At 37.9% G+C, this 45359-nt stretch carries 39 protein-coding genes (1 of these 39 only partly in view); 22 read left to right on the plus strand and 17 right to left on the minus strand.

What is annotated here, in order from left to right:
- Positions 1-894, minus strand: partial view of a GTPase HflX gene (gene hflX, locus ESU54_RS06225; protein ID WP_111843310.1) — the 5' portion only. Its footprint begins 318 nt before the window's first position; the window shows 894 of its 1212 coding nt (coding positions 1-894); its start codon is at positions 892-894; the stop codon falls past the left edge of the window.
- An 86-nt stretch (positions 895-980) separates the two neighbouring features.
- On the opposite strand from hflX, the gene ESU54_RS18155 reads away from it, so the two are divergent.
- The 5 genes from ESU54_RS18155 (at position 981) to ESU54_RS06245 (ending at position 7931) form a co-directional block, all read left to right on the plus strand.
- Entirely contained in the window at positions 981-1166 is a 186-nt protein-coding gene (locus ESU54_RS18155; RefSeq protein WP_262510797.1) for an endonuclease/exonuclease/phosphatase family protein, read from the plus strand.
- 298 nt (positions 1167-1464) lie between these two features.
- Entirely contained in the window at positions 1465-1794 is a 330-nt protein-coding gene (locus tag ESU54_RS06230) for a hypothetical protein (protein ID WP_146743959.1), read from the plus strand.
- Positions 1795-1828: 34 nt separating this feature from the next.
- Positions 1829-4972, plus strand: a complete 3144-nt coding sequence (locus tag ESU54_RS06235) for a gliding motility-associated C-terminal domain-containing protein (protein ID WP_111843308.1) — start codon at positions 1829-1831, stop codon at positions 4970-4972.
- Positions 4973-5097: 125 nt separating this feature from the next.
- Positions 5098-6015, plus strand: a complete 918-nt coding sequence (locus ESU54_RS06240; protein ID WP_111843307.1) for a PorP/SprF family type IX secretion system membrane protein — start codon at positions 5098-5100, stop codon at positions 6013-6015.
- Between the two features lie 23 nt (positions 6016-6038).
- Positions 6039-7931, plus strand: a complete 1893-nt coding sequence (locus tag ESU54_RS06245; protein WP_111843306.1) for an OmpA family protein — start codon at positions 6039-6041, stop codon at positions 7929-7931.
- Between the two features lie 85 nt (positions 7932-8016).
- Here the strand turns inward: ESU54_RS06245 and ESU54_RS06250 are convergent, their stop codons facing one another.
- The 3 genes from ESU54_RS06250 to ESU54_RS06260 form a co-directional block, all read right to left on the minus strand.
- The gene (locus ESU54_RS06250) at positions 8017-8505 is read right to left on the minus strand and encodes a GNAT family N-acetyltransferase (RefSeq protein WP_111843305.1); all 489 of its coding nucleotides are present in this window, start codon (positions 8503-8505) and stop codon (positions 8017-8019) included.
- A 106-nt stretch (positions 8506-8611) separates the two neighbouring features.
- Positions 8612-9451 (minus strand): DUF5689 domain-containing protein, encoded by an 840-nt coding sequence (locus ESU54_RS06255; RefSeq protein ID WP_111843304.1) that lies wholly within the window; start codon positions 9449-9451, stop codon positions 8612-8614.
- A 28-nt stretch (positions 9452-9479) separates the two neighbouring features.
- Positions 9480-12269, minus strand: a complete 2790-nt coding sequence (locus ESU54_RS06260; RefSeq protein WP_111843303.1) for a TonB-dependent receptor — start codon at positions 12267-12269, stop codon at positions 9480-9482.
- A gap of 131 nt (positions 12270-12400) precedes the next feature.
- Between ESU54_RS06260 and ESU54_RS06265 the strand changes: the two genes are divergently transcribed.
- The 5 genes from ESU54_RS06265 (at position 12401) to ESU54_RS06285 (ending at position 16040) form a co-directional block, all read left to right on the plus strand.
- Complete coding sequence (locus tag ESU54_RS06265) at positions 12401-13459, plus strand: endonuclease/exonuclease/phosphatase family protein (RefSeq protein WP_111843302.1); 1059 nt, start codon at positions 12401-12403, stop codon at positions 13457-13459.
- 149 nt (positions 13460-13608) lie between these two features.
- The gene (locus ESU54_RS06270) at positions 13609-13947 is read left to right on the plus strand and encodes a hypothetical protein (RefSeq protein ID WP_111843301.1); all 339 of its coding nucleotides are present in this window, start codon (positions 13609-13611) and stop codon (positions 13945-13947) included.
- A gap of 67 nt (positions 13948-14014) precedes the next feature.
- Positions 14015-14455, plus strand: coding sequence for a PepSY-like domain-containing protein (locus ESU54_RS06275; protein WP_111843300.1), 441 nt, complete (start codon positions 14015-14017; stop codon positions 14453-14455).
- A gap of 58 nt (positions 14456-14513) precedes the next feature.
- Positions 14514-15278 carry a phosphatase PAP2 family protein gene (locus ESU54_RS06280; RefSeq protein WP_111843617.1) on the plus strand — a complete coding sequence of 255 codons (765 nt, stop codon included), beginning with the start codon at positions 14514-14516 and terminating at the stop codon, positions 15276-15278.
- Between the two features lie 9 nt (positions 15279-15287).
- A complete protein-coding gene (locus tag ESU54_RS06285; RefSeq protein WP_111843299.1) occupies positions 15288-16040 on the plus strand; it encodes a COG4705 family protein in 753 nt (250 codons plus the stop codon).
- A gap of 53 nt (positions 16041-16093) precedes the next feature.
- On the opposite strand, the gene ESU54_RS06290 is transcribed toward ESU54_RS06285, so the two are convergent.
- From ESU54_RS06290 to uvrC, 8 genes are all read right to left on the minus strand, one after another.
- The gene (locus ESU54_RS06290; RefSeq protein WP_111843298.1) at positions 16094-16534 is read right to left on the minus strand and encodes a hypothetical protein; all 441 of its coding nucleotides are present in this window, start codon (positions 16532-16534) and stop codon (positions 16094-16096) included.
- A 95-nt stretch (positions 16535-16629) separates the two neighbouring features.
- Complete coding sequence (locus ESU54_RS06295) at positions 16630-19263, minus strand: TonB-dependent receptor (protein WP_111843616.1); 2634 nt, start codon at positions 19261-19263, stop codon at positions 16630-16632.
- 188 nt (positions 19264-19451) lie between these two features.
- Positions 19452-20675 carry a M23 family metallopeptidase gene (locus tag ESU54_RS06300; protein WP_111843297.1) on the minus strand — a complete coding sequence of 408 codons (1224 nt, stop codon included), beginning with the start codon at positions 20673-20675 and terminating at the stop codon, positions 19452-19454.
- Positions 20676-20701: 26 nt separating this feature from the next.
- A complete protein-coding gene (locus ESU54_RS06305; protein WP_111843296.1) occupies positions 20702-21478 on the minus strand; it encodes a DUF3108 domain-containing protein in 777 nt (258 codons plus the stop codon).
- A 103-nt stretch (positions 21479-21581) separates the two neighbouring features.
- On the minus strand, positions 21582-22742 hold the full coding sequence (hppD, locus tag ESU54_RS06310; RefSeq protein ID WP_111843295.1) for a 4-hydroxyphenylpyruvate dioxygenase: 1161 nt from the start codon (positions 22740-22742) through the stop codon (positions 21582-21584).
- 20 nt (positions 22743-22762) lie between these two features.
- On the minus strand, positions 22763-23923 hold the full coding sequence (locus tag ESU54_RS06315) for a homogentisate 1,2-dioxygenase (RefSeq protein WP_111843294.1): 1161 nt from the start codon (positions 23921-23923) through the stop codon (positions 22763-22765).
- 61 nt (positions 23924-23984) lie between these two features.
- On the minus strand, positions 23985-26219 hold the full coding sequence (locus tag ESU54_RS06320) for a patatin-like phospholipase family protein (protein WP_111843293.1): 2235 nt from the start codon (positions 26217-26219) through the stop codon (positions 23985-23987).
- An 82-nt stretch (positions 26220-26301) separates the two neighbouring features.
- The gene (gene uvrC / locus ESU54_RS06325; protein ID WP_111843292.1) at positions 26302-28095 is read right to left on the minus strand and encodes an excinuclease ABC subunit UvrC; all 1794 of its coding nucleotides are present in this window, start codon (positions 28093-28095) and stop codon (positions 26302-26304) included.
- A gap of 134 nt (positions 28096-28229) precedes the next feature.
- Here uvrC and ESU54_RS06330 point away from each other — a divergent pair, with 134 nt between their 5' ends.
- The 7 genes from ESU54_RS06330 to ESU54_RS18230 all read left to right on the plus strand — a co-directional run bounded on the left by ESU54_RS06330 (position 28230) and on the right by ESU54_RS18230 (position 32862).
- On the plus strand, positions 28230-29102 hold the full coding sequence (locus ESU54_RS06330) for an ATP-grasp domain-containing protein (RefSeq protein ID WP_111843291.1): 873 nt from the start codon (positions 28230-28232) through the stop codon (positions 29100-29102).
- A gap of 111 nt (positions 29103-29213) precedes the next feature.
- Entirely contained in the window at positions 29214-29639 is a 426-nt protein-coding gene (locus ESU54_RS06335; protein ID WP_111843290.1) for an ATP-dependent zinc protease family protein, read from the plus strand.
- The gene (gene rimK / locus ESU54_RS06340) at positions 29636-30508 is read left to right on the plus strand and encodes a 30S ribosomal protein S6--L-glutamate ligase (protein ID WP_111843289.1); all 873 of its coding nucleotides are present in this window, start codon (positions 29636-29638) and stop codon (positions 30506-30508) included. The genes ESU54_RS06335 and rimK overlap by 4 nt, the downstream gene beginning before the upstream one ends.
- Positions 30509-30510: 2 nt before the next feature.
- The gene (locus ESU54_RS06345) at positions 30511-31512 is read left to right on the plus strand and encodes a succinylglutamate desuccinylase/aspartoacylase family protein (protein WP_111843288.1); all 1002 of its coding nucleotides are present in this window, start codon (positions 30511-30513) and stop codon (positions 31510-31512) included.
- Between the two features lie 45 nt (positions 31513-31557).
- Positions 31558-32142 carry a 5-formyltetrahydrofolate cyclo-ligase gene (locus ESU54_RS06350; protein WP_111843287.1) on the plus strand — a complete coding sequence of 195 codons (585 nt, stop codon included), beginning with the start codon at positions 31558-31560 and terminating at the stop codon, positions 32140-32142.
- A 32-nt stretch (positions 32143-32174) separates the two neighbouring features.
- Positions 32175-32462: a CD225/dispanin family protein gene (locus tag ESU54_RS06355; RefSeq protein WP_111843286.1), complete on the plus strand. Its 288-nt coding sequence runs from the start codon at positions 32175-32177 to the stop codon at positions 32460-32462.
- Positions 32437-32862 carry a DUF2752 domain-containing protein gene (locus tag ESU54_RS18230; protein ID WP_111843285.1) on the plus strand — a complete coding sequence of 142 codons (426 nt, stop codon included), beginning with the start codon at positions 32437-32439 and terminating at the stop codon, positions 32860-32862. Before ESU54_RS06355 ends, ESU54_RS18230 begins: the two co-directional genes overlap by 26 nt.
- Before the next feature lie 3 nt (positions 32863-32865).
- On the opposite strand, the gene ESU54_RS06365 is transcribed toward ESU54_RS18230, so the two are convergent.
- From ESU54_RS06365 to ESU54_RS06380, 4 genes are all read right to left on the minus strand, one after another.
- The gene (locus tag ESU54_RS06365; protein ID WP_111843284.1) at positions 32866-33477 is read right to left on the minus strand and encodes a lipoprotein signal peptidase; all 612 of its coding nucleotides are present in this window, start codon (positions 33475-33477) and stop codon (positions 32866-32868) included.
- Positions 33478-33776: 299 nt separating this feature from the next.
- Complete coding sequence (locus ESU54_RS06370; RefSeq protein WP_111843283.1) at positions 33777-34160, minus strand: TraR/DksA family transcriptional regulator; 384 nt, start codon at positions 34158-34160, stop codon at positions 33777-33779.
- A 3-nt stretch (positions 34161-34163) separates the two neighbouring features.
- Complete coding sequence (ileS, locus tag ESU54_RS06375) at positions 34164-37568, minus strand: isoleucine--tRNA ligase (protein ID WP_111843282.1); 3405 nt, start codon at positions 37566-37568, stop codon at positions 34164-34166.
- Positions 37569-37714: 146 nt separating this feature from the next.
- Complete coding sequence (locus tag ESU54_RS06380) at positions 37715-38263, minus strand: hypothetical protein (protein ID WP_146743958.1); 549 nt, start codon at positions 38261-38263, stop codon at positions 37715-37717.
- Positions 38264-38634: 371 nt separating this feature from the next.
- On the opposite strand from ESU54_RS06380, the gene ESU54_RS06385 reads away from it, so the two are divergent.
- The 5 genes from ESU54_RS06385 (at position 38635) to ESU54_RS06405 (ending at position 44345) form a co-directional block, all read left to right on the plus strand.
- On the plus strand, positions 38635-40719 hold the full coding sequence (locus tag ESU54_RS06385; protein ID WP_111843280.1) for a protein-disulfide reductase DsbD family protein: 2085 nt from the start codon (positions 38635-38637) through the stop codon (positions 40717-40719).
- Between the two features lie 63 nt (positions 40720-40782).
- Positions 40783-42276 (plus strand): aminotransferase class V-fold PLP-dependent enzyme, encoded by a 1494-nt coding sequence (locus ESU54_RS06390; RefSeq protein ID WP_111843615.1) that lies wholly within the window; start codon positions 40783-40785, stop codon positions 42274-42276.
- A 26-nt stretch (positions 42277-42302) separates the two neighbouring features.
- A complete protein-coding gene (locus ESU54_RS06395) occupies positions 42303-43226 on the plus strand; it encodes a DUF6268 family outer membrane beta-barrel protein (protein WP_111843279.1) in 924 nt (307 codons plus the stop codon).
- Between the two features lie 80 nt (positions 43227-43306).
- A complete protein-coding gene (locus ESU54_RS06400) occupies positions 43307-43660 on the plus strand; it encodes a hypothetical protein (RefSeq protein ID WP_111843278.1) in 354 nt (117 codons plus the stop codon).
- A 154-nt stretch (positions 43661-43814) separates the two neighbouring features.
- The gene (locus ESU54_RS06405; RefSeq protein WP_111843277.1) at positions 43815-44345 is read left to right on the plus strand and encodes a lipid-binding SYLF domain-containing protein; all 531 of its coding nucleotides are present in this window, start codon (positions 43815-43817) and stop codon (positions 44343-44345) included.
- 388 nt (positions 44346-44733) lie between these two features.
- Here the strand turns inward: ESU54_RS06405 and ESU54_RS06410 are convergent.
- Positions 44734-45359 (minus strand): T9SS type A sorting domain-containing protein (locus tag ESU54_RS06410; protein ID WP_146848087.1); only part of this gene is annotated, 626 nt, incomplete at its 5' end.

The following is a 45359-nucleotide window of genomic DNA, read 5'->3' on the forward strand; positions in this document are numbered from 1 at the left end:
AGAATCTATATGATGTTCAAAAGAAGGATGGCTAATATCTACCACATGCAATAACAAATCTGCCTCTCGCACTTCATCCAAGGTGCTTTTAAAAGATTCCACAAGTTGTGTGGGCAATTTCCGGATAAAACCAACCGTATCTGTTAACAAGAATGGAAGATTCCCAATAACTACTTTTCGAACGGTTGTATCCAATGTCGCAAAGAGTTTATCTTCTGCAAAAACATCGCTTTTACTGATTACGTTCATCAAAGTAGACTTTCCAACGTTTGTATAACCAACCAAAGCCACACGAACCAATGCGCCACGATTACCGCGCTGCACCTCCATTTGGCGGTCAATTTTTTTCAATTTATCCTTCAGTAAGGCAATACGGTCGCGAACAATACGTCTGTCCGTTTCAATTTCGGTTTCCCCTGGGCCGCGCATACCGATACCACCACGCTGACGTTCCAAGTGAGTCCACATTCCAGCAAGGCGGGGCAGCAAATATTGGTATTGAGCAAGTTCAACTTGTGTGCGGGCATAACTGGTTTGTGCTCTTTGCGCGAAAATATCTAAAATCAAATTGGTGCGGTCAAGTACTTTACAATCCAATTCTTTTTGGATGTTTTTTTGTTGGCCTGGTGAAAGTTCATCATCAAATATTACCACTCCCACCTTGTGTTCTTCCACAAAGTTTTTTACATCCTCCAGCTTTCCTGTACCAATAAAAGTCTTGGGGTTGGGCACGTCCAATTTTTGGGTAAAACGTTTTAGCACTTGGCCACCGGCGGTATAAGCCAAAAACTCAAGTTCATCAAGGTATTCTTCAGATTTATCTTCGTCCTGAAATTTTGTAATCAGCCCTATCAATACTGTTTTTTCGTAAGAAATGTCCGTTTGCTCTATCATAAAATTATTTATAGCGCAAATGTACAAAACACTTAGCAAGAGTTTTTTCTACTTTAGAAGCAATTAACAACATTTCAGTCTTAAACATAAAAAACCTTTATACCGTAGCGTTTTACAATCTGGAAAATCACTTTAATACCGAAAATGACCAAAAAAAGCTGGATGACGATTTTACGCTTGGCAAAGAAATGGCTTGTAACGAAAAACGATACAGTAGGAAAATTGAAATAACTATTTTGGGAGATTTGAGTGAGCATTTTACAGTATATTAAATGTTTTAAACAAAAATTTAATCAAGACTTTATAAAAATTCTTAAAATATTTATATATTACAATGTTAAATAAAAGTTAACAAACAATAAAGCACTCTAACCACCAACAAAAACTTTATGAATAAAAAATTACCTCTCTATTTACAAAGTTGCCACCATTATTTTAAAGACAGCTTTAAATCACTTTTACTCTTCATTTCATTTTTAATTTTCTTTGTTGCATCTCCTCCAGCTTTTGGATAGGAAGATGAATAATCAGAGCATTCCATATTTCGCTTTAACAAAATATTTTATACCCATGAAAAAAAAACTTTTACTCCTCACATTTCTTTTTAGTTCCTTAATATATAGTCAAGAAATAACATCAATAAATTACGATTCATCAATAACATTTATGCCACTTGAAGTAAGTTCAAGTGCTGTTTTAATGATGGATTTTATTGATTATAAAGAGATTAAATATGCTGTTACAAAAAACAATGAAATAGTTTTTACAAAAGAAATAACCAAAAATGAAGGTTCGCAAGCGCTAAAAATGGACTTGTCCTCTTTGGATAAAGGAACCTACGACATTCATATATATATTAATGGTACTGAAGTTAAAAAGTACACTTTTAAAAAAGTGTGATAAAATTTCCTCCTTTTAAATAAAATAACCTTCAATGAAAAAATTAATACTCTTATTTGGTCTTTTTATATTTTCTAATGCGGCTATACAAGCCCAGGTTTGTGATATATTAATTCCAATATGTACCAGTCAGGATGGTCAAGACAATAATGCAATAGACCCCTCTCCAATAACTATAGATACTGGCTGTCAAATATTGCAAGGAACACGTACCGCTTGGTATCTACTTGCGATTATACAGCCCACAAATTTTACTTTTCAAATTGAACCCACTGGCGATATAGATTATGATTTTGCGGTTTGGGTAAATGCAGACTGTAATAATCTTGGAGTAGCAGATAGAGCTAGCTATGACGCACCTTCTGCTGGTGAATACGATACAGGTTTAAACCTTACATCAACAGACTTTTGTGAAACAGCAGTTGGTGATGGTCAAGTACAATTTTTAAGTCTGGTTCCGGGTGATGAAGTTATCATTGTTGTTGATAGGTTTTCATCCACACCAGATATATTTGATTTAACGTTTGGAGACCCAGATGCCTTTGACTGTTCTATTGTTTTTGACTGTACCGTAGAAATCAATGAAGGCGACCAACTACTTTGTGATGTGCCAGAATTTCAACTAACTACAACCATTTCAGGACCTGTGGAAAGCTATGAATGGTATAAAGACGGGGTGTTAATCCCAGGACAAAATACCGACATGCTTCTAGTAACGCAGACTGGAAATTATGAAGTAATTGCAGATGGAACAGATTGTGACGTGCCAGTGAGTGATGATGTAAATATCACACTTCTTTTTGGAGGTGGTTGTACCGTAGAACCTATCTGTGAAGGTATCGATTTTGAAGAAAATTTTGGCACAGGCACAGGAAGAGTTTCCACCCCTTACACAAATTATATATTCAATGGCGTTACGCAAGTGGAAGATGGCGAATACACCATTTCCAACACCTCAGTTGGTTTAAACACTGGATGGTTTACAGATATGGAAGACCATACCGATGGTGATGTTGATGGAAGAATGCTTTTCGTAAACGCTTCCTTTGCTCCCGATGAGTTTTACAGAAGAACCATTACCTTGAACCAAAACATTGAATATACATTCAATGCGTGGATTACAACTGTTTATGATACAGACACTGGTATATGTGGTGGAACTGGCGAACCTTCAAACGTAATCTTTAGGATTGAAGATCCTTCTGGAAACCTTATTGCAGAAACAAACACAGGCAATATTCCCAATGGACCCGATCCTAACTGGCAAGAATTTGCAATTATCTTCAATACTGGAACAAATACAGACGTACAACTTGTATTAATTAATAATGCCCCTGGAGGCTGTGGAAACGATTTGGCTATTGATGATATTACGTTAAGTCTTCAAAACCAACAGCCCGAGATTGTAACTCCACCAGACCTCAGCGCTTGCGATGCTAACGGCGACGGAATGGAAGAGTTCAATCTAGAAGACCAAATAGCAACTATTTTGAATGGTCAAGACCCTGCACTTTTAAATACTACCTTCCATCTAAGCCAGTTTGATGCCGAAGCTAGCCAAAATGCAATAGTGAATCCAGCTGCGTATACAAATACAACAAACCCAGAAACAATATATGTGCGTGTAGAAAAAGTTGCGGAACCAACTTGTTTCAGCACCGTTTCTTTTCAACTTGTATTGAGTGACCCAGAAGATCTTTCAGGAAACCTTCCAACCGAAGTGATCCTTTGTTTGGGAGACACCTTCCCAGTTCTTGATGCAACCCCATCAAACCCAGCTATCGATTTAAGTTTGGTTACGTATAAATGGACCGATGGAGGTGGAACCGTAGTTTCAACAGATGCCACCTTTACCCCAACAGCAGCAGGAACATACAGTGTTACGGTAACCTACCCACCTTGTAGTGAGCAAACTTTTTCAGTAGCTATTATAGTGAATGATCCTCCAACTTTGGACTTGGGCCCAGACCAAATTATTTGCGATGGCTCTTCCTTTGAAATAGTTCCTCAAATTACCGGAGCTTCTCCAGCAATCACTTATCTATGGAGCACAGGCGAAACCACACCAACCATAACGGTTTCTGAAAACGGAACCTATACTTTGGAAATAACGGATGGTCCTTGTACTGTAACAGATAGTATCGACATCATAATTTCAGATCCCGTTATTGTAGATTTGGGTGCTGATTTCACAAGTTGTTTTGATACAAACACCGTCCTTACCGCCCAAGTAGATGGCGATCCACAGAGCGCAACTTACGAGTGGTTTCTCAATGGAACTTTATTGTCTGGTGAAACCAATCAAACACTCCTTATTACTCAGCCAGGAACTTATTCTGTAACTGTAACTGTTGACTCTTGTACAGGAACAGATAGTGTGGTAGTCGGCCTAGGTGATATAGAAGTAGCCCTTGGCGATGATTTTCAAATCTGTTTTGACACCCAAGTGGTTTTGGAAGCTACGCTTACTAACCAAAATCCAAATGCGAATTACCAATGGGATCTTGATGGAACAATTATAGCAGGTGAAACCAATTCCACCTTAATAATTACCCAAGAGGGAACCTATACCGTAACAGCGTTTATTGGAAGTTGTTCTGCAACAGATACCATAACAGTTTCATTACGCGATGATCTTGAAGTAACTGTTGATGAGGATTTTACAACTTGCCCTAACGAACCCCAAACGTTGACTGCAACAACAGTTGAAGAGGGTGCAACCTATCAATGGTATCTAAATGGAACTTTATTGACTGGAGAAACAGATAGTACATTGAACTTTATGGTAACACCAGGAACAATGGGTGTCCAAACTTACACCGTTTTGATTTCAGTGGGCGGGTGCTCTGCTACCGATTCAGTAGATGTTAGTCTATACGCGGTTGGAAACTGTGTAATTTCCGAAGGACTTTCACCAAACGGCGATGGTTATAACGATAACCTTGATCTTACCTTTCTCAGCGATAGAAGTGGAAGCTTAAAACTTCAAGTTTTCAACAGACTGGGAACTTTGGTTTTTGAGCAGAACAATTACATCAACCAATGGTACGGCCAAGATAAAAACGGTAACGAACTACCAACGGGAACGTATTTCTATGCAATTGACATTGCAGGTAATGATGCTGTTTATGGCTCACAGGCCACGGGTTGGATTTATCTTAACCAGAAAGCAAACTAAAAACCATTAAATACTTTTTAACTACCAAATAGATAAAAATGAAATGCTCATTATCACCTATCAAAACAAAGAAAAATGAATCATTTGGGCATTCCATCTACCACATTATCAAATATTTTATACCGATGAAAAAACATATATATATCCTAATTGTATTGATGGCAGGATTGCTCTTTCAGGAAGCAAAGGCGCAACAAGACCCTCAATATACCCAGTACATGTACAATATGAATGTGGTGAACCCAGCCTATGCGGGTTCTAAGGAAAGCCTGTCATTAACCGCACTTTACAGAAACCAGTGGTCCGGTTTGGAAGGCAACCCAGTAACTTTTACGTTCTCGGCACATTCGCCTATAAGTGAAAAAATTGGGCTTGGCCTTTCAGCAATAAAAGACGAATTGGGCCCCGTAAAGGAAACCAATGTGTATGCAGACTTTTCCTATACACTTCAATTGGGAAGTACCTTAAAGCTGGCTTTAGGGCTAAAAGCTGGTGCAACCTTTCACGAGGTGGGACTTTCCTCTTTGGAATTACAAGATCCCAATGACCCTATCTTTTCCGAAGATATAAACAACACCTACCCAAACATTGGCGCGGGTGCTTTTCTTTATGGCGATAAGTTCTATTTAGGTCTTTCTGTTCCCAATATGCTGAAATCTGTGCATTTAGATGAAAACGGAATCAAGTACGGTTCTGAAACCAATCACTATTTTGCCACAGCAGGTTACATTTTCCAACTTTCTGAAAACATTAAGTTGAAACCTTCCGTAATGGTGAAATCTGCTTTTGACGCACCCATTTCTTATGATGGAAACTTGAACGCACTATTTTATGACAAGTTCGAACTTGGAGCATCCTACAGATTGGATGATTCCTTCAGTGGTTTAGTTGGGTTTCAAATTACCCCAAACATCCGTGTGGGCTATGCTTATGACCACGTTACCTCAGACATTAAAACAATAGGTCCAGCTTCGCACGAAGTAGTATTGACTTTTGATCTGTTCTTTAAACCACGAGTTTTACGTTCACCAAGATTCTTCTAATAACCAAACAAATTTCATTTAAGATGAACAAGATATATACAATCCTTTTACTCATAGCTGTAAGCACCACAATGGTTACCGCCCAAAATAGTAAAACAAAAAAGGCCGACCAATATTACGACCGACTTCAATATACCGACGCCGCAGAAGCCTATCAAAAATTGTTGAAAAAAGGCGAAGGTAGCACTTACGTTTTTGAACGTTTAGGCAACAGCTATTACTTTATAAACGATACCAAAAAAGCCGAAACATTTTATAAAAGAGTTGTAAAAAAGAAGGACGTCAACCCAGAAACGGTATACAACTATGCGCAATCTTTAAAAGCGAACGGCAAGTTTGGCGATTATAATACCTATATGAAGCAATTTGCTGAAATGAAACCAAGCGACTCCCGTTCGATAGAATTCATGAAGAACCCAGACTATCTTCCTGAAATTATCGACGAGAATTCACAAAAATACACTGCCACCAACCTTGAAGCATTGAATTCAAAATACTCAGATTTCGGCGGAGTGGTTGTGGGAAAAGATTTCTATTTCGCGTCTGCCAGAAATACTACAGGCAAAAAATACGGCTGGAATGAAGAGCCTTTTTTGGATATTTACAAAGCTTCTATAGTTGGTGGTGTTGAAAAAAATGAAGTTCTTCTAAAAGGCGATGTAAATACTAAATATCATGAAAGCTCTGTGACCATTACTGCAGATGGAAAACGCATGTATTTTGACCGAAACGATTACTACAACGGAAAATATAAAAAGAACGAAGAAGGCATCAACCAAATCAACATCTATTACGCAGAAAACGTAGATGGCGAATGGAAAGACGTGCACTCAGTTCCTTTTAATACCAGTGAATATTCAACTAGTCATCCTGCTTTAAGCCCAGATGGAAATACATTATATTTTACCAGCGACCGTCTCGGTGGGAAGGGCATGGCAGATATCTATAAGGTTGCTATTTCTAAAGACGGTTCTTTTGGCACCCCAGAAAATTTGGGAAGCAACATCAACACCGAAGGAAAAGAAGGCTTCCCCTTTGTAGATTCAAACGGAACACTTTATTTCTGTAGCGACGCGCATTTGGGAATGGGGGGTTTGGATATTTTCGCTGCGGAAGCAAAAGGAAATAATTTTGGTGAAGCCAAAAATCTTGGTATAGGTGCGAATAGTAGCGAAGACGATTTTGCATACTCATACGACCCCGCAACGCAGGAAGGTTTTGTTTCTTCCAACAGAAAAGGCGGAAAGGGAAGCGATGATATATATAAAATCAAAAAGATAGAATCCTGCGAGGTTACCATAAATGCGCTTGTAATTAATGAATACACTAAGGAGCCTATTCCTTCAGCACGTTTGGAACTTTATGATGGCATGGAAAACAAATTAAACACTGAAACTACAGGAGTAGACGGAAAAGGCACCCTAATGACTGCTTGCAACCAAAATCATGTAGTTCAAGCATTTATGAATGGTTTTGAAAGCAATGCTGTAAAGGTAAGCGCTTCCAAAAATGAGGTGAAAAGCATAACCATTGAATTAAGACCAATTGAATCGATTATTGTAGATGACAAAGTGATTTTAAACCCTATTCTTTTTGACCTTGACAAATCAAATATCAAGCCCCAAGCGGCTTTTGAGCTTGATAAGCTGGTAGCACTGATGCAAAAATATCCTTCCATGGAAATTAATGCTGAAAGCCATACCGACAATAGAGGTTCAGATACTTATAATATGGAACTTTCCGAAAGAAGAGCCCAATCAACCGTGCAATATATTATTTCGAAAGGAATTGACAAAAGCAGAATAAGCGGAAAAGGTTTTGGCGAGTCCAAACCTGCAATAGACTGTGGTGACAAATGTACCGACGAACAATATCACAAAAACAGACGTTCCGAATTTATTATTGTGAAGAAATAAGGGGCTAACCTCTAACTGGCAACCAACCAGAGAAAAACCCTTACAGTTTCAATTTTGAAATTTTGTGAGGGTTTTTTAATTTTGATTATAATTTCATTTTATAATAAGCCGCAGGAAGACCAATATATTCGCCATCATAATCCCAGAGGAAACCTTGCTTTTCTAGAATTCTTTGGGAAGCCATATTTTCAGGATCTATAATTGCTATCAAATTTTTAATTTCATCTACTTGTTTTGCTAGGTTTACCAATGTTTGCGCAATTTCAGAACCGTAACCCTTTCCCCAATGTTCTGGCATAGTAAGGTAACCAATTTCCGCTTCATTTTTTTTGGTCATTACAAGCTTTGAATACCCTACAAACCCACCACCAAATTTGAGCGTTACTTTGAAGTTGCCTATTTTAGGGGTTTCTTGATTAATTTTCAGCATTTTTTCTAAACGTTCACGGGCATCATGCTCTAAATCTGGGCGCCCAGTTACCATCTTCATTACATCGGCATTACTTACCAATTGAAAATAATCATCAAAATCTGCTTCAGTATAATGGTTGAAAATTAATCTTTCAGAATTCATAGCGAACACCAGTGTTTATAAAAAGAATCATTCAAAGAAACAAAATAAAAAAGTCGCCGCCAAAAGAATCAATTCTTTCAAAATCATCTAAAATTTCCGATATTATTCAATTGCAACGCTCACCTTCCATAGCTACGTCATTTATGTCGCGAATAAACAATTGTACATCGCTGTTGAAAATGCTTAACACAGCGGTCAAAGTACCGTTGCCTTCCGGAAGTCGAAAATTTTTGAAATCTGCATAGCCACTGGTTCTTAGTATAACGATTTGTCCATCACAATTTTCAACATCTCTGTTAACTCCGTAGGTATTGGTTAGGTTTCCATAGTGTTCCACCCCTGCAATTCCATCTGGAAACTGCACGTCTTCAAATTGTACCAAAGTATTCAGTCTTTCAGAATTAGAAGTTTCGGCAATAGAAATAACTGTAGGAACCATTTCAGCGATTTCTGTGGAGCGAAGTATGCGACTTTCAAATTCTATTACATCAATTCTACCCACCTCATCCCCATCCTGAACACCTATTGTCGGCAGCCCAGCATATTCGCCAATGTAAAGACCGTTTACGCGGAAGTAAATCTTACGGCCTGGTTCAAACTTGGTGTAAAGATCCGTGGAATTGGTAGAGATTGAAACCCCTGTCGTTGGGTTTTCAGGCGCATCTTGAATTACTAATGTTTTGTAGAAGTTTCCAGTTTCATCGCTTGAAACTACGTAAGCTTCTATATAAAGATCTCTTGCGGAACCGTCGCCGGCTTCAATTATTTTTGGTTCATAACCACGATAAATATCTTTTATAGTCTGAATATCTATATTAGCGGCAACATTTGGTTCTTGGCTGTTTATTTCAGGCGCGTTATAATCATCATCCTGAACACAGGATGTAACAATCATTCCTAAAAAGAATAGGAAAAGTAGCAGTTTGCTATTTTTTAAATTTTTCATCGTTTCTTAAATTAAATTTCTCAATCCGTTAAAATCGAACGTACAGATTTAAATAATATGTAGTTCCGTAACCATACCAATACTTTGATCCAAAAACTGGGGTTTCGTTTTTAGCATCTTCGGAAAGGGTTCGGTAGTTGGCGTTTCTTCCTTGCTCATAACCGCCAGTTTTGTATTTTTTGTCTAAAACGTTGTTGATGGTCGCAAAGAAACCAAAGTAGTAATCTTTAATTTTCCATGATTTTCCGCCCACAACGTTTACCAACATATAGTCGTCAAACTTTTCTTGTTTCAACAATTCCCTTGCCTTAGCTGGATCGTAATCATTGAAAGGAACGCCGTCTGTATCCAAATAAAAATTTCTGGTTCTTGAGAGTGATGAAACATCAACATAGGCATTGTTAAAATAGTTGGCAGTAGCTCCAAACCACCAGAAATCTGGATCGCGGTATTCAAACCCTACTTGATACGCCTGTTGTGGACCGCCTGCAACTTTATAATTCTCTATATATGCAGGACCGTAATCTACCGAAGATATTCTTTGTAGGGTTTCAGCATTAAGCGCGCCTCCAAAATCTGAAGTAATATATAAGTTTGGGTTGTTGTCATAGGTGTTCTGCCCATAGGCTGCGGCCCCTTTTAACTTAATGGTTGGCGTTACCTGGGCTTCAATACCTAATTCAGCTCCTATATTCTTTCTGTTTATCCCCGTAAGAATTTCTTGGATAAAACTGTTTTCCACTACCCTATCAACACCTTGAACGGAAATACCGTCAGCATAATAGAAAGAAATTTCCGAAGCTTCTTGCTTCAAGGTATAATACCCAGTTAAACGCGCTTTAACGATTGGCGAACGGAAAATGTAACTTGCGTCTATGCTGATGTTTTTCTCTTCGGTCAAACCATTAACCGTTTCATTGTTTTGACGTGAATTGGAAAAAGAGTTGCGCAAGGTTGGCGCATCTGTGAAGTAAGCCGTGTTCACTTCAAAAGCGTGTCTTCCAAATATTTTATAGATACCACCTACTTTGGCGCCATAGGTAGTAAAGTCAAGTTCTTTACTTTTTCCGTAGGAATTATCTGCGAAATTACCATTCCTATACAGGCCATTTCTTTGATAATTTGTCTTCCCTATTTTTCCTGCAACATAAAAATCAACTTTTGAGTATGAAAACTGTGCTTGAGCAAAACCACTGTAATCAGTAGCATCCAATTCATAGTTATATTTAAAGATTTCTTCTTCGCCAATCACACGGTTTGGGTTGTTCAAATCGTTTTGGGCAGCATCGCCAAGTTCGAAAGTATCGATGTCTAAATAACCATTTCCTCCCAACAAATCAATCATATTTGCAAAGTTGTTAGAGTTCAGATTTCGGTAGTTCAAAGAAGCAGTAATTTCAATATTTTCGGTTACTTGAGAAGTCAAAATAGTATTGGCAGAAAGTTGCTTGTCGTCGTTTCTATCTTCGTATAAATAATAACGCGAAGTCCCTCCATAGAAAACGTTGGTTTCATAAATATCCTGCCAATCAATTTGACCATTATTCACAAACTCTGAGTATGCTTGATAGGCACCATCGTAATTTGGTCCATTTGGATCTGCCAAAAAGTAGCTCGGCATTTTTTGATAATAGCTTGGATCTGGGTTTGGAGCATTATCGTAACCCAGGCGACTATTCCCTATTTTTCCATATTGGTAGGCAACATTAGTATTAAGCTGTGTTTTTTCTGAAATGTCCCAATAGTGGTTCAACATTATAATTGGTTCTTTAACTTCTTTAATCCGCGAGTTGCGGATTTCACCGTCTTGTTTTCCCCAATATGAATTATATCTGGTTCCTTTAAGGTCATAAACCTCTTGGGTAGATGCTGCAGTTTTCCCTCTGCGATTGGGCGTATAGAAAGCTGTAAGGTTCAAGCTATGGGTATTGTTCAATTTCTTTTCTACGGAAGCAAAGAAAGAGTTGGCATCATAAAGACTTCCATCGTTATAACCTTCTTCTCCAAAACGTCTGGCAAGCAATACGGAATAAGCCCAACCGCTTGGAAGCAGGCCACTACTGTATGATCCCATTACGCGACCGCGGTAACTTCGGTTACTGCTAGCGTAGGAAATCCTTCCACCTTTGCGATATTGTGATGCTCGCATAATAATATTGGTAGTTCCAGCAAGGTGGCCAAAGTTGTATTCGTTTGCCGAAATTCCCATAGAGAACATTTGATTGCGCTGTATGTCGTTCAGCCCACCCCAGTCAGACCATTGCGGTCTTCCGTCGTAGAGTTTGTTCATCTCTAAACCGTTGATAAGAACTTTTCCGTCTTCAGAATCGTAACCTCTTGGGCGAAAAAAAGTAGCACTGAAATCATAAGAAGCTGCGTTCAGAAACACATCTTTTGAAGCTTGAAGCAAGCCAGATACGTTGAAAGATGCTCCTTCGTCTTCGTCCAGTTGTTCGTCAGAAAGACTGATAACACCAATCTGTTCTTCAATCTCTTGCAAGTCAACGGATAAAAGAATTGACTTTAAGTTAACTGGAGCATCACTTTGGATAGTAACCGGAATTTTCAGACTGGTATAGCCCTCTTTTGAAATCTCCAAAACTTGTTCCCCCTGAGGAAGGGTTTCCTGCGAAAAAGAAAAAAATCCTTCGGCATCAGTAGTAGTGCTAAAAATACTATTCTGAAGGCTAACTGTAACATCTGGAATGGGTTCGCTGGAGTTGGTATCAAGTATTCGTCCTTGTACAATGGCCTCTTGGGCAAATGAAGACAGCCCAGCCAAAAAAACCACATACCCTATAAAAATGAAGCGTCTCATCTTTAAATATGAATTTTATCGGGGAGAATGTAATAGGGGAGAATTTTACTAATAAGGTATAAATTTAATAAAAATATTATTATATATTAAATATATTTGTTAAGTTTTTATGATTAATGATTATAAAGAAGATGGAAAAACTCTTTCAATACCCACTTTTTCTATGTTTATTTTATGTTGCTTTTTCATTTTCCCAAACCGAAAAAGAATATAAAATAAATACGATTGCCTTTTACAATCTTGAAAATCTTTTTGACTACGAAGACGATCCACTTATTTTTGATGATGACCGCACTCCAGAAGGTAAAGATCATTGGACCAAGGAAATTTACGAAGCTAAACTGGTGAATATGGCAAAGGTGATTTCAGAGATTGGAGAAGACATTACAAGCACTTCCCCCGCTTTGATAGGCGTAAGCGAAATAGAAAACCGTCGCGTACTGGAAGATCTTTTAAACCAAAAACCTTTGGTGAACAAGGATTATGGCATTGTACACTTTGATAGCCCAGACCGTCGCGGTATCGACGTAGCATTACTTTACCAAAAGAGACTCTTCACACCCACAAATTATAAAGCTTATGAGTTAATAATTTATGACGACCAAGATCGCAGTAAGCGGGTCTATACACGTGACCAATTATTGGTGAGCGGTATGCTGGACGGCGAAAAGATTAATATAATTGTAAACCATTGGCCCTCCCGAAGCGGTGGTGAAGAAAGAAGCCGGCCAAAAAGAATAAAAGCCGCAGAGCTGAACAAACATATAATGGATTCATTGTTTAGTGAAGATCCGTACGCAAAAATTATAACCATGGGCGATTTGAATGACGATCCCGTAAGCCCGAGCATAAAGGACGTGCTGAAAAGCAAGAGCGAAAGACAAGACATGAAAGTGAAAGAACTGTACAACCCAATGGAGAATATGTATAAAAAGGGGTTGGGTACACTCGCCTACCGTGACGCATGGAACCTTTTTGACCAAATAATAATTTCAACGGAGTTGACCAAAAAAGATTATTCTTCCTATCGTTTTTATAAAGCTGGGATTTTTAATAAAAATTATTTGACCACCCCACATGGTCAATACAAAGGCTACCCGTTCCGTAGTTTTGTAAATGGTTATACAGGTGGGTATAGCGATCACTTTCCTGTCTATATTTATTTGATAAAGGAAAAGATTTCTAACTAGGGATTATTAAAGAATTAAAAAAGATACAGCTGCGCTACTAATTGCAAGTCTACCCAATAAAAAAATTTTATTAACGTTAAAGATTCGTGTTAAAAGCGCTAAAAATTTTCTTCCTCTCCTTTTATACCTTGGGAACATTTTGTTTGCCGATGGGAAATTTCTCAGTGTTGCCCAATCTTTCCGAAATGTATAGTCACTGCAAAACACAGGAAGATAAAGATATGACACCATTCGACTTTGTAACGGACCATCTTTTAAATCTCGATGGAATGTTTGACAAACACGATAATGGCGACGAGCAGAAACCGCATACCCCACTGCAAACACAGAATCATTCACAAATAACTTTATTCCAATTTATAAGTCCGTTTACTTTTAAAACGGCTACTTTTAAAAGTATTGAGCCGAAAGAAATCATTTATTCTTCTGAAAATCTTTCTGTTTCAAATTATGTCTCAAAAGTCTTCCACCCTCCTATAACTGCTTGATTTATATTTTTATAACTTCGTTTTAATTTCAAGCGGAGCATTCAGTATTAATTTAAATAAGCAAAAAATGAAAAATATATTTTTAGTTGCCTTGGCCATTTTATGCGCCAGCGCAACAGGTTGTGCACAAAAAAAAGTGTCAAATGCAGTAGATTCCGCTTTCAAAACAAAATTTTCTAACGCCACTAATGTTTCTTGGGATAAAGAAAATGATCACGAATATGAAGCCGAATTTAAAATAAACGGTGTAAATTATTCTGCAAACTTTTCCGATACCGGAAAATGGCTGGAAACCGAGCAAGTGATTACTTACGAGGAATTACCACAATCGGTAAAGCAAAGCTTTATGGCTTCCCACAAAGACGCCAAAGTAAAAGGAGTTGCAAAAATAGATACCTCTGAAGGCGAAACCCGCTATGAAATAGAAGTAAAACAGCTTTTAAGTTCAGAAGAACTGTTTTATGACGCAAACGGAAAAGAGCTTCAGGATGACGATTCAGAGGATTGAAATAACCCAAAAGGCAGCGCATTTTGATGTGCTGCCTTTTTTAAAAACTTTTAAAACTATGAAAACCAAACTTATAATCCTTTTGCTTTTTCTTTCAATCAATAACATGTTTTCACAGGAAATTACAAAAACGGATAGTATTGTTCCTATAAAAAAGGACTATCTAAAATTTGATTACAAGGCGTTAATTATTCCTTCCGCATTTATGGCTTATGGAATTATTGGCATTGAGAGCGATGGTTTAAAAGGTTTTAACGCCAATATTCGGGAAGAAGTAACGGAAGATATTGACGATAAATTCACCATTGACGATTTTTCGCAATACGCTCCCGCCATAGCAGTTTACGGACTCAATCTTTTTGGAGTTGAAGGCAAAAACAATTTTAAAGACCGGAGTATTATTTTGGGCACATCCTACCTGCTTATGGGAACTTGGGTTACCGTAATGAAGAAAACAACCCGAATTGAACGACCCGATAAAAGTGGTTTTAATTCTTTTCCATCTGGACATACTGCCACTGCTTTTGCAAGTGCAGAATTTTTGTGGCAAGAGTATAAAGATGTTTCCTTTTGGTATGGAATCTCAGGATATGTTGTTGCAACTGGAACAGGTTTTTTCAGAATATACAACGACAAACATTGGCTTACGGATGTGGCGATGGGTGCTGGAATTGGAATCCTAACCACGAAAATTGCGTATTGGGTCTTTCCGCTTATGGAAAATCACATCTTTAATAGGAAGGAAAATCGAACCACAGCGATGGTCGCACCGTTTTATAACGGCAAGCAACTTGGGGCAGGGATTCTTTTTAAAATCAATTAAAACAAAAACATGAAAGACTTAAATAAAGTAGCAGAAATAACCTTAATCTTTTGGTTGATGAAGATTATAGCGACAACCCTCGGCGAAACCTTGGGCGATTTTTTATCAATGACTCTCAACTTAGGATACGCCATCGGTATTGGCATAACTGCCGTTTTCTTTTTTACCGTTCTTTTGATTCAGTTATTTTCAAAAAAATACATTCCCGTTTTCTTTTGGCTGGTTATTATAGCGACTACGACTTTGGGAACAGAGATTTCAGATTTTATGGACCGAAGTTTACAATTGGGCTATACTCTTGGCAGTACAATTCTTTTTGCCTGTTTGTTGTTTACGCTATTCCTTTGGCACAAAAAATTCAAAAGCCTAAGTGTGTTTCCGATTTTCGACAAGAATAAGGAAATTTTCTATTGGATAGCAATTTTATTTTCGAACAGCTTGGGAACCGCATTTGGAGATTACCTCAGTGATGTTGTAGGCTTGAGCTATTTGAATGGTGCTTTGGTTACAGCAAGTATCATTTTAATTGTAGTCTTACTTCATTATTTCACCAAAATAAACCAAATCGTCCTCTTTTGGGTTGCGTTTGTATTTACCCGTCCTTTCGGAGCTACCTTTGGCGATTTTTTGACCAAACCCATTTCAAAAGGAGGACTGGATCTAGGCACGCTGAATGCATCAATAGTCTCAGTAATCTTAATTGGTATTTTGATAGTTGTTTCACACAAACGGCTACAAACAGCAAACGAACAAGCTCAATAATATTAAAAAAGGCGCCTTAAAATTTGGGCGCCTTTTTTAAAACATATTCATTTTTAGAACCATTGACCCCAAGGAATTCGGCTGAGCATTAAAACCAATGCAATGGTATAGAATATTGCAAGAGTCTTAAATTTCCCATTAGAAAGGAGTTTCTTTTTGTGTTTTGAATAACCGATTGTTATAAAGACTACCGTTAAAATCATTACGAAAGGATGTTCTACTGCATAAAGCCTAAATTGAGAATTCTTCATTACTTCTCCCATCCCTAATTTGGTAATATTTTGTAATCCCATAGGCGAAACAAAATAGAGAACAAGTCCTATGAGAAGCTGAATGTGCGTTACAATAAGTGCGAATAGTGAAATTCTAAAATCCTTAGCGCTGTATTCTCTTTTTGAGAAAAACCCCGCAAGCGCATTTATTGTCGCGAGCAAAACAACCAAAAGAACTAAATACGCCCAATAAGAGTGAATGAATTGTACAGAAGTAACCATAGTGTCTATTTTTTAAAGTGTTCCAAAGATAAGATATATAAACAAAAAAAATGCCCCAAAAGTTTGGGGCATTTTATAAACTATAAAATCAATTTTTAGAAATCGTAACGAACACTCGCGTTCCAAGTTCTTCCGTTACCGTAGAAGTAACCATAAGAATCTTTTTGGCTCAAGTACATTTCGTTTGTAGCATTATAACAATTCCCTCTAATTGTGAAGTCATTGCCTCCAAAATCAAATTTGTAAGTAATTCCAGCATCTAAAACACTGTATGCAGGCAAACGTTCTGCTTGGTATACAACACCTGCAATTGAAGCATCAACTACATCCTCTGCATCAACAAAACCATAAAGATCTGTATAGATGTTGTAGTCTGCATCAACGCTCAAACCTCCAAAAATGTTATATTTAAAACCAAATCCAAAAGAAGTCTGTGGCGCATTGCCTACTTTGGTGCCGTTAAGGTTAACCGTTCCCTCTTCTAACAACAAATTGGTGTCATTTTCTCTTGTTTGAAAAGGTGTTTCACCCTCGTATTTCCAATTGCCGATACTTCCAAAAGCTCTAAGCATAAATGCACTTGAGTATCTGTATTTACCTTCAAATTCAAATCCTTTGTGAACTTGGGTAATGTCTGTAAATCTTTGGTATCGGTCTTTTTGCTCAATTGGGTTTGTAGCCGCTGGGTCTCCCTCAATAAAACTTCCAGAAAGGAATCTGTTACCCCAACTAGTGTAATACCCATTTAAGTCTAAACTAAATGCACCAGCACGAAGTCTGTAGCCTACTTCAAGACCCAAGATTTCCTCATTGTCAATCTCGTTTTCACCTTCCAGAATATAGTTTGAGTTTCTAATATCAGTGAATATGTTGTCTAAGAAAGGTTGTCTCGAGTAGTACCCAGCATTTGCGAAAATGGTATTATTCTCAATAAAAGTATAACCCATACCTCCTTTAACGTTGTAGCCTAATTTGTTTACTTTGTCAGATTTCCCAAGACCGTTCACACCTTCAACTTCTGTTCCTTGTGCACGACCTTCTCTTTGGTAGCTCTGTGTAGAAACTGCTCCTTGTACAAAAGCAGAGAAATTGTCTGTCTTATACTCAGCTTGTCCAAACCCACCAATGTAGTTGATGAACTCTGAATAATCGTAGTTGAAACGTTGCCCTTCATCTGCAGAGTTGAACAATGCTGCCCATGGGTTGGCTTCAAAAGTTTCACTAATTACATAATCACTATCTCTTTGATCCCCGTAGCCATAATTATCTGCATATCCTTGAAGACCTAAAAGATTGTTCATTTGGTACCAGTGGCTACCTTTGTATAAACGTGCATCAACACCTAGGTTAAAAGTGAAATTATCACTTACAGCACTTTCAAGGTTTGTTAGGAAACCATACCAGTTGTGGTTGTTTACAGACATTCTTCTAACAAGAGATCCGCTTCCATAACTTCCTATTCCGTTTTCGGCACCTGCAATATTATTATCTATAATAGTGTTGAAGTTTATATCGCCATCACTTTCGCGTATAAGATTTCTTGAACTACCTGCAGGTCCTGTTCCACCACCACGACCAAAAGAAGCGTAAGCCACAGAAGACAAGTTAGTTTTATCACTTATTGTCCAATCCCAGTTAAGGTTTATAATTGGCTTATGATAGTAATTTCTTCTTGTAGTATATCTTTCACCATCCAAAAATCCAGAGTTATTATTATAACGTTTTCCGTATTGTGTATAATCTTCCAAAGATTTTGAAAAGTTTTGATCGTGCCATTGTGGCGCTCCTGTCAACAAAAAGTTTAAAGAGTGCTTATCGTTTGGTACATAACCTATACCAATAAAATAGTTCTGACCTTGTCCTGCAGTTCCATCAGAATACTTTCTGTGGGCTTGCCAGTGGTCAATCAAAAACGAGTATGCCCATTTTCCTTTAAGACCAGAGTCATAGCTCATAGTTCCTTTGAAATAGCTATCGTTACCAGTCATAAAACGTGCAAAACCGCCTTCTTTTCTGCCAGCAGCGCGAGAAATGATGTTAACGGTACCCCCAACTGACGAGATTGCCAATTTTGAAGAACCTAAACCACGTTGCACTTGAACAGCATTGGCAACATCAGACATACCAGACCAGTTAGACCAATACATTTTTCCGTCTTCCATCCCGTTGATTGGTTGTCCGTTCAAAAGGAAAGCAGTGTTTGTTTGGTCAAAACCACGCAAAAACATTTGCGAATCACCAAAACCTCCAGCTTGGTTTGAAACATAGACACTCGGAGTGCTTTTTATAGCCTCTGGAAATTCTACGTTACCTATTGCCTTAGCCTGAATTTCAGCTGAAGTAATAGTTGAAACAGCAATTGGAGTTTGACGATCTTTTGCCAAATCTATAATTCCTTTCCCTACAATAACAACTTCTTCAAGAGCATCAGAATCCACTGTAATTTTAACTGTGCCCAGGTTTGCAGCTCCATTTGCATTTTTAAATGGTACTTTTTCAATAGTATACCCTATGTATGAAATGGTAAGTGTACCCGTTTTTGCAGAAGTTTCTAAAGTGAAGTTTCCGTCAAAATCGGTAATAGCACCATTAGTTGTGCCAGTCTCAACCACGTTGGCTCCTACCAAAGGGTCGTTTGATTCAGAATCGATTACTGTTCCAGTAACCGTTGTTTGTGAAAAAGCGGCAAAACCGCCTAGTAAAAAAACAAGAAGTAAAAATTTTCTCATGAATTTCAATTTTAGGTTTAAAATTTTCGGCAAAAATACAATCTTAAATAGGTTGTAACCAACTAAAGTCATTAATAAAACGTTAAGAAAAATTTGGTTGAATAAAGTTAGAATTTAAAACCTAAAAGCCTGACAAATTGAGACTTAGTTAACAACAAGATTATTAACATGTTATATTATTGAAAAATTTAAAAAGAAATGCAGTCTAGTTGTTCCTTCATTGGATGCATATTTGCAAAGTATTGTTCGTGCAATTCTTTAGGAAGTGGTTGGGAAAAAGGCGTGTCTTCTTTAAAAGGATCTACTTCTTTTCCATTTTTCCAGAAGCGATAGCAGACGTGTGGACCGCTAGTGTTTCCAGTCATTCCTATCCAGCCAATTACATCACCCTGACTTACATGTTGACCCGCTTTAACGTTTCTAGCTTTCATGTGAAGGTATTGGGTTTCATAGGTGCCGTTGTGTTGTATTTTAACGTAATTTCCATTACCACCCCGACGTTCAGATTTTGTTACAACTCCATCAGCTGTAGCCAATATAGGTGTTCCCACAGGCGCTGCAAAGTCTGTCCCTCGGTGTGGGCGAAGTTTGAAACCGTAGTATTTTATGCGTCTGTTTAGGTTATATCGAGAAGAAATTCGACTGAATTGTACAGGAGCTTTTAAGAAGGCGCGCTTTAAATTGTTGGCCTGCTCGTCGTAATAGCCAGAAATTTTCACCAAAGAATCTGAAGAAAATTTAAATGCGTAAAGTGGTTTGCCGCGATGTTCAAAATATGCCGCTTTTATTTCCTTAAGTCCCCCAGGAATGGTATCGTCAATAAATTTTTCGGTATAAATTACTTTAAATCGATCGCCAGGTTGTAGCTTAAAAAAGTTGATAGTCCACGCATAAATATTTGCTAATTGATCAGTCATGTAAGGACTCAAATTCTGCTCCTCCATAGTAGCAGATAGCGAACTGGTAATAACCCCCGATGCCTCTCTGTCTTCATACCGAACTGGCTTTTGACTATTAAAAATAGAAAGAGTATCTCTAAAATCTACAACGGCGTAGTCTACAATATTGGTTTCATAAATGAAAACTTGGGTCTTGTTCAGCGAATCTTTGGAATTAAGCAGTACATAAGGTTTTCCCACCACTATTTTCCGAACATCAAAGCTGTCACGGAATTTAGTAGCTACCTCCATGATTTTTTCCTGAGAAACGCCATTAGCGAAAAGAATGTCGCCAAAAGTATCGCCTTTTCGAATGGTGTCCCGAATAACATTGAAATCATTTAAAACATAGCCATACTGCTCAATTATAAGTTCTTCAACCACGTTAGTGGTATCGGCCAAATTTTCTTTTTTATTTTCACAAGCGGTTGTAAGCAGGATAAGCGATAATGCGACTAAAATTAAATTCTTCAATGTTGGGGAGTTTTCAGTATTATATTTTATTGATTTGCCAATATTTTAAAGGAATGTTGCAATCCCTTAAATTCGGTCAAAGTCGCTTTTAAAGAACCTACGGCCAAATCGGCCTTTATCAATAACGGTAATTTGTTTTTATCGTCACTTATCCAGACTGTTAGACTTTCCTTTTCCTTAAAAACACGACCTGATTGAACGTAAGGTCTAAAAATCAAGGTGCGAACGCGGCCAAAATTAGTATCTAAAACTTCTTTACCAAGGAATTTTAACCTGAATTTGTAATTTTCTTTATCAAAGAACATATTCATCTCCACTACATCGCCTTCTTTTATGTTTTCGGTATCCAATTTGTTTCGAAGGTAATAAAATGCAGAAATCATATCCTGCGTTTCTTTAGGAAACGAAAACACCGTTGTTTCATTGTGCTTTTTGTCGTTTACTGTGGCTTTATTGTTGGAATGGTTAAAATCAATTTGGATATCCTTGGTATAACCACCTTCATCAATTTTCCGGATAAAGCGATAGGGAATATCCTTTTCCTTGTCTATATAAGATTGATAATCGTCATTAACGTTAAAAAACCATTTTGAAACACCCACGGTTTCACCAAACCCGCGAACATGAAAAACATCTTTTCCGTTTATAGTGGCATCCTTTACTTGAAGCGTTGCATAGCCCGCAGTAACAAAACCGTAATGGACCCTGAATTTGAAAAATTCACCATCACCGTAAGCCCTTTCCTGTGCAGAAAGGAAAAATATATTGCCAAAAAAGAATAAAAGCGTGAGCAGCTTTTTCATAGATTGAGACTTAGGGAATTTGTGGTTTTAAAAGTACAACTACCATTCCAAAAAAATAAACCCCACCTTCTTAAGACGATGGGGTCTACATAATGTTACATGATTATAAGGTTCCTCTTTGCTCCTGCTCGCGCTCTATGGATTCAAAAAGTGCTTTAAAGTTTCCAGCTCCAAAACCTTTTGCACCCATACGTTGGATGATTTCAAAAAAAAGTGTTGGGCGGTCTTCCAAAGGTTTCGTAAATATTTGAAGCAAGTAGCCATCTTCATCAGCATCAATCATTATTGAAAGTTTTTTTAGCTCGTTGATGTCTTCCTTCATCATTTTCATGTGATCGCCCAATCGGCGTGGTATGTCTTCATAATACGCTTGTGGTGGTGGTGGTAAAAACTCTATTCCGCGTTCTTTCAACTGACTTACTGTTTTTATAATATCGTCCGTAGCAACTGCTAAATGTTGCACTCCAGAGTCTTCATAAAAATCCAAATATTCTTCAATCTGCGATTTTTTTATTCCTTTGGCGGGTTCATTAATTGGAAATTTGATTCGACCATTGCCGTTGCTCATCACCTTGCTCATTAACGCTGAATATTCAGTGTGAATTTGCTTGTCATCAAATGAAAGGAAATTTACGAAGCCCATTACGTCTTCATACCATTTTACCCATTTGTTCATTTGACCCCAGCCTACGTTTCCAACCATATGATCTATATATTTAAGACCCGTGGGAGTTGGGTTGTAATCACTTTTCCATTCACGGAAACCTGGTAGAAATGTTCCTTTGTAGTTTTTGCGTTCTACAAACATATGAACGGTTTCACCGTAAGTATAGACTCCGCTTCGCACTACTTCGCCATGCTCGTCTTTTTCCACGGTGGGCTCCATATAAGGTTTTGCACCGCGTTTGGTAGTTTCCTCAAAAGCACTTGTGGCATCATCAACCCAAAGGGCGATTACTTTTACGCCATCGCCGTGTTTTACAATATGGTCGTTTATTGGCGATTTGCTGTTTAAAGGCGTAGTAAGCACAAGTCTAATTTTATCCTGCTTTAAAACATAACTTACAGAATCCCGTGAACCGGTTTCTAAACCTTTATATGCGTGGGACTGAAACCCAAAAGCTGTTTTATAAAAATGGGCGGATTGTTTTGCGTTGCCAACATAGAATTCTACATAATCTGTTCCCAGTAATGGCAGAAAGTCTTCTGCACCCTCAAATATTTTTTCCAGTCCATAATCGACTGATTTTACTTCTTTGCTCATAATATTAAGTATTCAAATTTTTAATGTTCTAACCAACTTTGATAATATGTCCCGTCAGAAAGTTTCAATCCATCCTCTGTAACTTGCAAGGGTTTAAATGTATCTACCATAACGGCCAGTTCTTCCGTTTCTGTTTTGCCAATACTTCGCTCTGCTGCCCCAGGGTGTGGTCCGTGAGGAATTCCAGCTGGATGAAGTGTAATTTGGCCTGCTTCAATATCGTTTCGACTCATAAAATCACCATCCACATAATACAACACCTCATCACTGTCAATATTGCTATGATTGTAAGGCGCTGGAATACTGTCGGGGTGATAATCATAAAGTCTCGGCACAAAACTACACACTACAAATGCATCTGTTTCAAAAGTTTGATGCACTGGTGGCGGTTGGTGAATTCGGCCTGTAATAGGTTCAAAATCGTGGATGGAAAAAGCGTATGGAAAATTATAACCGTCATACCCCACTACATCAAAAGGATGCGTGGCGTAAACCATTTCAAAAATATCATCATGCTTTTTCACTTTTACCAAAAACTCCCCTTTTTCATCATGGGTTTCAAGTTCTTGGGGTTTGCGAATATCGCGTTCACAATAAGGTGAGTGTTCCAACAACTGCCCAAACCAATTTCTATATCTTTTTGGTGTATAAATTGGTCTTCGCGATTCAACAATAAAAAGTCGATTGTCTTCCGTATCAAAATCTATTTGATAAATAATTCCGCGGGGAACCAACAAATAATCGCCGTATTTAAAATCGATATTTCCTAAAAAAGTTCGCAATTTTCCGCTGCCTTTGTGAATGAATATCAGTTCATCGGCATCGGTATTTTTATAAAAATAATCTTTTAGAGATTCTTGGGGAGCAGCAAGAATGATACTGCAATCGCTATTTGTAAGTACTGTTTTTCGGCTGTTGAGATAATCTTTTTCAGGTTTTACATCAAATCCCTTCAACCGCAAAGATTCCATATTATTTGCACGCGCAATCTTTGGCGCAACGCTGTACTGTTTTTTTATTTCTTTTACCTGAGTAGGTCTGTATTCGTGATATATATTACTATACATTCCATCAAAACCTATTGTGCCAAAAAGTTGTTCTGAATAAAGGCTTCCGTCCGGTTTTCGGAATTGGGTATGGCGTTTGGGCGGTATTTTGCCCAATTTATGATAGAAAGGCATAATTTGAAAATTTTGTATACAAATATCGGAAAAATATTGAAGCTAAACGTTTAAGTTTATGCTAAAACCGATACCCCAACGCCACATACCATTCGCTTTGGTCTCTTTCGGGAGAATAGGAATATTTAATCTCCATCGGACCCAAAACGGTTTCTAAACCATAGCCTGCAGAAAAACCCGAATAATCCACACCGTCAATCCATTGTCCGTTTTCGAAAAGATCGTTGCCCACGTTTGCTATGTTTGCAGAAATATTAATATGGTTTTTTCTGAATACTTCATAATCAAAGGTCAAGGTAGTTTTGAGATAGGTATTTCCACGAACCGAAATAGCTTCATAACCCATAAATGGAATAATGTTATTCATCTCCTTAAAACCATATCCTCCAAGTGCAAAGTCGAGTGTAGTGGTTTCAGGACCACCCCATTTAAACCCTCCTTCAGCAGTCATGTGGGCAGAAAAATTTCTAAAAACCGTATGCGCATAACCCATTTTTGCCTTTGCCAGTGAAAATGGCTCAAAATCTTTATTACGCCCGTGAGCCAAAAGATACCAGTGGAAATCGCCAGAAAAATAAATGCCGCTTTTTGGGAAAAAACTATTGTCATACGTATCGTATTTCAAAAAGCCAAAAGCACTGTAATAATTGGTGCTTTCAAAAATGGTTCGCGGAAGGTTGTTTTCATCCGTGCCGATAGTTTCTGAAAGATAGCGAAGGTATTTATGTTCTCCTCCCAAACCAATAATAAAACTCCGCCGAAAGAGTGTTTCAAAATAAAGTTGATTGGTGAAATCGCTATACTTTATTGATAGTTTGTTAACAGGAAGCGAAAGCTCCGCATTCAAGTCTGCCCCCACAAAATCCAATGGTATATCGGTTTCAAAAAAGTGATATTTTGAATTGAAGCCCACGCTCCAATAAAAACCTTTGTCTATATAATATTCAAAATTATAGCGAAGGTTGTCCCCAGCAATCAAATCTAAAGATGCAATATCATTATTAGTAAAAAGCCTCTTTTTTGTAATATTTACTAAAGCTGCTGTTCGGAAAAGATCATCGTAATGTGCCGCAAAACGAAGCATCATAGAGGAGTTGCTTTCCCTCAGTTGCAAGTGTAATGTGTTCTCGTTATTTTTATCTTCAATAAGTGTGTAATTGATATCCTGAAAATTTCCAGTGGCTGAAAGATTGTTTATGCCTTCACTAAACTCTTTATAAGTAATCTTATCTGGAGTTCGCAGTTTGAGTTTTCCCAAAACATAACTTCGGGTATATTTTTCATTCCCTTCAATCTCTACTTCTTTTATAAAAATTGTATCCCGCGCTTCAAATTTGACTTTTGCTTTTTCAACTTGTTTTTGTTGTGAAGCAAGTTTAGAAAGCTCTTCCCTAAAAGAATCTGCTGCAACCACCCCAGATTCTACAATATTCTTTCCTTCATCAAAAGAGACCACAGAAAAATCCTCAATTTTTGGATGAATATAGATGTCAGTCTTTTTTCGTTTTTCTACCATGTCTTTAATGGTTCGGTAATTATTTATTTGTACCAAAACATCAAAAGCGGATTTCAAATTTTTGCGGCTTTTAAGGCTATCTTGCACATCAACCCCAATGATAATATCCATTCCTTTAGCGCGTACTTCATTTACAGGATAATTGTTCACAACGCCTCCATCAATCAAAACCTTATCATCAATTATAACGGGACTAAAAAGTGACGGCAGCGCACCGCTGGCAGTAACCGCGCGGGGAAGATTTCCGTAGTCTAATATTACTTCTTTTCCATTTTCCACATTGGTAGCCACACAGAAAAAAGGAATCGGAAGCTTACTAAAATCTGAAATTGTACTAACGTGACTAGTCAATTTTGAAAGCAAGTTGTAAACATTCTGCCCTTTTGAAAGCCCAGATGGAAATCCAACTTTAAATTTATCAAAAGGCAAAACCAGCGCATATTTTTCAGCCTCCTGTTTTTCGTAAAAAGTTTTTGCACTGCGTGGAATATTGTCCTGAATTAGTGTGCTAAAATCCGTTTGTTTAAAAATACTGTCAAGTTGATTTGCGGAATATCCAGAAGCATACAACGCCCCAATAATTGCACCCATACTTGTACCTCCAATATAATCTATACGAACACCCGATTCCTCTATCACTTTTAAAGCACCAATATGTGCTAGGCCTTTGGCTCCACCTCCACTCAATACAAGCCCTACTTTTATATCCTGATCGTTTTTATCCTGTGAAAAAGAAAGGCTTGAAATTGTTAGGAAGACTATGAGGAGTATTTGTTTCATTAAGGGGTTTATTGGATTGTTAGATTTTTGGATTATTAGATTATTAGATTATTAGATTATTAGAAAACTTACTAATTACTCACTACTCATTACTAAAATACTCAACTAATTTCTTTGCTCTACTTGCGCCAATCACTTTTGAAAGATCCTCAAAACTTGCCGAAGCAATCCGTTTTGTGCTTTTAAAATGCTTCAATAATTCAACGACAGTTTTTTCGCCAATTCCGGGAATGGTTTCCAACTCTGTATTTAAAGCCTGTTTGCTTCTTTTGCTTCTATGAAAGGTAATGCCAAAACGGTGTGCTTCATTCCTTAATTGCTGGATAATTTTTAAAGTTTCACTTTTCTTGTCCAAATAAAGTGGAATGGGATCGTTGGGGTAAAAAAGTTCCTCCAACCGTTTCGCAATTCCTATAATAGCGATTTTTCCGCGCAACTCCAACTTATCCAAACTTTTCAATGCCGAAGAAAGCTGACCCTTTCCTCCATCTATGATGATGAGTTGCGGCAATGGTTGCTCCTCTTCTACCAATCTTTTGTAACGACGGTAAACAACTTCTTCCATCGAAGCAAAGTCGTCTGGGCCTTCCACAGTTTTAATGTTGAACTTACGATAGTCCTTTTTACTCGGCTTGCCATCTTTAAATACTACACAAGCCGCCACTGGATTTGTGCCTTGAATGTTACTATTGTCAAAGCATTCAATATGTCGCGGTTCCTCACTCAACCTTAAATCTTTTTTCATCTGCGCCATGATCCGTTTTTCGTGTCGGTCCGGATCTACTATTTTGGCTTGTTTGAAACGCTCCATGCGGAAGTATTTAGCGTTCCTTTCTGAAAGGTCCAGAATTGCTTTTTTGTCGCCTAGCTTTGGCACATGTACTTTTATATCCTCGCCCAATTCCACCTCAAAAGGAATATAAATTTCATTGGAAAGCGAATTGAAACGTTGCCGTAATTCAATGATTGCAAGCTGAAGTAATTCCTCATCACTTTCATCCAATTTCTTTTTTATTTCCAAGGTGTGCGAACGAATAATTGCTCCATGGGAAAGCTGAAGAAAATTTACATAACCATAACTTTCATCCGAAACAATGGAGAAAACATCCACATTGTTAATCTTCGGGTTTACAACGGTAGATTTGCTTTGATAATTTTCTAAAACATCAATCTTTTCCTTGATGCGTTGGGCTTCTTCAAATTTTAAATCGATCGCCAGCTCTTTCATCTGTTTTTTGAACTTTTTAAGTGATTCCTTAAAATTTCCCTTCACAATGTTTCGGATAGCCTCAATGTTTTCCATATAATCCTTTTCAGAAAACAAGTTTTCGCAGGGACCCAAACAGTTTCCTAAATGATATTCCAGACAGACTTTGAATTTTTCAGCCGCTATATTCTTTGTCGAAAGATCATAAACACAATTGCGCAACGGATATAGCCCTTTTATTAAATCCAACAGAACATGCACGGTTTTCATACTGGTATAGGGACCATAATATTCCGACCCATCCCGTATTATCTGCCGAGTAGCAAAAACCCTCGGAAACCGCTCGTTTTTAATACAGATCCACGGATACGTTTTGTCGTCTTTCAGCATCACATTATAGCGTGGCTGATAGTTTTTTATCAAATTGTTTTCCAACAAAAGCGCATCGGTCTCTGTCTTTACTACGATGTGCTTTATGGTTTCAATTTTTTTTACAAGAATTCTGGTTTTGCCGTTTTCCTGCGTTTTATTGAAATAAGACGAAACTCTTTTCTTCAAGTTTTTTGCCTTGCCTACATACAGCAGTTTACCATCCTTATCGTAGTATTGATAAACGCCGGGCGAATCGGGAAGTGTTGAAATTTGAAGCGATAATAAAGCATTGGCCATAGCCTCAAAGATAGTGGATTGTATATTTTATAGGAAGTGATTTCTCATTGCAATATGTTAATTATGGATTAAAATTATGAGCTACTTAATACACGTTGACCTTTTTGGTTAAATTGCGCCATCAATAAGCAACTATGAACATTGCCATCCTTTCCCGCGGGGAAGCGTTATATTCCACAAAAAGTCTTCTAAGTGCTGGCGAGGCACGAAACCACACTATGGAAGTTATAGACCCTTCCTACTGCAACCTTGCCATTGAAAACGGAAAAGCAGTACTCTATTTTCAGGATGAATTGGTTGATGACGTGCATGCAGTTATTCCCAGAATTGGTGCTTCGAATACTTATTTTGGAACCAATGTGGTCCGCCATTTTGAGGCAATGGGGGTATTTACCGTGGGTTCTTCTGAAGGAATTAAATATAGCCGCGACAAATGGACAAGTTTTCAAATTCTTGCAAAGAACCAAATTCCTGTGCCGCGAACGCTCTATGCTTCCTTTTATGGGTTTGAGGAACAGCTAAAAACCTTTAAAGGAAAACCAATAATCATCAAGCTTTTAGAAGGCACACACGGCGAGGGCGTAATTCTTTCCGAAAGTCCGCAGAATGCTTTAGCAACTATTGAAACCTTAAACGCTGCAGGTGTAAAATTTATCCTTCAGGAATATATTGAAGAAGCAAATGGCGCCGATCTACGTGCAATTGTAGTTGATGGCGTTGTGATTGCGGCGATGAAACGAAAATGCAAAATCGGCGATTTTCGGAGCAATTTGCATAGAGGTGGTACTTCAGAAATAATCGAACTCACTTCCGCAGAAGAAAAAACAGCTATCAAAGCCGCAAAAGCAATGGGTCTTGGGTTTTGCGGAGTTGATATTCTGCAATCAAAAAACGGACCATTGGTTTTGGAAATTAACAGCACCCCAGGATTAGAAGGTATTGAGCATACTTCGGGTAAAAATGTTTCGAAAAGCGTAATTGGCTATATTGAAAGGAATAAGAAATGATGATGTATACTTTTATGCTGAATATTCAACGATTCACATAGAATTTTACACCCATAAATATCGCAATGGAATTTTTATTATTTAAATTGCATTTGCAAAATCCCAAAAACCTTGAAAAGAAACATCGGAAGAATAGATAAAGCAGATTTTCCATTGCTAAATCTGTTTGACATTGAAGTGAAAATTGACACAGGAGCCTACACTTCTTCTATCCACTGCAAAAATATGAAAGTAGAAGATTGTTATTTGAAATGCAATTTTTTAGACGAAGAACATCCAAGCTACCACGAAAAGGAAATCGTTTTTGACGAATATGATGTAAAGGTGGTAAAAAGCAGCAACGGCCAGTCTGAAGCCCGATACAGAATTAAAACAGAGGTAGTTCTTTTCGGAAAGACACAGCCAATTTATTTAACTTTGAGCGATCGCGAAGAAATGCGTTTTCCTGTACTTTTAGGAAGAAACTTTTTGAGCAAAAAATATATGGTGGATATAAATAAAACTAACCTTTCCTTCAAGCTAAAGCAAAAAAAATGAATATCAAAATATTATCGGCCAACGCAAATTTATATTCCACCCAGCGTCTTGTGGAAGCTGCAAAAGCCAGAAACCATGACGTAGAAATTATAAATCATGCGAAGTGTGATATTGTAATTGAAAAGAAAAACCCGGTAATTTATTACAAAGGCCATAAATTGGATCATACCGATGCAATTATCCCGAGGATTGGTGCTTCTGTAACTTTTTATGGAACGGCAGTTGTACGCCAGTTTGAGATGATGCGCGTTTTCACAACAACTGAATCACAAGCATTGGTGCGCTCACGCGATAAACTGAGAAGCTTACAAATCCTTTCCCGCGCAGGATTGGGATTGCCGAAAACCGTTTTTACCAACTATTCTAAAAACGTAAAGGAAATCGTTGATCAAGCAGGTGGCGCGCCCGTAATCATTAAATTGCTGGAAGGCACACAGGGTATCGGCGTTATTTTGGTTGAAACCCGGAAAGCTGCCGAATCAGTTATTGAAGCGTTCAATAATTTGCAAGCGCGAGTTATTGTTCAGGAATTTATAAAAGAAGCTGGCGGTGCAGACATCCGTGCTTTTATTGTGGATGGACAGATTGTTGGCGCAATGAAAAGGCAAGGGAAAGATGGCGAATTTAGAAGTAATTTACACCGCGGTGGAACGGCTTCCGTAATAAAACTTACCGATGAAGAAGAAACCGCAGCGCTAAAAGCAGCTAAAGCAATGGGACTTGGAATTGCGGGTGTAGATATGCTTCAATCTGCCCGCGGGCCGCTTATTCTGGAGGTAAATTCCTCCCCTGGCTTGGAAGGAATAGAAAAAGCTACCGGAAAAGACATTGCAAATACTATCATAAAATACATTGAACGCAACGTATAAATATGGCCAAAAAGGAAGAACGAGATATAGTAATATTGAATGAACATGTAGCTCTTGGTGAAAGCAAGACTATTGATTTCAGCATCGCAAAACTTTATACTTCAACCAAAGTTGAAATTCCTATTATTATTGAACGTTCCAAAATTCCGGGACCAACTGTATTAATTACCGCAGCCATTCATGGCGATGAAATAAACGGTGTGGAAATTGTGCGCCAGCTCATTGCCCGCAAATTGAACAAACCCAAACGGGGGACCATTATTTGTATTCCTATTTTAAACGTATTTGGTTTTTTGAACGGGAATCGTTTCTTTCCCGATGGACGCGACCTAAACCGAGTTTTTCCTGGTACTAAGTCGGGTTCTTTGGCGAGCCGTGTGGCTTATCATTTCACCAAAAAAGTTTTGCCGCACGCAGATTATTGTCTCGATTTTCACACTGGCGGTGCCAGCAGGTTCAATGCGCCGCAAATTCGTATAAAACCCGACGATGAAAAATTGTTGGAACTTGCAAAAGTTTTCAATGCGCCATTTACCGTATATTCCAATACCCTTGAAAAATCATACCGAAAAGCTTGCCAGAAATTGGGTATCCCAGTGCTGCTTTTTGAAGGTGGCAAAAGCCTTGAAAGCAACAAACATATTGCAAAAGAAGGTGTAGACGGCATTATGCGTGTTTTGGAACATTTGGATATGTTAGGCAAAAGGCATATTGCCCCAGATCCCATTGTCAAAACCGTCATTATTGAAAAAAGCAAATGGATACGCGCATATAGAAGCGGTTTGCTTCATGTAAAAATTGATTGCAACAAACATGTGGAAAAAGGGGAGTTTTTGGCAACAATTACAGACCCTTACGGAAAAATGCGTTATAAGGTTACTTCGCCCAATGAAGGTTATATTATTAACGTAAACCAATCTCCTATTGTGAACCAAGGCGATGCTATTTTTCATATTTCAACAGTAAATACTGCAAATACGGAAGCTGAAGAGATGGAAGATTAAAGTGATTTTAGAGTGACAATTACGATTTTTGATTTGTGAATTAATATGGCTGATAAAAACACGCTTCGATTGAAATACAAAAAGCTTCGCGAAAATCTTTCTGAAGATTCCATTGAAGAAATGAGTCTTCAAATTGCCAATCAAGCGCTGAAACTTCCTATTTGGGACAAAATCTATTACCATATTTTTCTTCCTATTTCGGCAAAAAAAGAAGTGAATACCGATTACCTGATGCACATTTTACAGGGAAAGGACAAAAGCATAGTAGTTTCAAAAGCAGATTTCTCAACAGGCGAAATGAAGCATTTTTTGTTGCAGGAAAATACGGTTTTAAAAATTTCAGGATATGGAATTCCCGAACCTGTTTCTGGAATTGAAATTTCACCAGAAATGCTTGAAGTAGTTTTTGTTCCTTTATTGGCTTATGGCCAAAACGGGCATCGCATTGGCTACGGAAAAGGTTTTTATGATCGGTTTTTAAAAAAATGCAGCACAACCGCAGTGTTTGTGGGACTTTCTTTTTTTGAACCAGAGCCAGAAATATTTTTTGAGGCTACAGATATGCCCTTAAATTTTTGCGTCACGCCAAAAAAAATACTGGATTTTAAAAATAACTACCTACCTTTATGAGGTTAAACTATTATTAACCAATTAATTAAAAAATGGAAACAACCAACCAACCTATGGGAACTCCACCAGATAATAATCTGGTATGGGCAATCCTATGCACTGTCCTATGTTGCCTACCCTTGGGCATCGTATCAATAATTAAAGCAACAAAAGTAAAAGAGCTCTGGGCCCAAGGCGATACTATTGGCGCCCAGAAAGCCGCCGATGATGCCAAGAAATGGGCCATTTGGGGTGCTGTAGCAGCAGCCTTAGTTTGGGTTCTTTATGTAATATTTTTTGTAGTTATCGGTTTAGGTGGAGCTTTTGCAGGATACAACTAAACTTTTAAAAATAGCCCTCATTGCTATACTATTTGGGGGCTTTTTTATTGTCTATTTTTTTTACAATCCTTCGGAAAATTCTTTTTTCATTCCCTGCCCTTTTCATTATATCACAGGGCTTTATTGCCCAGGCTGTGGTTCACAACGGGCCATTCATTTACTGTTGCACGGTGATGTTATTAGAGCTTTTAGGTTTAACCCATTAATGGTGCTAACCTTGCCAATTTTGATTTATGGTTTGGGAATTACAGTCGCCAATTGGATCTTCGGCACCCGTTACAGATTTATGCTTTTCTATAGCAACCTATTTATTATTGGCTATTTCGGGATAGCAATTCTTTATTGGGTTCTGCGGAATTTATCTTTTTATCCGTTCAACCTGCTTGCTCCTTCGAGCTAAATACTATGCTTCAATTTCTTTCTTTGGAAATGCTTTTTTATTGAAAATAAGCAGCAAAATTACCCCAACACTGATTGAAGAATCAGCTATGTTAAAAACTGGATCAAAAAAAGTGAAATATTCTCCCCCCCAAAATGGAAACCATTCCGGCAAGGTGCCGCCGTAAAGTGGAAAATAAAGCATGTCAACTACTTTCCCATGAAACAAAGTTCCGTAGCCACCAGCTTCGGGAAATAATGTAGCTACTTGGTGATGGCTATCATTGAAGATAATGCCGTAAAAGACAGAATCGATAATATTGCCCAAAGCGCCCGCAAAAATCAGAGCAACACAAAAAATCAGGATAGATGGCATGTTTTTTCGAACCGAATCCCAAAGCCAGTAACCTATACCGCCTATTGCAACAATCCTGAAAAGTGTTAAAAAAAGTTTGCCGTATTCGCCTGGAATTTTTGCTCCCCAAGCCATCCCTTCGTTTTCCACAAAAAGAATCCGAAACCAATCAAACAGACGAATTTCTTCGCCTAAAACAAAATGTGTTTTGATATAAAATTTTGAAATCTGATCAACTAAAAGAATCAGAATGATAATTGCTGTGGCTTTTTTTAGGCTCATAGGTTTATTTACTTTTCTCTTTTCAAAAAAAAAATTGAAAAGAGAAGGTACTCCTAAGCTAAGGCTTCGGAGTGCAATGGCAAAAGTAGCAATATTATTTGGTTTGTAGTAACGAAATAATACCGTTGATACTTTCCGCTTTAATAAGAAATTTTCTGCGCTCGGAAAGGGTATTTTCTAGGGTTCCGTGTTTTAACTATAAGGTCGCAAAGAATTTATTTCAATGAAAAAGCCTCGAAAAATTTCGAGGCTATAAATATTCATATCTCAACGCTCTTCGCCGCGACGGAAGGGCGGGACTATTTCTGTAAATTCTTGGCCTCGATGCTCAAAGTGGCGTGTGGAACAAGCTTTAAACGTTCTTTGTTTATCAACTTTCCTGTTACACGGCAAACCCCGTAAGTTTTATTTTCAATACGCACTAATGCGTTTTTAAGGTCTCGAATAAATTTTTCCTGACGGATGGCAAGTTGCGAATTAGCCTCTTTGCTCATCACTTCACTACCTTCGTCAAAAGCCTTAAATGTAGGCGAAGTATCGTCAGTGCCGTTGTTGCTGTCGTTTTTATATGAACTTTGGATTAACTCCAATTGCTCCGTTGCCTTTTTTATTTTTTCGTTCAAAAGTGCTTTAAATTCTTCCAGCTCGGCATCTGAATATCTGGTTCTTTCTGTTTCTGTCATGATCTAATGTTTTTTAATGCTTATACGTGTTTCAATATCGTCAAACGCAATTTCTGTTCCGTTATCAATTTGTGGCTGAAATTGCAATACCTCTGTTAATGTTTCTTCTTTTATATATTCCAGATTTTGGCTTATCGCCTCTCTCAATTTTTCATTTTCCTTAAGGCTAACCTCTATTCTGTCTGTTACTTCAAAACCACTATCCTTTCTCAAGTTTTGGATTCTGTTTACCAATTCTCGGGCAATTCCCTCATTTTTCAAACCTGGGGTTATCGTAACATCCAATGCCACAGTAACTCCATCTGCATTGGCAACCAACCAGCCCTCAATATCCTGTGAACTTATGATTACATCATCGAGCGCCAAAGTAGCATTTTTTTCATTAATAGAAACAGTTATTTCACCATCTTTTTCAAGAGTTGCAATTTGTTTCTGATCAAAGCCCGAAATAGCTGCTGCCACTGCTTTCATGTCTTTTCCAAAACGTGGTCCGAGGGCTTTGAAATCTGGCTTTATTTGTTTTACCAACATTCCTGAACCTTCGTCAATAAGCTCTATTTCCTTCACGTTTACTTCGCTTTTTATCAAATCTGAAACGGCAAGGATTTCTTCTTTTTCGGAATCTTCCAAAACCGGAATCATTATTTTTTGGAGCGGTTGGCGCACTTTTATCTTTTCTCTTTGTCTTAACGAAAGCACTAACGATGAAATTGTTTGCGCTTTCTGCATTTTATGTTCCAACTTTTTGTTGATGAACGAAGCATCTGCTTTTGGAAAATCGGTCAAATGTACCGATGCTTTTTTATCTTTTGTTGTTCCCTGCGTTAAATCTTTGTAAAGCCTGTCCATAAAGAACGGAGCTATGGGAGCGCCTAATTTTGTTACAGTTTCCAAGCAAGTGTATAGTGTTTGGTAAGCAGAGATCTTATCGTCGTTATAACTTCCTTTCCAATATCTTCTTCTGCTTAAACGAACAAACCAGTTGCTTAAATTTTCTTGAACAAATTCCGAAATAGCACGAGCTGCTTTGGTAGGCTCATAATCTGCGTAATAATCGTCCACTTTTTGGATGAGTGTATGCAATTCTGAAAGTATCCAACGGTCAATTTCCGGTCGCTTTTCTAGCGGAAGGTCTTCTTCAAGATACTCAAATTTATCGAGATTGGCGTACAAACTGAAGAAACTATACGTATTGTAAAGCGTTCCGAAGAATTTATTACGCACTTCAGAAATTCCGTCCTGATCAAATTTTAAATTGTCCCAAGGATTAGCATTGCTTATCATATACCAACGCGTAGCATCGGGTCCATATACGTCCAAGGTTTCAAAAGGATCCACTGCATTGCCAAGACGCTTGCTCATCTTTTGACCGTTTTTGTCCAAAACAAGTCCGTTTGATACTACATTTTTATAGGCAACATCGTCAAAAATCATGGTTGCAATTGCGTGCAATGTATAGAACCAACCACGGGTTTGGTCCACGCCTTCAGCAATAAAGTCCGCCTTACGCCACGTATTTTCTACCTTCTCTTTGTTTTCAAAAGGATAATGCCATTGCGCATACGGCATGCTTCCACTGTCGAACCAAACGTCTATCAAATCTGCTTCTCGCTTCATTGGTTTTCCGCTCGGCGACATTAGCGTTATTCCGTCAACTATATTTTTGTGAAGATCAACCTTGGCGTAATTTTCTTCAGAAAAATCGCCCGCATTGAAATCTTCAAAAATATCCTTCTCCATCAATCCAGCTGTGACAGCTTTCTGCATTTCGGCTTTTAATTCTTTAATAGAACCTACTATAATTTCTTCTTTTCCATCTTCGGTTCTCCAAATTGGCAAGGGAATTCCCCAATAACGTGAACGTGAAAGGTTCCAGTCATTGGCATTTGCAAGCCAGTTGCCAAAACGGCCTTCGCCGGTGGCTTTGGGCTTCCAGTTTATGCCTTTGTTCAGTTCGAACATTCTATCGCGAAAATCGGTCACTTTTATAAACCAAGAATCCAGCGGATAGTATAAAATGGGTTTATCAGTTCTCCAACAATTAGGGTAACTGTGAACGTATTTTTCAACCTTGAAGGCTTTATTTTCGGTCTTTAGTTTTATTGCAAGCTCAACGTCCACAGATTTCTCGGGCACATCGGCATCGTCATAGTATTCATTCTTCACATACTTGCCAGCAAGTTCCTTCATTTCTGGACGAAACTTTCCTTGTAAATCCACAAGTGGAACAAGATTCCCATTTTCGTCTTTTACCAATAATGGCGGCACTTCTGGAATGGCTTCTTTAGCCACTTTAGCATCATCTGCCCCAAAAGTTGGCGCAGTGTGTACGATTCCAGTTCCATCTTCGATAGTAACAAAATCGCCTGCAATTATTCTAAAAGCATTTTCAGGATTGTCATGCGGTTTTGCATAATCTAGCAACTGCTCGTAACGGATTCCTAACAAATCTGCGCCCTTGAATTCCTTCGAAATAAAATATGGAATCATTTTATCGCCCTGAATAAAGGCTTCTAAAGATTCCTCATTCGGTTTTTCTTCGAATTTATTCGCAAATTGACTAGCAACCAAGTTTTTCGCCAAAACCACGTTTATGGGTTGAAAAGTGTATTGGTTGAACGTTTTTACCAACACATAATCAATCTTAGAACCAACTGTTAATGCGGTATTGCTCGGAAGTGTCCAAGGTGTAGTAGTCCAGGCAAGGAACCAAATATTGTTTGATTCTTCTGCCAGGAAATCGGGCAAAGTTTCGGCCATTGCCTTAAACTGAGCGACTACCGTTGTATCTGTAATATCCTGATAGGTTCCCGGTTGGTTAAGTTCGTGAGAGCTCAAGCCTGTACCCGCCTTTGGAGAATACGGCTGAATGGTGTAGCCTTTATAAATTAAGTTCTTGTTGTAAATTTCTTTCAACAACCACCAAACGGTTTCCATATATTTTGGCTCGTAAGTAACGTACGGATTACTCATATCAACCCAATAGCCGTAGCTTTCGGTTACTTTATTCCACACATCAGTATAGCGCATTACTGCTTTTTTACAAGCAGCGTTATAATCTTCTACAGAAATCTTTTTACCAATGTCTTCTTTGGTAATGCCAAGCTCTTTTTCAACACCCAATTCTATCGGCAAACCGTGCGTATCCCATCCTGCCTTTCTATCAACTTTAAACCCTTTTTGGGTTTTGTATCGGCAGAAAATATCTTTTATGGCGCGGGCCATAACGTGATGGATGCCCGGCAAACCATTGGCAGATGGCGGCCCTTCAAAAAACACAAACGGCTCCGCCCCCTCACGAATGGAAATACTCTGCTCAAAAATGTTTTCTTCTTTCCAGAAATCGAGTATTTCTTCCGCCAGTTTAGGGAGGTCTAGCCCTTTGTATTCTTTAAATTTTGTGCTCATAAGGTGCTTGTTGCAATAAAGTGTGCAAAAGTAAGGTTTTTTGGAGAAATAAGAGAAAGCTTATGCCTCTGTGATTTTGATAAATAATAAATAAAAAAACGCCATTTTAAAAAAAATGGCGTTTTAAATAACTTTAGATGATAGATTTATCTAGAAAATCTCAAATCTTGAGTGGTAACTGTTGTACTATTACCCGAAGTAACAGACATTTCAGAATATAACCTCATCTCAGTTTCAGAATAAATTGTAATTTCAAAAACCACCTGATTATCGTCTTGATCTATTACGGTTAAAATTTTACTCGTAGGATTTAAAATATAGGTACCAGCACCTATTTCTTCAGCTGCATTACGAATAACAGGATCGTTTGTAACTGTACTTCCATCTGGATTTATAACTGTTTCAACAGTAGTATATAAACCACTGGCAGCAAAAGTTCCATCAGCATTAAAAACAAAATTTACATTTTGAAAAATACTTCCTCTAGTCGTGGAAGAAGATGTAGAGGTGGAACCATTGTTAAAAGTCACTGTTTCAACAACTTTAAGTTCTAAAAAGTTCATAGAGTAGGTGTCTACAAAATTTGCAGTGGTAAGCTTATAAGGATCAGGTGCATTGTTATCATCATCATTTTTGCTACAACTTACAGTCGCAATAGTTAAGGCAAACAGAAAAATTAATTTTGTCAGTTTCATAATTAAAGTTTTTTTAATTTTCGGCGAATATAGCACCGTTCCGAATAGTAACATCAAGATTGCACTATTATTATGTTTACTAAAGAATATTATAACATTCTTTTAAGAATTGATTTCGTTGTAGTTATGATTTTCTTTCACGGCTTTAAGAATCTTGCGGAATACTCATAACTAGATTTTACTATGAAGCATCTTTTATTTTACAAATTCTTGTTTTGTATTCTATTTCAGCAACATAATCTCAGAGTATCTATATATTTGTATTTATTTTTTTAGGTATTATTCCCAAAACCCCAACATAATTTTGAATACTGCATTTTTTACCTCAAATTTGAAATCTTTTTAAAGATTCTATATAATATTGTTCAATAATGAAAAAAATCTCTCTCTTTCTCCTCCTCGCCACAGTTTCCCTTGCTTCCGTTCAATCGCAGATTCTCGACCCCGTAAAGTGGTCCACAAGCATTAAAAAAATATCGGAAACGGAGTATGATTTAATTTCAAAAGCCACCATTGAAGACAAATGGCACCTTTATTCGCAGGTAGTTCCAGACAACGGACCCTTACCAACGAATCTCACTTTTGAAGAAAACAGCGCATACAAACTAGTTGGAAAAGCAAAGGAAAGTAAAGGCCACACAGTTCATGACCCAGTGTTCGATATGGTAATTACCTTTTTTGAGAATACGGCAACATTTACCCAAAGAATAAAATTGACCGGTGATAAAGGCACCACCGTAAAAGGTGAAGTAGAGTTTATGGTCTGCGATGATACTCGTTGCCTACCACCAAGTTATATAGATCTAGTCTTTAAAATTCCTGCACCTGAGAAAAGTACCGAAGCTGCTGTAACACCAGTAAACACTGATGAAACTGAAACTACCGAAGCTGGTACAGATAATGTTGAAGACACTGCAGCGGTTGATACCGTAAAAACTGAAGTTGTAAAAGACACTGTTAAAGCTTCCTCAGAAAATTCACTTTCAGCTATTGAACAAAACCAAAAACAAGATGAAAAAGGGCTTTGGGCCATTTTTTTCTTAGCCTTTCTTTCAGGATTTGCGGCATTGCTTACGCCTTGCGTATTCCCAATGATACCTATGACCGTAAGTTTTTTTACTAAGCAAAGTAAAACAAAAGCAAAGGGTATAAAAAATGCTATTATTTATGGTATTTCAATAATTATTATTTATGTATTACTAGGCATTCTAGTAAGTTTAATATTTGGACCCCAAGCATTAAATGCCCTATCGACCAATGTTTGGTTTAATCTTATCTTCTTTGTTTTGTTAATTGTATTTGCAGTTTCCTTTTTAGGCGCTTTCGAAATTATGCTTCCTAATTCATGGGCAAACAAAGTGGACTCGCAAGCCGATAGAGGCGGTTTAATAGGTATCTTTTTTATGGCTCTTGCTTTGGCTATTGTATCGTTTTCGTGCACTGGGCCTATTGTTGGAACGCTATTGGTTCAAGCAGCTGCTGGTGGAAGTCAAGTAGGACCTATTGTTGGAATGCTTGGATTTTCTTTAGCTATAGCGCTACCTTTCGGATTATTTGCAGCATTTCCAGGATGGATGAATTCATTGCCAAAATCTGGAGGTTGGTTAAACACTGTAAAAGTAGTATTGGGCTTTTTAGAACTTGCATTGGCTTTCAAATTTTTATCGAATGCCGATCTTGTACTTCAACTTCACTGGCTTGAAAGAGAAGTATTTTTAGCTATTTGGATTGCCATTTTTGGGGCTCTGGCGCTCTATCTCTTCGGAAAAATCAAGTTGCCACATGATTCGCCATTGACGCATATCTCGGTTGGCCGACTTAGCCTTGGGCTACTGGTATTAGCATTTACCGTTTATATGATTCCGGGACTGTGGGGTGCGCCATTAAACTTAATTAGTGCTTTCCCGCCGCCTTTAGATTACGCAGAATCGCCTTATGGTGTTGGTAATTCCAAAGTTGGAGGAGGGATTGTTGCGAACCAAGGTCAAGACTTACCCGAAGGCGCACATCTATTGGCGCCCCATCAAATTTTAGCATTTAATGATTATGACAAGGGTCTTGCATATGCAAAAACAGTAGGTAAACCAGTAATGATTGATTTTACGGGTTGGGCCTGTGTTAATTGCCGAAAAATGGAGCAGAACGTTTGGGTAGATGATAAGGTATTGAATATGTTGAAAAATGAAGTAGTACTTATATCACTATATGTTGATGACAAACGTAAACTTGAAGATGACGAAATTGTTGAATCACTTTTAAAACCCGGTAAAAAACTTAAATATATAGGTCAAAAATGGAGCGAGTTACAAACCATAAAATATAAAACCAACTCTCAACCCTTCTATGTTTTAATGGATCACAACGAAGAAAACCTTATCGATCCTGTGGGTTACACACCTGATATTGAAGAATATTACGCTTGGCTTCAAAAAGGAATTGGCGCTTTCAAAAAATAGAAGCTAAAGTTGCTTGTTTTAAGCAGTATTGATTAATTTTAAGTAATTTTTAAAAATCGGATGATGATCTCTTCGGAAGAAAAAATAAAAGCCACCGCATTGGAAAAGTATTTTGAACCTTTCCGAAAGAATATCGTTGGCATAAACCAAGAGTTTGAGTCACCTTTCGGAAGAAAAAAAATTATCTATACAGATTGGACGGCAAGTGGCCGTCTCTATGCTCCTATTGAAGAAAAAATGCTGAAGGATTTTGGGCCATATGTTGCCAATACCCATACCGAAACTTCCGTAACGGGAACGGCAATGACCAAAGCCTATCACGAAGCGCGAAAAATCATAAAAAAACACGTAAACGCCAACGACCAGGATGTACTGATTACTTGCGAAAGCGGGATGACGGGTGCCATCAATAAGTTCCAGCGTATTTTGGGACTAAAAATTCCCGAAAATATAAAACAGTACACCAAAATCCCGGACGATATAAGGCCAGTGGTTTTTGTAACGCACATGGAACACCACAGCAACCAAACCTCTTGGCTTGAAACCATTGCAGATGTCGTGGTAGTGCCACCAAATGACAATGTTTTGGTCTGTATGAAAGCCTTCGCCAAAACTGTTGAAAAATATAAAGATCATCCCATAAAGATTGCAGCGGTTACGAGCTGTTCAAACGTAACAGGAATTCAAACCCCATATCATGAAATAGCAAAACTGATGCACAAAAATGGCGGACTCTGCTTTGTGGATTTTGCCTGTTCTGCACCTTATGTTTCCATAGATATGCATCCCGAAGAGGAAGGTGCATATTTAGATGCTATCTTTTTTTCGCCCCATAAATTTTTGGGAGGGCCCGGATCTAGCGGTGTTCTTATTTTCAACAATAATCTTTATAAAAACACGATCCCAGATAATCCAGGAGGTGGAACCGTTTCGTGGACCAACCCATGGGGAAATCACAAATACATTGATGATATAGAGACTCGTGAGGATGGAGGAACACCTGGTTTTCTTCAAACCATTCGCACTGCACTTTCAATTCGTTTGAAAGAAAAAATGGGGATCAAAAATATTTTGCAGCGTGAACACGAGCTTTTAGAAATCGTTTTTGAAAAGCTGAATAACATTCCTAATCTTAAAATTCTGGCACCCCAAACGCAGGATAGGCTGGCGGTAATCAGTTTTTACATTGACGATTTGCATTTCAATCTTGGCGTTAAATTGCTCAATGATCGTTTTGGAATACAAACTCGAGGCGGGTGCTCTTGTGCAGGAACCTACGGCCATTATTTGCTTCATGTAGATCAAGAAACCTCAAACCGTGTTACTTGTGAGATTGACCATGGCGATTTGACCCACAAACCAGGCTGGATACGGATGTCCATACATCCCACAACCACAAATGCAGAAGTTGATTACGTTTGCGATTCCATAAAACAATTGGCAGAAAATTTTTCGGAATGGGGCAAAGAATATAAATACAATTCCAAAAGCAACGAATATTTTCATCCAAAAGAAATAACGGATGACAAAATAAAGGAATGGTTTACATTTCAATAATGAATTGTAATTAATTAGTAATCAATTTGAAAAGACTTCTACTTCTAACTTTTCTCTTCCCTTTTTTTAGTTCTGCACAAGAATATGTGGATCTTTTTCGAATTGGATATGGACAAACTTTTGAAAATAGTTTTGAAGGAGTGGACAGCAACACTTCCGTAAAATCCTTTGAAGCTGGATTTACCTTTCCAGTAGTTCTTAATGAGAATCACGCATTGATAACAGGTGCTGATTTTAGTAGCAACAACCTGCAACTTTTCCCTGAAGCTGAATATACAAGTCTTTACAGCACCAATATTAAATTGGGTTTAGCTTCAACCTGGTCAGAAAAATGGAGCACAACGATCGTTTTACTTCCAAAGATTGCTTCTGATTACAAAAATATTTCAAGCAATGATTTTTATATGGGTGGTTTCGCACTTTTGAAATTGAAGAAGAATGAAAATCTTAAATACCGCTTTGGAGTTTATGCTTCTCAGGAAGCTTTTGGTCTTTTTACCACGCCAATTCTAGGCTGGTATTATCTAAGTCCAAACAAACGGTTTGAGATGGATATGAGCTTACCGATCTCTGCAGATGTAAGCTATAAGTTAGGAATTACAACAATTGGTGTTGATTACTTCGGAATTGGGCGTAGTTATAATGTTCATTATGAAAACTTGCCTACTTTGTATGCTGATCTAAGCTCGTTGGAATTTGCGAGTTATTTACAATTCAATGCTTTAGAAGAAAGTGTTTTGTTGCGAGCCAAGCTAGGCTATTCTAGTAACAATTATGAAATGTATGCAGAAGGCGATAAAATTGACCTTGGGATTTCAGCTTTCAGTTTTGGTGACGAGCGCACCCAGTTAAATCCTTCATTGAATGGTGGTATTTTTTTTAAATTTGAAGCAATTTATAGATTCCACATTAAGGAAAAATCCAAAGCCCAAGAACCAAATAACAATTAAAAACCAAATTCCAAAAATCCCACTTCGGAATTTGCTACTTCTATTTTGAGTTTTGCTTTCAAAAGTCCTATCTTTAAAATATGGAAAGAACCTGTCCGGAATGTGGTGATAAAATCATTGGACGCGCTGACAAAAAATTCTGCAGCGATGCTTGTCGCAATGCACATAATAATTCCCTTAACAAGGACAACAAAAATCTAGTTCGGAACATCAATAACCGCCTTCGGAAAAACTACCGCATCCTCGAAAAGCTAAACACCGAAGACAAAACCAAAACAACCAAGGATAGACTGCTGCGAATGGGTTTCAGTTTTGATTACTTCACCGGGATTTATACCACAAAATCTGGATCCACCTATTACTATTTATACGATCAGGGATATCTTCCTTTAGATAATGACTTTTACCTATTGGTGAAAAAAGACCTCAAGTAATTTTCGATAACAAATACTCACAACTCACTTTTCACGACTCACGCCAAACGAATAAACATACTTTAGCATTCCCTTATATATAATCTAACACTCCTTTAACCCCTAGCGTTTTCATTATAGCGTAATTTTAAATTTCAAACAAAAAATACATGCTATGAAAACGAAAAACCTTTTAATGATGGCGATACTCTTTTTTAGTATCTCACTATTTGCACAAAATTCAGATAACAAAAAAGTAATCAAGGATGCTGAACAAGCAAAAGCAGCTTTTCTTAAAGCCAATCCAAAACTTCAAGGGTATTTTGATGACGCAAAAGCATATGTCATTTTCCCCAATGTTGGAAAAGGAGCTTTAATAATTGGAGCTGCATCAGGTAACGGAGCGGTATATGAGCGAGGGGTTCTGGTAGGAATGGCAAATATGAAACAAGTTGATGTTGGGGCACAAATAGGTGGAAAAGCATACAGCGAATTGGTATTCTTAAAAACAGATAAAGCCGTTCAAGAATTTATGAATGATAATTTCAGTTTTGGGTCGAACCTTTCTGCGATTGCTGCAAACCAAAGCCCACCTTCATTTAACGTTACCTATACTGATGGAGTGGCGGTGTTTACACTTCCTAAAGAAGGTTTGATGGCCGAAGTATCGGTGGGTGGACAGAAATTTGATTATACGGCTTTATAGTAAGCGACAGTATTTTTAACACCTTACTTTATTATATAAAGGGTCTAGCCGTTATAACGCTGGACCTTTTTTATTAGATTCAAAATTTCTATTTGCATTTTGTTTCTGAAAAGCCTACTACTTCTCATTCCAATACAATGAAAAATTCAAAACCAAACAACCACTTACTTTCAATTCCATCAAAGCGCTACATACCCTCCAATTGTCATGTGGACGAGAAGGAATGGCTTTTCGGAGCCAATCGATCAACTATTAAAAATTTACTGAAAAAAACTCACTCGCTAGTACTACTTTAAGCCAGATGCAAAATAGCTGAGATAGTATTAAAAAGATCGCCCAGAATAATTTCTGGGCGATCTCACTCTAAATAATCAACAGTTATGAAAAACTATTCTTTTAATAGTCGTTTTGTAATCTGACCTTCTTTACCAATAATCTTAACATAATAAGATGCAGCGGCAAGCATTTGCACATCTATTGGTTTCACAATGCCCATACCACGAAGGTCTGAAACCTGAACCAATCTGCCCCTTAGGTCATAAATCTCGAGTCTTTCAAGATCGATATGCTGCGGGTTGCTGATGTTCAAGGTGTTCTTCGTTGGAACAGGATACATTGTTATCGTTCCAAGGTTTTGGTCATTATCGCTAACACCAATTATTGTATCTACCGTTAGCTCAAACTCACAAGTCCCAACATTGCCATACTCATCTGTTGCGGTTAGTGTAATGGTATAGGTTCCGTCAGCAAGTGGTGTTCCTACTGCTGGGCTCTGTGTGGTAACGGTCACTGGATCGGTACAGTTGTCTATTGCCGTTGCCTCTCCAGTAGCAAAGTAATCCGGTACAATATAGAACAGATTGCCCGCTCCAGGATCTACCGTTTGGTCTGCTGGACAGGTAACTACCGGCGCAAGAAGGTCAACCGCAGTTACCGTTGCCGTACAAGTGGCTAGGTTACCGTTGTTGTCCTGGCTGAATACTTGCACTGTTACCGGGGTTCCGATATCTGCAC

The organism is Aequorivita antarctica, from assembly GCF_007997155.1.
GTDB classification, from domain to species: domain Bacteria; phylum Bacteroidota; class Bacteroidia; order Flavobacteriales; family Flavobacteriaceae; genus Aequorivita; species Aequorivita antarctica.

What these genes read in the sequence shown, in the direction of transcription:
- ESU54_RS06350 (WP_111843287.1), top strand. Translation starts at nt 31,558, where the DNA reads ATGGCTGATAAAAACACGCTTCGATTGAAATACAAAAAGCTTCGCGAA.
- ESU54_RS06260 (WP_111843303.1), bottom strand. Translation starts at nt 12,269, where the DNA reads ATGAGACGCTTCATTTTTATAGGGTATGTGGTTTTTTTGGCTGGGCTG.
- ESU54_RS06390 (WP_111843615.1), top strand. Translation starts at nt 40,783, where the DNA reads ATGATCTCTTCGGAAGAAAAAATAAAAGCCACCGCATTGGAAAAGTAT.
- rimK (WP_111843289.1), top strand. Translation starts at nt 29,636, where the DNA reads ATGAATATCAAAATATTATCGGCCAACGCAAATTTATATTCCACCCAG.
- ESU54_RS06230 (WP_146743959.1), top strand. Translation starts at nt 1,465, where the DNA reads ATGAAAAAAAAACTTTTACTCCTCACATTTCTTTTTAGTTCCTTAATA.
- ESU54_RS06400 (WP_111843278.1), top strand. Translation starts at nt 43,307, where the DNA reads ATGGAAAGAACCTGTCCGGAATGTGGTGATAAAATCATTGGACGCGCT.
- ESU54_RS06370 (WP_111843283.1), bottom strand. Translation starts at nt 34,160, where the DNA reads ATGACAGAAACAGAAAGAACCAGATATTCAGATGCCGAGCTGGAAGAA.
- ESU54_RS06315 (WP_111843294.1), bottom strand. Translation starts at nt 23,923, where the DNA reads ATGCCTTTCTATCATAAATTGGGCAAAATACCGCCCAAACGCCATACC.
- ESU54_RS06405 (WP_111843277.1), top strand. Translation starts at nt 43,815, where the DNA reads ATGAAAACGAAAAACCTTTTAATGATGGCGATACTCTTTTTTAGTATC.
- uvrC (WP_111843292.1), bottom strand. Translation starts at nt 28,095, where the DNA reads ATGGCCAATGCTTTATTATCGCTTCAAATTTCAACACTTCCCGATTCG.
- hppD (WP_111843295.1), bottom strand. Translation starts at nt 22,742, where the DNA reads ATGAGCAAAGAAGTAAAATCAGTCGATTATGGACTGGAAAAAATATTT.
- ESU54_RS06250 (WP_111843305.1), bottom strand. Translation starts at nt 8,505, where the DNA reads ATGAATTCTGAAAGATTAATTTTCAACCATTATACTGAAGCAGATTTT.
- ESU54_RS06285 (WP_111843299.1), top strand. Translation starts at nt 15,288, where the DNA reads ATGAAAGACTTAAATAAAGTAGCAGAAATAACCTTAATCTTTTGGTTG.
- ESU54_RS06295 (WP_111843616.1), bottom strand. Translation starts at nt 19,263, where the DNA reads ATGAGAAAATTTTTACTTCTTGTTTTTTTACTAGGCGGTTTTGCCGCT.
- ESU54_RS06265 (WP_111843302.1), top strand. Translation starts at nt 12,401, where the DNA reads ATGGAAAAACTCTTTCAATACCCACTTTTTCTATGTTTATTTTATGTT.
- ESU54_RS06355 (WP_111843286.1), top strand. Translation starts at nt 32,175, where the DNA reads ATGGAAACAACCAACCAACCTATGGGAACTCCACCAGATAATAATCTG.
- ESU54_RS06380 (WP_146743958.1), bottom strand. Translation starts at nt 38,263, where the DNA reads ATGAAACTGACAAAATTAATTTTTCTGTTTGCCTTAACTATTGCGACT.
- ESU54_RS06345 (WP_111843288.1), top strand. Translation starts at nt 30,511, where the DNA reads ATGGCCAAAAAGGAAGAACGAGATATAGTAATATTGAATGAACATGTA.
- ESU54_RS06280 (WP_111843617.1), top strand. Translation starts at nt 14,514, where the DNA reads ATGAAAACCAAACTTATAATCCTTTTGCTTTTTCTTTCAATCAATAAC.
- ESU54_RS06245 (WP_111843306.1), top strand. Translation starts at nt 6,039, where the DNA reads ATGAACAAGATATATACAATCCTTTTACTCATAGCTGTAAGCACCACA.
- ESU54_RS06255 (WP_111843304.1), bottom strand. Translation starts at nt 9,451, where the DNA reads ATGAAAAATTTAAAAAATAGCAAACTGCTACTTTTCCTATTCTTTTTA.
- ESU54_RS06240 (WP_111843307.1), top strand. Translation starts at nt 5,098, where the DNA reads ATGAAAAAACATATATATATCCTAATTGTATTGATGGCAGGATTGCTC.
- ESU54_RS06275 (WP_111843300.1), top strand. Translation starts at nt 14,015, where the DNA reads ATGAAAAATATATTTTTAGTTGCCTTGGCCATTTTATGCGCCAGCGCA.
- ileS (WP_111843282.1), bottom strand. Translation starts at nt 37,568, where the DNA reads ATGAGCACAAAATTTAAAGAATACAAAGGGCTAGACCTCCCTAAACTG.
- ESU54_RS06270 (WP_111843301.1), top strand. Translation starts at nt 13,609, where the DNA reads ATGGGAAATTTCTCAGTGTTGCCCAATCTTTCCGAAATGTATAGTCAC.
- ESU54_RS06320 (WP_111843293.1), bottom strand. Translation starts at nt 26,219, where the DNA reads ATGAAACAAATACTCCTCATAGTCTTCCTAACAATTTCAAGCCTTTCT.
- ESU54_RS06235 (WP_111843308.1), top strand. Translation starts at nt 1,829, where the DNA reads ATGAAAAAATTAATACTCTTATTTGGTCTTTTTATATTTTCTAATGCG.
- ESU54_RS06305 (WP_111843296.1), bottom strand. Translation starts at nt 21,478, where the DNA reads ATGAAAAAGCTGCTCACGCTTTTATTCTTTTTTGGCAATATATTTTTC.
- ESU54_RS06290 (WP_111843298.1), bottom strand. Translation starts at nt 16,534, where the DNA reads ATGGTTACTTCTGTACAATTCATTCACTCTTATTGGGCGTATTTAGTT.
- ESU54_RS06365 (WP_111843284.1), bottom strand. Translation starts at nt 33,477, where the DNA reads ATGAGCCTAAAAAAAGCCACAGCAATTATCATTCTGATTCTTTTAGTT.
- ESU54_RS06330 (WP_111843291.1), top strand. Translation starts at nt 28,230, where the DNA reads ATGAACATTGCCATCCTTTCCCGCGGGGAAGCGTTATATTCCACAAAA.
- ESU54_RS06385 (WP_111843280.1), top strand. Translation starts at nt 38,635, where the DNA reads ATGAAAAAAATCTCTCTCTTTCTCCTCCTCGCCACAGTTTCCCTTGCT.